We start from the raw sequence: 56329 nt of genomic DNA on the forward strand, positions 1-56329 counted from the left end.
GCCTGCCACCCACCCCCCCCGCCCCCCCCCCCCCCCCGGGGCCCCCCCCCCCCCCCCCCCGGGGCCCCCCCCCCGACTCCACCGGGCCCCGGGCCGGCAGTGCCCCACACACGCTGCCGGCCCGGAACCATGAGCGGGCACCGCCCGCGGCATCCCACCTCGCCGTCTGACGCAGGAGCCCCACATGACCACCACCGACACCGGCCTCCCCCCGGCCGTGAGCGCGGTCGACGGCGAGCGCATCGTCACGCCGCAGCCCGTCGAGCCGCCGAAGCGACGTCGCTTCAGCCGCCGTGCCGGGGGCCTCACGCCCTACGCCCTCCTCGTCCCCGCCTCGCTCGTGCTCGCCGCGATCGTCGGCTGGCCCCTGATCCAGCTCCTGGTCACCTCGATGCAGGAGTTCGGCCGCGCGCAGGTGTTCGGCGCTCCGCCGACCTGGGTGTGGTTCGAGAACTACGTCTCCGTGCTCACCGACGTCACCTTCTACGAGGTGCTCGGTCGCAGCCTCGTGTTCGCCGCGGTGTGCGTGGTGACCACGATGATCCTCGGCACGCTCATGGCCCTCCTGCTCCAACGCCTGCCGAAGGGCTTCCGCCTGCTGCTCTCGCTCGGCATGCTGCTCGCGTGGGCGATGCCGCCCCTCTCCGCGACCATCGTCTGGGGCTGGATGTTCGACACCGACTACGGCGTCGTCAACTCGGTCCTCGTGAACGGGTTCGGCCTCGAGCAGTTCCGGCAGCACTCGTGGCTCATCGATCCGCTGAGCTTCTTCCTCGTCGCGGGCATCATCATCGTCTGGGGCGCCGTGCCGTTCGTCGCGTTCACGATCTACGCCGGCCTCACCCAGGTGCCCGACGAGGTGCTCGAGGCGGCACAGCTCGACGGCGCCGGGGCGTTCGATCGCTTCCGGCTGATCACCTTCCCGTACCTCAAGCCGATCTTCCTCATCACGACGATCCTGCAGATCATCTGGGACCTCAAGGTGTTCACGCAGATCTTCGCGCTGCAGGACATCGGCGGCATCCGCGCCCTCACCAACACGCTCGGCGTGTACATCTACCAGGTCTCGATCGCGGGCGGCGACTTCGGCACGGGCGGTGCGATCGCGGTGATCACCGCGATCATCCTCATGGTCGTCTCGCTCTACTACGTCCGCCAGACCATCAAGGAGGAGGAGCTGTGAGCGCCACCACCGCCATCGTGACGGGCTCGAGCACGCGCCCGGCTCCCGGCCGCGGGCGCGGCCGAAACCGCCTCTCGACCGCGCTCTGGAGCGCGCTGTCGGTCGTGCTCTTCGCCCTGTTCGCCTTCCCCGTCTACTGGATGGTGAACACCTCGTTCCAGCCGAACAACGAGATCCGCGGCTCCGAGATCCACTTCTGGCCCGACAACTTCACGCTGCGCAACTACGCCACCGTGCTCTTCGACCCGGGTCGCACGCCGTTCGCGCCGGCGGCGGTGAACTCGCTCGTCGTGACGCTCACGACGGTGCTCGTGGCGCTCGTCTTCGCGTTCCTCGCGGCGGTCGCGGTCACGCGGTTCCGGTTCCGGAGCCGTCGCGGGTTCATCGTGATGATCCTCGTGATCCAGATGATCCCCGGCGAGGCGATGATCGTCTCGATCTTCCGCGTGATCGACGGATGGCACCTGCTGAACACCCTCATCGGCCTCACGATCGTCTACGTCGCCACGGTGCTGCCGTTCACGATCTGGACCCTCCGCGGGTTCGTCAACGGGGTCCCGGCCGACCTCGAGGAGGCGGCGATGATCGACGGATGCTCCCGGGCCGGCGCCTTCTGGCGGGTCACCTTCCCGCTGCTCGCCCCCGGGCTCGTCGCCACCGGCGTCTTCGGCTTCATCCAGGCGTGGAACGAGTTCGTGATCGCGCTCGTGCTGAACGCCCGGCCCGAGATGATGACGCTGCCCGTGTGGCTGCGCACGTTCCTCGTGGCCAACGGCACGACCAACTGGGCCGCCATCATGGCAGGCTCGACCCTGATGGCGATCCCGGTCATCGTCTTCTTCCTGATCGTCCAGGGCCGGATGACGAGCGGACTCGTGAGCGGAGCGGTCAAGGGATGAGCGAGACGATCCGGAGCGGCGCGGGCCAGGACCTGCGCCGCGACATCCTCACGACCCTGCTGCCCGGCTTCGCCGGCCCCGAGGCGCCCGAGTGGTTGCTCGACCTCCTCGGCGAGGGCCTCGGCGGCGTGTGCGTCTTCGCTTCGAACGTGGTCTCGCCCGTCCAGCTGGCGAGCCTGACCGCCGAGCTCCGCGACGCGAACCCCCTCGCGGTCGTCGCCATCGACGAGGAGGGCGGCGACGTCACGCGCCTGTTCTCCGACCGCGGCGCGCCGTACCCCGGCAACGCCGTGCTCGGCCGCATCGACGACCTCGCGCTCACGCGCGCCGTCGGGCGCGCGGTGGGCGAGGCCCTGGTCGCGGTCGGCTGCACCATGACGTTCGCGCCCGACGCCGACATCAACTCGAACGCCGCGAACCCGGTCATCGGCGTGCGCAGCTTCGGTGCCGAGCCCGGCCTCGTGGCCCGGCACACTGCGGCGTGGGTCGAGGGCGTGCAGTCCGCGGGAATCGACGCGAGCGCGAAGCACTTCCCCGGCCACGGCGACACCGCGACGGACTCGCACCTCGCCCTGCCGGTCGTCGACCTGCCCCTCGAGGCGCTGGACGAGCGCGAGCTCGCGCCGTTCCGCGCCGCGATCGCGGCCGGGACCCGGTCGATCATGACCTCCCACATCCTGCTCCCGCAGCTCGACCCGGAGCACCCCGCCACCCTGTCTTCCCGCATCCTGCACGGCCTGCTCCGCGGGGAGCTGGGGTTCGAGGGCGTCATCGTCTCCGATGCGCTCGACATGGCCGGGGCGAGCGCCGGGCGCGGCATCCCCGAGGCTGCCGTGCTCGCGCTCGCCGCCGGCTGCGACCTGCTCTGCATCGGCACCGACAACACGGGCGAGCAGATGGAGGAGATCGCCCTGGCGATCGCCGACGCCGTCGCGTCGGGCCGGCTCGCCGCCGAGCGCGTCGCGGACGCCGCGGCCCGGGTGCGGGCCCTCGCCGCCGTGCACCGCCAGGCCCCCGAGCCCGACGCACCCGCCGTCCCGGCGGGGATGCTGCCGCTCGACCTGCCCGCCGGCCTCGCCGACCGCGTCGCCGCGTCGTTCCACGTCGCGCCCGGTGCGCTCGACCGGCTGTGCGCGACCGGTTCGGTCGGCACGATCGTGCGGGTCGAGACGGTCGCGAACATCGCCGTCGGCGGCGTGCCGTGGGGGCCGTTCGCGCTCGCCGCGGTGCCCGACGCCGATCATCCGGCTCCGGCCTGGCTGACGGATGCCGCGGAGGTCGTGCTCGACGCCGCGAACCCGCTGCCGGAGCCGGCCGCGCTCGCGGGTCCGGTCGTCGTCATCGGAAAGGACCTGCACCGGCACGCGTTCGCGGTCGACGCGATCGATCGTCTGCGCGCGTCGCGCGCCGACGTGGTGACGGTCGACATGGGCTGGCCGAGCGAGGACCTCGCGACCGCCGACCTCGCGACCTTCGGCGCCTCGCGCGGCGTCGCCGCGACGTTCGCGGAGCTCGTGCAGGACGCGCTGACCGCCGCGGCGGAGGTGTCGTGAGGCTCGGGATCGACATCGGCGGCACCAAGACCGCGGCCGTCGCGATCGGCGAGGACGGCGAGCTCAGCGACCAGGTCCGCATGCCGACGGGCTTCGGCGCCGAGGAGGTCGTCGCGACGGCGCTGCGCACCGTGGAGCGGATGTCCGAGCTCGCCGGCGTCGACGCGCGCGCGTTCCACTCGATCGGCATCGGCATCCCCGGTTCGGTCGACTCCGGGACCGGACGCGTGACGCATGCGGTCAACCTCGGCCTCGAGGGCCTCGACCTCGGCCCGCGCCTCGCAGATCGGCTCGGCATCGACGTGCGGGTCGAGAACGACGTGAAGGCGGCCGCGCTCGGCGCGCACCACCTGCTCGGCGTGGCCGACGGCATCCGTGCGCATTCGATGGCCTACCTGAACCTCGGCACCGGACTCGCCGCCGGCATCGTGCTCGACGGGCACCTGCTGCGCGGCGGTCGCGGCGTCGCGGGCGAGATCGGCCACATCCCGGTGGACCCGGCGGGCGACCGCTGCGCCTGCGGACAGCGCGGGTGCCTCGAGACGCTCGCGTCGGGATCGGCGCTCGCGACGCTGTGGCCGAGCGCCCATCGGTATCCGGCGATCGACCTGTTCGACCGGGCGGATGCCGGTGAGCACGACGCCGTCGCGGTGCGCGAGCGCTTCCTCGTCGGCGTGGCCTCGGCGGTGCGCCTCCTCGCGCTCACGACCGACGTCGACGACATCGTCATCGGCGGCGGGCTCGCCGCGCTCGGCGACCGACTGCTCGCGGGCACGCGCCGCGTGCTCGGCGGCTGGGCCGAGGATTCCGCATTCCTCGCCTCGCTCGACCTGCCCCGCAGGGTCCAGGTGATCCCGCGCGGCTTCCCGGCGGCGGCCGTCGGTGCCGCCCTGATCGGAGAGGAACTGGAGGCGCCGGCATGGCAGAGGTCGTGATCGTCCGCGACGAGGAGGCGGCCGGCGAGCTCGCGGCATCCGCCGTCGTCGACCTCCTGCGTGCGCGCGCCGACGCCGTGCTCGGCCTCGCGACGGGGTCCACCCCGCTCAGCACCTACCGTGCGCTCGCGCGTCGCATCGCGGCCGAGGGCATCGCGACGGCCGGCGTGCGTGGCTTCGCGCTCGACGAGTACGTCGGACTGCCGCCGGGGCATCCCGAGGGGTACCGCCAGGTCATCGCGCGGGAGGTGGTCGATCCGCTCGGCCTGACGCCCGAGCTCATCCGCGTGCCGAACGGCGATCCGGCGAGCATCCGGACCGCCGCCGAGGACTACGAAGCGGCGATCGACGCCGCGGGCGGGGTCGACCTGCAGATCCTCGGCATCGGGCGCACCGGGCACATCGGATTCAACGAGCCGGGGTCGTCCCTCGCATCGCGCACGCGCGTGAAGACGCTGACCGAGCAGACGCGCATCGACAACGCGCGCTTCTTCGATTCGATCGACGACGTGCCGATGCACTGCATCACCCAGGGCATCGGCACGATCCTCCGTGCCCGGCACCTCGTGCTCCTCGCCTTCGGCGAGGCGAAGGCCGACGCCGTCGCGGCAGCGGTCGAGGGGCCCGTGTCCGCGAGCCAGCCGGGCTCGGCGATCCAGTTGCACCCGCATGCGACGGTCATCGTGGACGAGGCGGCCGCGTCGCGGCTCGCATACGCCGCCTACTACCGTCACGCCTGGGCGAACAAGCCCGACTGGCAGGGCATCTGAGCCGACCGGAGTCGCCGCGCCGGCGACCGGCGCGGTGGATCAGTGCATGGCGGATCAGTGCACGGCGGATCAGTGCACGGCGGCTCAGTGCACGAGCGCCTCGCCGAGCGCGGCGAGGTAGGCCTCCTCGTCGAAGTCGTCGAGCAGGGCCCGCTGGAGGATGAACCCGGGAGCGGCCGACAGGATCACCGGCGTGACGCGCTCGGCCCAAGCGCCCGGATCGCCCTCGACGCGGTCGGGGTTCGCCCGCGCCCACTCGGCGAGCTGGGCGCCGATCGCGCCGCGCAGGCGCAGGAACACGACCTGCACGAGGTCGCGGATCTCGCGGTCGACGATCGCCTCGGACCACAGCTGGGGGAGGACCTCGCTGAACGGCTCGCTGCGGATGCCGCCGACGAGCGTCGCGATGATCTCGCCGGGGGCGAGCGGACCGCCGTCGCGTCGGCGTTCGGCGAGCTCGACGCGGCGAGACTCGAGCAGCCGTGCCGCCGCGGCGGCGAAGAGCTCCTGCTTGCCGTCGGGGAAGTTGCCGTAGATCGCGCCCGCCGAGAGGCCGGACGCCTCGACGAGGTCGGCGATCGACGTCTTCGCGTAGCCGCGCTCGGCGAAGCAGCGGAGGGCGACGGCGAGGATCTCCTCGCGTCGCGCGGCCCGGTACTCATCGCTCACCTTCGGCATCGGCTTCCTCCCGTCGCTTGACGATCCTACGTCTCGGGTCCATTATAAAGAACGAGCATTCGTTTTTTATGAAGGAGCCGCTCATGTCCTCCCACTCCACGCATCGGACGCCGATCGGCCGGGCCGTCGGCATCGGCGCCGTCCTGTCCCTCGTCGTCGGCGTCATCCTGCTCGCCTTCGCCTGGCCGTCGGTCACGGCCGAACCGAAGGACCTTCCCGTCGGCATCGTCGGGCCCGACGCGTCCGTCACACAGGTCGAGGAGCGCGTCGCCGACGAGGCCGAGGGCGCCGTGGCGCTCGAGCGGTACGACGACCGAGACGCGGCCGTCGCCGCGATCGAGCAGCGCGAGGTCTACGGCGCGATCGTCCTCGGCGACCAGCCGACCGACGCGCCCGAGGTGCTCACCGCGACCGCCGCGAGCCCCGTGGTCGCGCAACTCCTGAACGGTCTCGCGACCCAGCTGCAGGCCGGCATCGACGCCCAGGTGCAGGCGGCGCTGCCCGCGCAGCTCCAGCAGGTCGTCCAGGCCGCCGTTCAAGCGGCGATGCAGGCGGCCGCGACCGGCCAGCCGGTCGACGGATCGGCCGCAACGTCGCTTCCGGAGCTCCCGCAGGTCACGGTGACGGTCACTGACATCGTGCCGCTCGCCGACTCCGACCCGCGCGGCACCGGTCTCGCCGCAGCGATGTTCCCGCTCGTGATCGGCGGCATGCTCGGCGGCATCGCGATCTCGCTCACCGTGATCGGCGCGATGCGGCGCGTCGTCGCGGTCGTCGCGTACTCGGTCGCCGGCGGGCTCGTGCTCACCGGCATCCTGCAGGGCTGGTTCGGCGCCCTCCAGGGCGAATACTGGCTGAACGCCTCGGCCATCGCGCTCGCCATGGCGGCGATCGCGGCCCCGATCACCGGGCTCGTGGCACTCATCGGCCGTGCGGGCATCGCCGTCGGCGCAGTGCTCTTCGTGCTCGTCGGCAACCCGCTCTCGGCCGCCGCCGTCCCGGTCGAGTTTCTGCTCGCACCGTGGGGCGCGATCGGTCAGTGGATGCCGCCGGGGGCCGCCGGCACGCTGCTGCGCGACCTCAGCTACTTCCCCGACGCGCCGACGGCCTTCCCGTGGCTCGTGCTCGCGACGTGGGCCGCGGTGGGCATCCTCCTCTCGCTCATCGGCCACTTCCGCACCGCCGGCGGCGCCGAGCCCGACGACGAGGCGGCGCACGCCGACGAGGAGCTCGCCGAGGACCGGGCACGCACTGCGGCGACGGACGACGCCTCGAGCGAGACCGAGACCGGCGTGCCCGCCGGCCGCGACGCGACACCCGTGGGCTGAGGCTCGAGGCGCCTCAGGTCGGCCTGACGCCGTGGCATCCCCCTTCGTGGATGCCGCGGCGTCGGCGCTCGGCGGGCGCGGTTAGGCTTGAACCTCGTGAACGATGCCACCCCCGAGCCGACCCCGAAGGTCGGCGCCAACGACCTGCTGCGCTTCCTGCTCGAGATCTTCGCGATCGTGACGCTCGGCATCTTCGGGTTCGCCGCGTTCCCGCTGCCCTGGCCCGGCGTGCTCCTCGGCATCGGACTGCCGCTTCTCGCGATCCTGCTCTGGGGGCTCTTCCGCTCGCCGAAGGCGGTCTTCCAGGTCGACCCGTTCGTCAAGGCGCTCGTCGAGATCGCCGTGTTCTCGACGGCCGCGATCGCGTGGTGGATCATGGGCCAGCCCGTCGTGGCCGTCGTGTTCGCCGTCGTCGCCGCGGTCAGCGGCGTCATCAACGGCCGCCGCGAGCTCCGCGACTGACGCCTCGGCGGCCGGGCGGCGCGAGGCGGCGGCGCGTCTCGAGGACCCCGCCCGGCCCGCGCTCAGCGGAAGATGACCGTGCGCTGCCCGTCGAGCAGCACCCGGCGCTCGGCGAACCACTTCACCGCCTGCGAGAGCGTGCGGCTCTCCTCGTCCTGGCCGATCGCCACGAGCTCCGCGACCGAGCGCGAGTGCTCCACGCGCACGACGTTCTGCTCGATGATCGGGCCCTCGTCGAGGTCGCTCGTCACGAAGTGCGCCGTGGCGCCGATGAGCTTCACGCCGCGGGCGTGCGCCTGACGGTACGGGTTCGCGCCCTTGAAGCCCGGCAGGAACGAGTGGTGGATGTTGATGCATCGCCCGGCGAGCGCGTCGCAGAGCTCGGGGGAGAGGATCTGCATGTAGCGCGCGAGCACGACGAGCTCGATGTCGTGCTCGTCGACCGCCTCGAGTATGCGGCGCTCGAACTCCGCCTTGGCCTCGGGCGAGGTCACGGGCGCGGACTCGAACGGCACGCCGTAGAAGTCGACGAGATCCCGGAGCGTGCCGTGGTTGGAGAGGACGAGCGGGATCTCGACCGGCAGCTGCCCGCCGCGCTGCCGGAAGAGCAGGTCGTTGACGCAGTGGCCCGCGGTCGAGGCGAGCACGAGCGTGCGGAGCGGGCGACCGACCTCGTCGAGGTGCAGGTCCATGTTCCAGCGTTCGATCACGGGTGCGAGCGCGGCCTCGAACTCGGTGCGGTCGGCGGGCGACTCGACCTGCACGCGCATGAAGAAGCGCCCGGTGTCGTGGCTCGCGAACTGCTGGCTCTCGGTGATGTTGCCGCGCGCCGCGACGATCGCACCGCTCACCGCATGCACGATCCCGGGCCCGTCGGTGCAGCTCAGCGTGACGACCCAATGGGACAGGTGCGGGCTGTGCGGCTCGGCCTCCGTGCTCATCGGGACAGCGTACCGCCCGGCGAATACGCAGGTGCGCCCCGCTACACTGGGTGGCGGTCGTGCGGACACCGTCGGCCCCGGGCGCGCACGTGAGCGCGTAGTCGACCCGCAGCAGGCTATGCCGCTCTCGCGGGGAACGCCGTCGGATGACTTCCTCATGCCGATCACCTCTTCGTCGCGCGCCGTCGCGACCGCCATGCCCTGGCGCGCGCTCGTCGCACTCGCCGCGGCCGTCTTCCTGTCCATCACCATCGAGATGCTGCCCACCGGGTTGCTCCCCGAGATGAGCGCCGAGCTGGGCGTCGGTGCGCCCCTCGTGGGCCTGCTCGTCTCGGTCTTCGCCTTCACGGTCGTCGTGACCTCGACTCCGCTCACCGCACTGCTGAAGCGGGTACCCCGGCGCACGCTCATCACGATCGTGCTCGTCGTGCTCGGCCTCTCGACCGCGGCCTCCGCGCTCGTACCCGACTACGGCCAGCTGGTCGCCGTCCGCGTCGTCGGCGGCGTCGCGCACGGCCTGTTCTGGGCGCTCGTCGGCGCCTACCCCGCTCGACTCGTCGCGGAGCAGCATCTCGGGCGAGCCGTCTCCGTCGTGCTCGGCGGCGGCACCCTCGCGCTCATCGCGGGCGTGCCGCTCGCGACCGCGCTCGGCCAGGCGGTGGGTTGGCGCTGGGCGTTCGGCGTGGTCGCCGTGCTCACGCTCGCGGGCGCCGTCGTCGTGCGCGCGGTGCTGCCGGGGGATGCCCCGACCCGGCGATCGGCGACGGGCGAGGCAGGTTCCGCCGACGCGGCGGCGAGCCGGACCGTCACGGGCGCGATCGAGGCCGTGAGCTCAACCAACGGTCGGCGCGGCATGCGGGGCGTCGTCGCCGTCGGCGTCGTCACCGCGATCGTCATGATCGGCCAGTACGCCGCCCTCACCTACGTCGCCCCGCTGCTCACCGACGTCGTCGGCGCCTCGTCGGCGGCCGTCGCGCCGCTGCTGTTCGCGTCGGGTCTCGCCGGCGCGGTCGGCCTCCTCGTCGCCGGCAGTCCGATCGCGCGCGACAGCGTCCGCGCGCTCGTCGGGGCCATGCTGCTGCTGGCCGTGGCACTGCTCGTGATCGCCGCCGAGCCCGGGCTGTGGCCCGCGATCGTCGCCTACACCGTGTGGGGCTTCGCCTTCGGCGCGATCCCTCCGCTGCTGCAGACCCGGCTGCTGCAGGCCGCGCCGGCCGATCGGCGGGACGCCGCGAGCGCGCTCTACACGACCGCGTTCAACGTCGGCATCGGCGGTGGCGCGCTCGTCGGCGCGGTGCTGTTCGATGCGGTGGGCATCGGCGCGGTGCCGGTGGCCTACGCGGTGCTGCTCGTCGTCGCCATGCTCGTCGTGGTGCGCTCCACGCGTGCGGAGCGCGCTCGCGCGCGCGTCGTCGAGGCGTAGCTCCACCCGAACGGTCACCGCGCCTCGACCGGCGTCGGGCGGGGCGGGGCTCAGGCGTACTGCGCGCTCGCGGTCCACTTGTGGTTGGCCGGCGCGAGGAGCTCCAGGACCGCGCCTCCGGCGTCGTCGAGCACGACGGTCGCGAACGGCAGTCCGTCCGCGAGCAGCTCGACCTCGGCCCCCGGCTCGCCCGTGAGCGCCAGCGTCAGGCTCGAGCCGTGCGCGGCGACGACGAGGTCGAGTCCTGCGCGGGCCTGCGGTTCGGGCTCGGGCTCGGGCTCGACGACCGGCTGGGGTTCGACGACGGCGGAGGGTGCCGGTGCGGCCGCGGGCGCGGCCGGGGGCGCGGCCTCGACGGGCGGCTCGGCGGGCTCGATCGCCGCCGGTTCGTCGGCCGGAGGCGCCGGCGGGGGCTCCGGCACCGCGACGGCGGGCCCGGGATCGGCCGGCGCCTCGGCGGCGACCGCCGTCGATCCGCGGTCGGTGGAGGCGTCCGTCGGCGCGGCCTGCGGCAGCACGAGCAGGGTGACCGCCGTGGCGGCGACGAGCATCGCGCCGCCGACCCCGGCGCCGACGGAGACCGCCGCACCCGTCCCAGAGGCCCCGGCGGCTCCGGCCGCGCCGGTGCCGGACCCCGCCGTCGCGGTGCCGGTGGTGCCGACCGCACCCGCCGCGGTGCCGGCGGCGCCCGCCGCCGAGGTCGCGACCGGTGCGGCCGTACCGAGCCATGCCGAGTACGCCGTGGCCGCGGCCGACCCGGCGGCGAGGGGAAGCAGCACGAACGCGAGCCGCATGCCGACCTCGCGGGCCTCGGCGGCCACGACCGGGCAGGTCGCGCAGCCGTCGAGATGCGCCTCGACCTTCACCGTGTCGCGTCGACGCAGTCGCCCGCGCATGTACGCACCGAGCCGGTCGACCGTCCAGCCGCACTCGGGTTCGAGGTGGGCGTCGGCGAGGTGCGCGCGGATCCACTGCTGCCGGAGGCCCTCGCGCGCGCGATACGCGAGCGCGGCGGTCGCGTTCGCGCTCATCCCGAGCAGGGGCGCGATCTGCTGCGGCGACATCCGCTCGACCTCGGAGTACCAGAGCACCTCCTGCCAGCGCTCCGGCAGCGCGCGGAACGCCTTCGCGGTCGTGGATCGATCGAGCGCCTCGATCGCGGCGACATCGCCGGTCGTCGGATCCTCCACCGACTCGAGGTCGTCGAGGGCCGCCTCGCGGTTGGCTCGGCCCCAACTCGCGGCGGTGTTCCGGATCGTGGCGAACAGGTACGGACGGAAGGCCCCGTGCGGGCCCTTGCCCGACCGGATCGCGTCGAAGGTCCGGGTGAACGCCTCGGCAACGAGGTCGTCGGCGTCGAGCGACGTGTGCGACCGCGCGAGGGTGCGAGCGGATGCCTCGTGGCGCCGCCAGAGCTCGGCATACGCGTCGCGATCTCCCCGGCGGGTCGCCGCGATCAGGTCGGCGTCGGCGGGCGCGGAGCGGGGTGGGGTCACCTACCTCGTCCTCCTCGTTCGGGCGCGCTCGCGCGGGGCGCACGCGATGCCCTCGGGTGCCGGCGATCCGCGCCGGACGGGTTGCTCTGCGCTTCCGCTCATTCAAGCGGATGGGCGCCGGATCGACGAAACGCGGGATCCGAGGCTCGGCTTCTGCGCGCGGATCGTGCGAAGTCGCGTCATGATCCGGCGGAGCCGACGTCTCTCAAGGTGAGTGGCCGCGCACCGGGGAAGGGCCGGGTGGCCGCTCGGGTCCGAGTGGACCGTGCGGGGGCGCGCGGAACGGCGAGGCGGGACGGAGCGAGGGGCGAAGGGGAACAGGCCCCCCGCTCCGCCCGGGCGAAGCCGCCGGGGCCGGGCGGCCGCAGGTCGCGTCGTGCGTCAGGCGAGGCGGGCGCCCGCGCCCCAGACCGCTGCGACCGCGAGGTCGTCTGTGAGCAGCACCGCGTCGGCGGCGAAGCCGACGTCGAGCCGGCCGAGGTCGCCCGCCCGCCCGATCGCGGAGGCCGGCGTGACGGTGAGCGCCCCGACCGCCTCGTGCAGCGGAATGCCCGAATCGACCACGGCCCGGCGGAGTGCCTCGTCCGGGGTGAGGGTCGATCCGGCGATCGCGCCGGTGTCGACGAGCCGGGCCACGCCGTCGCGCACGTCGACCGAGAGCGATCCGAGCACGTACCCGCCGTCGGCCGCCCCGGTCGCGGCCATCGCGTCGGTCACGAGGGCGACCCGCCCCGGCGCCCCCGCGAAGGCCAGGCGCACGACGTCGGGGTGCACGTGCACCCCGTCGCCGATCACCTCGAGCGTCACGTGGTCGGCGTGCATGGCCGCGACCACGGGGCCGGGCGCGCGATGGTGGATGCCGCGCATGCCGTTGAACGCGTGCGTCAGGATCGATGCGCCGGCGTCGAAGGCGCGGAGCGCGGTCTCGAAGTCGGCGCCCGTGTGGCCGACGGCGACGGCGACGTCCGCCTCGACGAGGCGCGCGATCGCCGCCGCCGCGCCCGCGTGCTCGGGCGCGATCGTGATCTGCCGGAGCGTGCCGTCGGCCGCCTCGAGCAGCCGGTCGAGTGCGTCGTCATCGGCCGTGCGGAGCATCGACGGGTCGTGCGCGCCGCGGAACTCGTGGTCGAGGAAGGGGCCCTCGAGGTGGGCGCCGAGCACGAGGGGATCGGATGCCGCGACTGCGGCGATCGCGCGGAGCCGATCGGCGAGCACGTCGACGGGGGCCGTCACGAGCGAGCAGACGCTCCGGGTCGTGCCGTGCGCGCGGTGCACGGCGAGCCCGGCACGGATGGCGTCGACGCCGTCGTCGAAGGCCGCGCCGCCCGCGCCGTGGCAGTGGATGTCGACGAATCCGGGCGTGAGCCAGCGGCCCGCGGCATCCGTCACCTCGGCCTCGCCGGCCCGCACCGCCGGCGCATCGCGCCAGGTCTCGCCGATGCCGCGGCCCGCGATCCGGTCGCCCTCGAAGCGCACCCACGCGTCCGGGACGGTGTCGCCGCCCGACACGATGCGGGCGGAGTGGACGACGGTCGTCGGCGCGGTGGTCACCGGGCCACGATATCGCCGCGGACGGCCCGGCCGACCGGTCGCGCGACCGGCCGCGTCATCCGCGGCGTGGGCTCGCGGCTTCCGTTGCTATGCTTGGCGGCGTCGCGACTGGCGTTGAGATGGGTGACCATCGGGGAGCGACTGGCACGGACCGACCGCACGCCTGGGCCGGTACGCGAGGCCTCGGGGCGCGAGTCGCGCACGAGGCGATTTCCGCAGGTCCGCATGTCATCCCGAAGGAGCCATCCATTGGCTGAGTCACTCACCACCGACGCCCCCGCCGCTGCAGTCGCGGGCGCCGAGTCCGTCTTCAACCAGCCCCTCGCGCAGGTCGACCCCGAGATCGCGGAGGTGCTCGAACTCGAGCTGAACCGCCAGCGCACCACGCTCGAGATGATCGCGAGCGAGAACTTCGTGCCCGTCTCGGTGCTGCAGTCGCAGGGCTCGGTGCTCACCAACAAGTACGCCGAGGGCTACCCGGGCCGCCGCTACTACGGCGGCTGCGAGTTCGTCGACGTCGCCGAGAACCTCGCGATCGCGCGCGCGAAGAGCCTCTTCGGCGCCGAGTACGCCAACGTGCAGCCCCACTCGGGCGCGACCGCGAACGCCGCCGTCCTGTCCGCCATCGCGACGCCCGGCGACACGATCCTCGGCCTCGAGCTCGCGCACGGCGGCCACCTCACCCACGGCATGAAGCTGAACTTCTCGGGCAAGCTCTACAACGCCGTCGCGTACGGCGTCGACCCCGAGAGCTTCCAGGTCGACATGGACGTGGTGCGCGACAAGGCGCTCGAGCACAAGCCCCAGGTCATCATCGCCGGCTGGTCGGCCTACCCGCGCCAGCTCGACTTCGCCGCGTTCCGCGAGATCGCCGACGAGGTCGGCGCGAAGCTCTGGGTCGACATGGCGCACTTCGCCGGGCTCGTGGCCGCGGGCCTGCACCCGAACCCCGTGCCGCACGCGGATGTCGTCTCCTCGACCGTGCACAAGACGATCGGCGGCCCGCGCTCTGGCTTCATCCTGTCGCGCGACATGGAACTGGCGAAGAAGCTCAACTCCAACGTCTTCCCCGGCCAGCAGGGCGGCCCGCTCATGCACGTGATCGCCGCGAAGGCGACCGCGTTCAAGATCGCGGCGTCCGAGGAGTTCCGCGACCGGCAGGAGCGCACGCTGAGCGGTGCGCGCATCCTGGCCTCGCGCCTCGTGGCGGACGACTCGCGCGCCGCGGGCGTCGACGTGCTCACCGGCGGCACCGACGTGCACCTCGTGCTCGCCGACCTCCGCACCTCCGAGCTCGACGGCCAGCAGGCCGAGGACCGCCTGCACGAGGTCGGCATCACCGTGAACCGCAACGCGGTGCCGTTCGACCCGCGCCCGCCGATGGTCACCTCGGGCCTGCGCATCGGCACGCCGGCGCTCGCGACCCGCGGCTTCGGTGACGCCGAGTTCACGGAGGTCGCCGACGTCATCGCGCTCGCCCTGCAGGCGAACCCGGATGTCGCGGCGCTCCGTTCGCGCGTCGAGGCGCTGACCGCGGCGTTCCCGCTCTACCCGGGTCTGCAGCAGTAGCCCTCGGCCGACGCCCCGGGGCGGGCGGCCGCTCGCCCCGGGGCCCGGCCCGATCCACCGCATCCCGCCGGCGACCGTCGATCGGTTCGCCTGCACAGCGGAGGAACTCCGGTGCAACACGCCGCACACCGGCATCCGCCCACCGGCGTGTCGCACCGAAGTTCCTCCCGTACCAGCTCGGAAAGGCTCCCGAAATGACCGCCATCACCCTCGACGGCGTCGCGACCGCGTCGGCCGTGAAGTCGGAGCTCGCCTCGCGCATCACCGACCTGCGCTCGAACGGCATCGTGCCGGGCCTCGGCACCCTGCTCGTCGGCGACGACCCCGCCTCGCGGTCGTACGTCGCCGGCAAGCACCGCGACTGCGCCGAGGTCGGCATCGAGTCGATCCGCGTCGACCTGCCGGCGTCGGCGACCTCCGCCGACGTGCGCGCCGCGATCCGCGACCTCAACTCGGCGCGCGAGGTCACCGGGTACATCGTGCAGCTGCCCCTGCCGACGGGCCACGACGAGAACGCCATGCTCGAGCTCATCGACCCCGACAAGGACGCCGACGGGCTGCACCCCACGAACCTCGGCCGCCTCGTGCTCGGCATCGAGGGCGACCTGCACTCGCCGCTGCCGTGCACGCCGGCGGGCATCGTCGAGCTGCTCCAGCGCTACCAGGTCCCGATCCGCGGTCGGCACGTGACCGTCATCGGCCGCGGGCTCACCGTCGGTCGCCCGCTCGGCCTGCTCTTCACGCGCAAGGGCCTCGATGCCACGGTCACCCTCACGCACTCCCGCACCCAGGACCTCGCCGGTGAGGTCGCCCGCGCCGACATCGTGGTCGCGGCCGTCGGCGTGCCGCACATGGTCAAGCCCGAGTGGGTGCAGCCGGGCGCCGCGGTGCTCGACGTCGGCATCACGCGCGTCGCCGACGAGGAGACGGGCAAGGGCAGGCTGACCGGCGACGTCGACCCGGCGGTCGCCGAGGTCGCCGGCCACCTCTCGCCGAACCCCGGGGGCGTCGGCCCGATGACCCGGGCGATGCTGCTCGCGAACGTCGTGAAGGCCGCGGAGATCAAGCTGCACGGCCGCTGAGGCGGGCAGCGCCTGCCGCAGCATCTGTCAGCCTGAACGTCGTCGGTCGTTCACCGCGCGTGCACCCCGCGTACGCGTCGCCCGCTTAGCTTCGCGGCATGAGCCGCAGCGACTCCATCGAGGCCACCGCCGCCGGCGCGGCCGATTCGGGATCCGCCCGGGACGGCGAGGGCGCGTCGGGGGACCGCGCCGCCCGCACCGGGCAGGGCCCTGCCGCGACCGGCGGCGGTTCGCCGGCCGCCGCCGTGCGCGCCGTCGCGATCATCCCGGCCAGGGGCGGGTCGCAGGGCCTGCCCGGCAAGAACGTGGCACGCGTCGGGGGAGTGCCGCTCGTGGCCAGGGCCGTGCACGCCGCCCTCGCCGCGGAGCGCATCGGGCGCGTCGTCGTGACCACCGACGACGAGGAGATCGCGGATGCCGCGCGCGGCGCCGGCGCCGAGGTCGTCGCCCGCCCGGCCGAACTCGCGAACGCCACGGCGTCGAGCGAGTCGGCGCTGCTGCACGCGATCGATGCGCTCGTGCGCGAGCCGGGCTCGGCCGACGAGCCCCCGGAGCACGAGGTCACCGTGTTCATCCAGGCCACCTCCCCGTTCATCGACCCCGCCGACCTCGACGCGGCCGTCGCGCGGGTCGCGTCGGGCGAACGCGACGTGGTCTTCGCCGCCACCCCGACCCACGGATTCCTGTGGCGAGAGCGGGCCGACGATGCCGACGGTGCGAGCGCGGTCGGTGTGAACCACGACCCGACGAACCGGCCGCGACGGCAGGACCGGGAGCAGGAGTTCCTCGAGACCGGTGCGTTCTACGTGTTCCGAACCGACGGCTTCCTCCTCGCCGGGCACCGCTTCTTCGGACGGATCGGCATCCAGCGCGTCCACCCCGACACCGCGATCGAGATCGACGACGCCGCCGACCTCGCCCGCGCCCGCGTGCTCGCACCGCGCATCGACCGTCGGCTCGCGGGCGGCATCGCCGCCTCGCTCGCCCGCCGCGAGGGTGCGGCGTGGGTCGCCGACCCGCGCCATCCGTTCATCGACGTCGACGCCGTCGTGACCGACTTCGACGGCGTGCACACCGACGACACCGCCGCGGTCGACGAGCTCGGGCGCGAGTCGGTGCGCGTCAGTCGGGCCGACGGGCACGGTGTGGCCCGCCTGCGCGACGCCGGCATCCCCGTGCTGATCCTGTCCGCCGAGGCGAACCCGGTCGTCACCCGGCGCGCGGAGAAGCTCGGGGTCGACGTCATCCAGGGGCTGACCGACAAGGGCACCGCGCTCCGCGAGTGGGCGGCGGCCCGCGGCATCCGCCTCGACCGCATCGCCTACCTCGGCAACGACCGGGGCGACATCCCCGCGCTCGACCTCGCGGGCTGGCCGCTCGCCGTCCCGGACGCGGCACCGGACGCGCTCGAGCGCTCCCGTCACGTGCTCGAGCAGCACGGCGGCCACGGCGCGGTGCGCGAACTCGCCGAGCTCGTGCTCGCCGCGCGCGAGGCCAAGCTCGGCTCCGGCGCCTCCGACCTCGTGCGCGAGTCGCACGAGCTCGAGCCCGCGCACCCCAGTCGCGAACAGCGCGAGGCCATCGCCACGGCGTCCTCCGCGTCCTGACCACCCACGAAAGCGAGCCACCATGTCCGTGCGCATCGGCCACGCCGCCATCGGCGAGTACGACCCCGTCTACGTCATCGCCGAGATCGGCCTCAACCACAACGGCGACGTCGAGATCGCCAAGCGGCTCATCGAGGTCGCCGCGCACGCCGGTGCGCAGGCCGTGAAGTTCCAGAAGCGCACGCCCGACCTCTCGACGCCCGAGCACATGAAGCCGATGCCGCGCGAGACGCCGTGGGGCACCATGACCTACCTCGAGTACCGTCACCGCGTCGAGTTCGGGCGCGACGAGTACGCCGAGGTCGCCCGCCACGCCGCCCTGCACGGCCTCGACTGGTTCGCGTCGCCGTGGGACGCGCCGGCCGTCGCCGACCTCGAGTCCTACGGCGTCGTCGCCCACAAGATCGCGTCGGCCTCGGTCACCGACCTCGAGCTCCTCGAGGCGGTCCGCGACACGGGCAAGCCCGTGATCCTCTCGACCGGCATGTCGACGCTCGACGAGATCGATCGCGCGGTCGCGGTGCTCGGCACCGAGCGCCTCGTGATGATGCACGCCACGTCGAGCTACCCGATGCCGTCTGAGGAGGCGAACCTCCTGATGATCCCGTCGCTGAAGCGTCGTTACCCCGGCGTCCCGGTCGGCTACTCGGGCCACGAGCGCGGCCTGCAGATCTCGATCGCCGCGGTCGCGCTCGGCGCGGTCGCCGTCGAGCGCCACATCACGCTCGACCGCACCATGTGGGGCTCCGATCATTCGGCCTCGCTCGAGCCGCAGGGGCTGGAGCACCTCGTGCGCGACATCCGCATCATCGGCGAGGCGCTCGGCGACGGCGTGAAGCGCGTCTACCCGGGCGAGGAGGCCCCGAAGGCCAAGCTCCGCCGGGTGCTCGCGTGACGGAGGGCCGCCCCGCCGGCGTCGCGAGCGCCCCGGCGACGGATGCCGCGGGGCGGCGCCTGCTCGTCGTCGGCGACGCCGACTCCTACGTGAAGTGGGGCGCGGCGCTCGCCTCGACGCTGCCCGGGGAGTGGACGTCGCGACTCGTCGTCGTCGCCTCGCCCGTGCAGCCGAGCCCACGCCAGCTCGAGCACGCCCTCGACGGGACGCGCTTCGCACCGGCCGACGTGCGCATCGTGCCGCTCGACGGGCGCGACGGTTCGCCAGGCCTCGACGACGAACTCGACGACTTCGACCCGCACGCGGTGCTGCTCGCGCTGCGCGGGCCGTTCGTGCGCGTCGTCGCCCCGCGGATCCTCCGGCGCCGGAACCGCCCGGCGCTCGTGAGCGGCTTCCCCGGCCTCACCATCCCGGCCGTGCCGAAGGCCGTCGTCTACCGCGAGCAGACCGACCTGATCGTGCTGCACAGCCGGCGCGAGGTGCGCGAGTTCCGCGAGAACGCCGCCGAACTCGGCGTCGACCGCATGTTCGGGCTCGCGACGCTGCCCTTCCTCTCGGCGGCCGGGGCGGATGCCGTCGGACCGGGCGGCACGGACGTGATCTTCGCCGCGCAGGCCAAGGTGCCGTCCGAGCGGGCGGACCGCGTGCACGTGCTCGTCGCGCTCGCCGAACTCGCCCGGCGGCAGCCCGATCGGCGCGTCGTCGTGAAGGTCCGCGCTCGAGCGGGCGAGGCGCAGACCCACGCCGAGGCGCACGACTACGCCGACCTCCTGCGCGAGCTCCCCGACACCGGGTCGCGCGTCGGCGACGCGGACGCCGTCCCGCCGAACCTCGTCGTCGAGGACGGTCCCATGGCCGCCCACCTCGAGCGAGCCGGCTCGCTCGTGACGGTCAGCTCCACGGCCGCGCTCGAGTCGGTCGCGCTCGGCATCCCGACGCTGCTCATCGACGACTTCGGCGTCTCGCCCGCGATGATCAACACCGTGTTCGAAGGCGCCGGGCTGTTCGGCTCGACGACGGACCTCGCGGCCGGGCGCTTCCGCCGCGCCGACGGGGCGTGGCTCGCGGACAACTACTTCCACGGGCGCGACGCCGACGACTGGGCGTCACGACTGGCCGCGCTCGTCGAAGCGCGCGAGATCGTGCCGCTCGCGCCGCTCGTGCGCACGCGCAACCTCTCGGGCGGGGCGCTGCGGTCGGCGTTCGAACGGCGACGCATGCTGGGCGGGCACGACCGCAGCCTGTCGGGCGCGCTCGCCTGGGGCGTCGGCGTCCCGGCGCGGGGCGTCGTCCGCCGGGTGCGGCGCGCGCGGCGCCGGATCGCGCGGCTGTGGTCTGGCGCGGGCCGGCCCGCCTCGGGTGCCGGCGCGGCGATCAGCGAATCGGGCGCCGCGGAGGCCGCCGCCCGCTCAGTCGACGGGAGCGGTGTGCAGCGCGACGTGCGCCAGGTAGGCCTCGGCGTTGCGCCGGATGCCCGCCTGCTCGTCGGCGGTGAGCTCGCGGCGGACCTTGCCGGGCACGCCCGCGACGAGCGAGCCGGGCGGCACGACGGTGCCCTCGAGCACCACGGCGCCGGCCGCGACGAGTGACCCGCGGCCGATCACGGCGCCGTTGAGGATCGTCGCACCCATGCCGATGAGGCAGTCGTCCTCGACCGTGCAGCCGTGCAGCACCGCACGGTGGCCGACCGAGACCCCCTCGCCGATCACGACGGGGTAGCCGGAGTCGACGTGGCAGACCACGCCGTCCTGCAGGTTGGAGCGCTCGCCGAGGCTGATCGGCTCGGCCTCCGCACGCAGCACCGCGTTGTACCAGACGCTCGATCGCGCGGCGAGTCGCACCTGCCCGACGATGACGGCGCCGAGGGCCACGAAGGCGCTCGGCTCGAGCTCGGGGGCCGGGACGTCGGCGATGGTCAGGATGCGGGCTGAGGGATCGGCGCTCATGCCGCCAGCCTATTCCCGGGCCGCGATCGAGCGGATGCCGTCCGCACCGTCGCGGGGCAGGAGCGGTGCAGTCGGCATCCTCTCGATACCGGGCTAGTCCTCAGGAGGGCCGGAGCGCCGCCCGACGGCGAGACGGATGCCGCGCACCGCGCCGCCGACGGCGAAGACGGCGACGCCCGCCGCGATCGACGCCGCCGGGAGCGTGACGACGAGCGCGACGCATCCGATCGCGCCGAACCACGAGAGCCACCGCGGCACGAGCCGCTCGCCGGCCGGCTGGGTGATCGCGGACGCGTTGGCGACGAGGTAGTAGACCAGCACGCCGAACGACGAGAACCCGATCGCTCCGCGGAGATCGGCCACGAGCAGCAGCACGATCACGGCGACGCCCGTCGCGATCTCGGCGACGTGCGGCACGCCGAACCGCGGATGCACCGATGCGAGCGGGCGGGGGAGCTCGCCGTCGCGCGCCATCGCGAGGCTCGTGCGCCCGACTCCCGCGACGAGCGCGAGCAGCGAACCGAGCGCGGCCACCCCGGCCGCGGCGCGCACCACGGGCTCGGCCCAGATCCATCCGGCGACCGCCACGACGTCGACGAGCGGGGCCGCGGATGCCGCGAGCGCGTCGGGCCCGAGCGCCCCGACCGCGGCCGTGCCGACGAGCGCGTACACGACGACGACGACCGCGAAGGCGATGCCGATCGCGCGGGGGATCGTCCGTCGGGGTTCGCGCACCTCCTCGCCGAGCGTCGCGATGCGCGCGTACCCGGCGAACGCGAAGAAGACCAGGGCTGCGGCCTGCAGCACCCCGTAGACGCCGAGCGCGCCGGGCGCGGCATCCGTCGACGGCAGGGCGGCCACCGATGCGGTCGCGCCGACGCCCCAGCCGACGCCCGCGACCGCAGCGAAGCCCGCGGCGACGACCACGACGAGTACCGCGAGCACGGCCGAGACGATCACCGAGGCGACCCGCGCGGTGCGCGTGACGCCGAGCACGTTGACGCCGACGAGCACCACGACCGCGACGATCGCGACGGGCTTCTGCCACGCGGGCGGCACGAGGTACGCCGCGGCGGTGAGCGCCATCGCGGCGCAGCTCGCGGTCTTGCCGATGACGAACCCCCACCCGGCGAGGAAGCCCGGCCAGGCGCCGAGCCGCTCCCGGCCGTACCGGTACGCGCCGCCCGACTCCGGGTGGCGGACCGCGAGCTGCGCCGTCGAGCCGGCGTTCGCGAACGCGACGGACGCCGCGATGGCGAGCCCGGCGAGCAGCAGGCCGCCCGCGGCCTGCGCCGCCGGCCCCCACACCGCGAAGACGCCCGCGCCGATCATCGCCGCGAGCCCGATGGCGACCGCGCCACGGAGCCCGAGACGTCGCGCGAGCCGATCGGGGGGCGGGCCGGAGCTGGTCACGCTCGAACCCTACGGCAGCGCGGCGAGCGCACGGGGCACCCGCCGGTCGTCGCTCGGGCGGGCGGCATCCGAGGCACCTGCTCCCGACGACGGATGCCGCGGCATCCGCTCGTAGGATCGAGGGCATGACCGCCGAGCCGACCGCCCCCTCGCACGCCGCCGTCGACCGCGTCGCCGCCGCGCTCGCCGCAGACGGGATCGAGCCGCGCATCGTGTGGTTCGACGACGCCGTGACCACCGCGAAGCTCGCCGCCGAGGCGCTCGGCATCGAGGTGGGCCAGATCGCGAACTCGCTGGTCTTCACACTCGACGACGAGCCGATCCTCGTGCTCACCTCGGGCGCGCACCGCGTGGACACCGAGTGGCTCGGCGCCGAGCTCGGCGGCACGATCGGGCGCGCGTCGAAGGAGGTCGTGAAGGCCGCGACCGGCCAGGTCATCGGCGGGGTCGCACCGGTGGGCCACCCTGAGCCGGTGCGCACCTTCGTCGACGTCGACCTCGCCGCCTACGACGAGGTCTGGGCCGCCGCGGGGCATGCGAAGACGGTGTTCCCGACGACCTTCGACGAGCTCGTGCGCATCACCGGCGGCACGCCGACGGCGGTCGAGCCGAACTGAGGTCGCGCGCCGCAGTCCCGGCCCGGACGCGGCGCGGTCGGCCACGACGGAGGCGGCTCAGGCGTCGCGCCGCGCGCCCTGTGCAGCGTGCACGGTGAACACGCCGGGCTCGCGGTAGCCGTGCTCGGCGAACGCCTCGACGACCTTGCGGGCGATGACGGGCACGAGGTCGTCGATCACGAGCGCGATCGCCGCGCCGCCGAACCCGCCGCCGGTCATGCGCGCGCCGATGGCCCCGTTCGCCTGGGCGGTCTCGACCGCGAGGTCGAGCTCGGGAACCGAGATCTCGAAGTCGTCGCGCATCGACGCGTGCGACGCGTCGAGCAGCGGGCCGATCGCGCCCGGCCCGTGCTCGCGAAGGGTGCGGACGGTGTCGAGGACGCGTTGGTCCTCGGTCACGACGTGCCGCACCCGACGGAAGGTCTCGTCGTCGAGCAGGTCGCGCGCACGGTCGAGGTCGTCGACGCCCACCTCGCGCAGCGACTCGGCCCCGAGGGCCGCAGCGCCCGCCTCGCACGAGGCGCGCCGAGCGGCGTAGCCGCCGGTCGCGTGGGCGTGGCTCACGCGAGTGTCGATGACGAGGAGGGACAGCCCGGCCTCGGCGAAGCCGAGCGGGATCACGTCGGCGTCGAGGCTTCGGCAGTCGAGGAACACGCCGGAATCGGCTTCGCCGAGGAGCGACGCGGACTGGTCCATGATGCCGGTCGGGGCGCCGACCACGCGGTTCTCGGCGAGGCGGCCGACCTTCGCGAGCGTCGGGCGGTCGAGGCCGAGGCCCCAGTGCTCGTCGAGGGCGAGCGCGACGGCGCATTCGATCGCGGCCGACGACGAGAGGCCCGCCCCGACCGGCACGTCGGAGTCGATGTGGAGGTCGACGCCGCGGACGTGCGCCAGGTCGGCCCCGGATTCGCCGAGCGCCCACACGACGCCGAGCGGGTACGCGGCCCAGCCGCTCACGGCGTCGGGCGTGAGCTGGTCGAGGTGCACCTCGACGGTCTCGGGCGAGAAGGTCGACGAGACCCGGACGACGCGGTCGTCGCGGTCGCCGAGCGCCACGGTCGTTCGACGGTCGATCGCGAACGGGAACACGAAGCCGTCGTTGTAGTCGGTGTGCTCGCCGATGAGGTTCACGCGGCCGGGAGCCGACCACACGCCCGCTGGGCGGCGGCCGTACTGCTCGGCGAAGCGATGCTGGGCGGAGGCCACGGCGTCGGTCACAGGTCAACTCCTTCGATGGCGGTGCGAAGTGCGGCGGCCTGCGTCTCGGGCGGCACGTCGCCGATCCAGGCGCCCATGGCGGCCTCGGAGCCGGCGAGGTACTTGAGCCGGTCGGCGGCTCGACGCGGGCTCGTCAGCTGCATCGTGAGGCGCACGTCGTCGCGGTGCTCGTGCACGGGCGCCTGGTGCCACGCGGCGATGTACGGCGTGGGCGTGTCGTAGAGCCGATCGACTCCGCGGAGGAGGCGCAGGTACACGCGTGCGAGCTCGTCGCGCTCCTCGGCCGTGGTCTCGGCGAGGTCGGGCACGTGACGGTTGGGGACGAGGTGGACCTCGATCGGCCAGCGCGCGGCGAAGGGCACGTACGCGGTCCAGTGCTCGCCGGCGAGGAGCACGCGCTCACCGGAGCGCTCCCGCTCGAGCACGTCGGCCTGCAGCGACGGCCCGTAGGCGTCGATCGCGCCGAGCAGGCGCTCGGTGCGCGGCGTCACGTACGGGTAGGCGTAGATCTGGCCGTGCGGGTGGGGGAGCGTGACGCCGATCTCGCGCCCGCGGTTCTCGAACGGGAACACCTGCTGCACGCCGGGGAGTGCCGAGAGCGCGGCGGTCCGGTGCGCCCAGGCCTCGATGACGGTCCGGGCGCGCGAGACGGACTGGGTCCCGAACGAGCCCTCGTGCTCGGGGCTGAAGCAGACGACCTCGCAACGGCCGTGCGAGGGCAGGCGGCGCCCGATGCCAACGGCGCGCACGTCGGCGAGGGCGGATGCCGCGGCATCCGCCCCGCCTGTGGACACGGGCCAGTCGGCGAGGTCGGGTCCGAACGACGGCGAGCGGTTCTCGAACACGGCGACGTCGTACGTGCTGGGGATCTCCGACGGATTGGTCGCGGTCTGCGGCGCCAGCGGATCGGCGTCGGCCGGGGGCAGGAACACGCGGTTCTGCCGTGCGGCCGCGATCGAGATCCATTCGCCCGTGAGCGGGTCCTGCCGCATCTCGGCGACCGCGGGCCTCGGGTCGAGCGCACGGGCGTCGATTGCGCGCTCAGGCGGGAGCGTCGTGTCGGCGTCGTCGAAGTAGATGAGCTCGCGGCCGTCGGCGAGGCTCGAGCGGCGCACGGCGATGCGCGGGTCGAGGAGGCCGGGTTCGGTCTGGTGCACGGCGCCACGGTACGCGACTTTCGTTTGAGAAACAAGTGGGTTTCGTATTGCAAAGTACGGATGCCTCGGCGCACACTGGTCGTCATGCAGCCAGATGCCGCGCACCGCCGCAGGCTCACCGCCGACCTCGTGAGCGAGCGCGGGTTCGTCCGCGTCGTCGAGCTCAGCGAGTCGTTCGGCGTGACCCCGGTGACGGCCCGCGCCGACCTCGACGCGCTCGAGCGGGCCGGTCTGGTGCGACGCGTGCACGGCGGTGCCGTGCCGTCCGGGGCCGGTGCCGCCGAGCCGCGGCCCGAACGCGAGCCGAGCTTCGAGGAGGCGCTCGCGACGTCCGTCGTGCCCAAGCAGGTGATCGGCGAGCGCACGGCCGCGCTCGTGCGGAGCGGGCAGAGCCTCATCCTCGACGTCGGCACCACGACGCTCCAGGTGGCCCGCGCACTCCGCGCGCGCGCCGACCTCGACGACGTCACGATCTTCACCAACGGCCTCTCGATCGCGCTCGAGCTCGAACCCGAGATCCCGAGGTTCACGGTCGTCGTGACGGGCGGCACCCTCCGCCCCCGCCAGCACTCGCTCGTGCACCCGCTCGCCGGTTCCGTCCTCGACGAGGTCCACGTCGACCTCGCGGTCATCGGGTGCAACGGCGTCGACCCGAATCTGGGCGTCACGAACGCCAACCTGCCCGAGGCCTCGGTCAAGGCCCTCATGCTCCGGCGCGCGGCGCGCGCCGTGGTCGTCGCCGACGCCTCGAAGCTCGGCGAGGTCCACCTCGGCCGCATCGCGCCGGTGGACGCCTTCGACGCGCTGGTGACGGATGCCGCGGCACCGGGCATCCTCCTCGGCGAACTCGGCGACGCCGGACTCGACGTGCTCGTCGCCCACGCCGCCGACCGGCCATAGGGTGGTGTGCATGAATCTCCCCACGGGCGATCAGTTCGAGCTCGAGACGACCACCTCCACCGGCGACGTCCGTGCGACGATCACCGCCGTCGCCGCGGGCCTGCGCACGCTGACCATCAACGGGATCGACCTCGTGCCGCCCTACGGCGAGGACCAGACGCCGCCGTCCGGTTCCGGCATCGTGCTCGTGCCGTGGCCGAACCGCATCCGCGACGGCATCTGGCACCACGGTGAGACGTCGTACCAGCTCGCGATCACCGAGCCCGCGAGGCAGAACGCGATCCACGGCCTGCTGCGGTACGCCGAGTACGTCCCCGTCGAGCAGGATCGCGACTCGGTGACGCTCGCGGCGACGATCTTCCCGCAGCTCGGCTACCCGTTCCTCGTCCGCACGGCGGTGCGGTACGAGCTCGTCTCCGACGGGCTCAAGGTCACGCACTTCCTCGAGAACGTCGGCGGCGAGCCCGCCCCCGTCGCGGTCGGCACCCACCCCTTCCTCAAGATCGGCGGCGTGCCGACGGAGGACCTGGTGCTGCGGCTCGACGCCGCGAGCCACCTCGAGGTCGACGAGCGGCTGCTCCCGACCGGCGAAGTGCCCGTCGACGGCACCGAATGGGACTTCCGCGAGGGGCGCCGCGTCGGCGACGTCGACCTCGACGACGCGTTCGGCGAGGTCGCCTCGGTCGACGGCACGGTCGAGCACACGCTCGTCGCACCCGACGGCCGATCGGTGTCGGTGTGGGCCGACGACGAGTTCGCCTACGTGCAGGTGTACACGACCGAGAACTACCCCGGCGAGAGCCGCGCCATCGCGATCGAACCCATGACCGCGCCCGCCGAGGCGTTCAACTCCGGCAAGGGCCTGCGCTGGCTCGACCCCGGCGAGCAGTGGGAGCTCAGCTGGGGCATCCGCTTCGCCGGCTTCACCGCCGAGTGAGGTCGGGGCCGGCCGCCCGGCGCCGGCACGCCGCCGACCGTCGCGACCGCCGTGGCGTCAGAACGCGCAGCTGCCCGAGTCGACGCGCTCGCTGAGCGACGGCGCCTCATCGGCGAGCGGCTCGAGCGTGCCCACCGGGACGGCGAAGCCGACGTTGTCGACCGTCTGCGACTTCGCGAACACCACGCCGCCGACCTCGCCGTCGCCGGTGAGGACCGGGCCGCCCGAGTTGCCGTGGTCGACCTCGGCCGCGAGGGTCACGACGTCGCGCGACGTGGTGTCGCCGTCGATCGAGATCGTGATCGGACCGTTCGCCATGATCCGGGCGGGCCGGAGTTCGAGCGGGCCGCCGAACGGGTAGCCGGCGACGGCCACGTCGGTCTCGGGGCCCGGCGCGTCCGCGATCTCGAGCGGGGCGACGTCGAGTCCGTCGACCGCGATCACCGCGAGGTCCGCATCGGGATCGAACGCGACGACGCGACCCTGCACCGGGCTGCGACCCGGCGCCTCGACGATCGGCTCCGTCACGCCCGCGACGACGTGGGCGTTCGTCACGATGCGATTCGGCGCGACCACGAAGCCAGAGCCGGTGAGGTTGCCCCCGCACTCGAAGGCGAGCCCCGTGACCCTGACGACGGATGCCGCGGCCGCGTCCAGTTCGGGATCGTCGAGACCGCCCGACGGGAGCTCCGGTGCGACCGTCGGGCCGTCGAGCACGCCCGTGAGCCACGGGATCGCCTCGCCGAACGCCGCGGTGCGCATCTCGGCCATGAGCGTGCGGGCCGGTTGCGGGGTGACCTGGTCGATGCCGCGCACGACCCACGAGCCCGCGACCGCGGGCGAGACGACCGGCACGCCCATCGAGCCGACGCCGGATGCGACGAGCGCGATGACGAACGCGGTCACCATCGTGTTGACGATCGCGCCGAGCACGCGGTCGATCGGGCCCAGCTTGACCGCGTCGGCGCCACGGCCGAGCGCGCGGCCGATCGCACCCCCGAGCGTCGCGCCCGTCACGAGGAGCACCACCGCGACCGCGATCGCGATCGGGGCCCGCCACTCCGGCGCCGCGACGAACGACACGATCCACGGCATCGCGATGTACGCCGCGATGCCGCCGGCGATGAGGCCGAGCAGGCCGCCGACCGTGCGGAGCAGGCCGGCGCGCCATCCGTGCACGAGCGCGCCGAGGAGGACGAGCACGAGCAGGATGTCGAGGACGAGGCTCCAGGTCATGCGGGATTCGCTCCGATCTGCCGACGACCAGCCTCTCGCATCCGCCTCGGAGCGCGCTGAGGGTGCGCGAACGCCCGGCTCCGGCGCCGTCCCACTGTTCGCCCAGCCGATTCGCCTAGCGTCGTGGTCATGACGACGACATCCCTGCATGCCGCCGCCGACCCCGGGCTCACCGGGCTCGCCGCATGGGCGGTCCAGCTGATGGAGACCCTCGGCGCCCCGGGCGCCGGCCTGGCCATCGCGCTCGAGAACCTCTTCCCGCCGCTGCCGAGCGAGGTGATCCTGCCGCTCGCCGGGTTCACCGCGAGCCGCGGCTCGTTCACGCTCGTCGAGGTGCTCGCGTGGACCACGGCCGGGTCGATCGTCGGCGCCCTCGCGCTCTACCTCGTCGGCGCGGTGCTCGGCCGCGCGCGCACTCGCGCGCTCGTGAAGGCGGTGCCGCTGGTGGATGTCGCCGACGTCGACCGCACCGAGGCGTGGTTCGACCGCCACGGTCGTACGGCCGTCTTCTTCGGCCGGATGATCCCGCTCTTCCGCAGCCTCGTCTCCATCCCAGCGGGCGTGACCCGCATGCCCATCGCCTGGTTCCTCGCGCTGACGACGCTCGGCAGCATCATCTGGAACACCGTGTTCGTCATCGCCGGCTACCTCCTCGGCGAGAACTGGCATGTCGTGGAGCCGTGGGCGGACGGCTTCCAGGTGGTCGTCATCGCGGTCGGGGTGCTCGCCGTCGCGGCGTTCGTCGTCAAGCGCGTCGCGCGGATCCGCGAGCACCGTCGACGCGTCGGACGCGGTGAGGAGAGCGCCGGGGGCATTTAGCCGACGGAAGGTCCTGTCCGGAGCCGCGTGCGAGGACTAGCGTGGTGGCGTGACAGGGCGAGCCGTGCGTGGCCCGGACCGCATCGACCTGATCGGATGGCGGTGCGCCGGAGCACGGCCATGATTCCGGACACCGTCTTCGCACGGAGCGGAGACGCCGATATCGCCTACAAGGCCATCGGCGACGGGGCTCGCGACCTCGTGCTCGCCTTCCCGCTCGTGTCGAACGTCGACGCGTTCTTCGAGCTTTCGGAGAACCGCGAGTTCGTCGAACGGCTCACGTCGCTCGGCCGGGTGATCCTGTTCGACAAGCGCGGTGCCGGCATGTCCGATCGCGGCACCGGTCCGGTGAGCGTCGAGCAGCACTCGGACGACCTGCTCGCGGTGCTCGACGCCGCGGGGAGCGCCCGCGCCGTCCTGCTGGGCTGGTTCGACGGCGGCGCCACGTGCCTCGTGACGGCCGCCCGGCACCCCGGCCGGGTCGAGTCCGTGGTCGCGGCGGAGGTCCTCGCCAGCGGTCGACGCGTGCCCGGCTTCCCGTGGGGCTTCGCGCCGCCGTTCGGCGAGAAAGCCATGCGGAAGCTCGTGATGATGGGCTGGGGCCAAGCGGCGATGGCTCGCATGATGGCTCCCGATTGGGCGGGCGACGCCAGGTTGATCGACTGGCTGATCCGCTACGAGCGGGTCTCCGCACCGCCGAGCGGCGCGGCGCGCGTGCTCGAGGACGCGCTCGCGCTCGACATCCGGGGCTACCTCGCGGAGGTCGAGGTCCCGGTTCTCGTGATCCACGACCGCGCCTACCCCGGCGTGCCGATCGCACCCTTCCGCTGGCTGGCCGACACGCTGCCCGACGGACGGCTCCGGGAGATCCGGCATGCCGACGGCGCCCCGTTCATCCTCCCGTCGGACGACCTGGTCGACGAGATCGAGGAGTTCCTCGTGGGGACCCGCAGCGGCGCCCGGCGCGAGCTCGCGAGCATCGTGTTCACCGATATCGTCGGCTCGACCGAGGAACTGGCCGGATCCGGCGACCTGCGCTGGGGCAACCGGCTCTCCGGGCATCGCGAATCGGTCCGGCAGTCGCTCTCGAGGTTCGGCGGGCGCGAGGTGAACACCACGGGCGACGGGTTCGTCGCCGCGTTCGCGCTTCCGTCGTCGGCGATCCGGTTCGCGCAGGACGCGATCGCCGCCGCCGACGCCATGGGTCTCGGCCTCCGCGCCGGGGTGCACTGCGGCGAAGTGCTCGTCCGGGACGAGGACATGGTGGGCATCGCCGTCCACGTCGCCGCGCGCGTCTCCGCGCTCGCCGGGTCGGGCGAGGTGCTCGTCACCGACACCGTCCGCGTGCTCGTCGAGGGCTCGGGGCTCGCCTTCGAGACGGCCGGGGCGCACTCGCTGAAGGGCGTGCCCGGCGTCTGGGAGTTGTTCCGACTGGCGGGCTACCCTGATCGCGTGGACAGCCCCCGAGGTGGTCGTGGAGCCGGATCGTGATCCCGGCCACCCGATACGCCGTCCGCGACGGCGTCGACCTCGCCTACAAGGTCTTCGGGGAGGGCGAGCGCGACATCGTGCTCGCGTTCGCGTTCATCTCGAACGTCGACGTGTTCTGCGAGCTCCCCGAGCACCTCGAGTTCATCGAGCGGCTGCAGGCGCTCGGTGCCCGCGTGATCCTGTTCGACAAGCGCGGCACGGGACTCTCCGATCGAGGCGGGCTCGACGCGACCGTCGAGGATCGCGCCGACGACCTCGTCGCGATCCTCGATGCCGCCGGCAGCACGCGAGCGGCGATCATCGGCTGGTTCGACGGCGGGGCGACGGCGCTCGTCGCCGCTGCGCGACATCCGGAACGCATCGACGCCGTCATCGTGTACGAGGCCTTCGCCGTCGGCCACGCCGACGCCGACTTCCCGTGGACGCTGAATGCGGCATGGATCGCGAGCCTCATGGCGGGACTCGAGCCGGCCGAGTGGGGGCGGGGGCTCGTCGTGCGGCAGTTCTGGCAGGCGGAGGGTGCGGAGCGACTCGTCGCCTGGTGGGAGCGGTACGAGAGCATGTCGGCGACGCCGACCGCCGCGCGGCGGCTCGCCGAGGCCATCGTCGCCATCGACATCCGACCGTACCTCGCCGACGTGCGCGCCCCGGTGCTCGTGCTCCACGACACCGCGCTCGAGGCGATCGACGAGGCCCCCATGCGTTGGCTGGCCGACGCTCTGCCCGAGGGGCGGCTGCAACTCGTCCGCCGGTCCTCGGCACTGCCGGCGATCCTCCCGGACGGCGCCCTCGTCGACGAGATGGAGGAGTTCCTGACCGGCACCCGCAGCGGAGGCCGCCGCGACGTGCTGACGACCGTCTTCACCGACATCGTCGGGTCGACGGCCGCCCTCGCGAGGACCGGCGACGAACGCTGGCGCAGCATCCTCGCCTCGCACGACGAGGCGCTGCGACGATCCATCGCCCGGTTCTCGGGCACCGAGGCCAACACCACCGGGGACGGGATCGTCGCGACCTTCCCCCTGCCGTCGTCCGCGCTGCACTTCGCCACGCAGGCGCTCGAGTCGGCCGCAGCGCTCGGCCTCGAACTGCGTATCGGGGTGCACTCGGGCGAGCTCATCATCCGCGGCGACGACCTCGTCGGACTCGCAGTGCACGCCGCGGCGCGCATCTGCGCGGCCGCCGATCCCGGTCGCATCATGGTCAGCGACACCGTCCGCTCGCTCCTGCTCGGATTCCCGTTCGCCTTCGAGCCAGCGGGGGAGCGCGACCTGAAGGGCGTGCCCGACCGCTGGCGGCTCTGGTACTGCATCGACGGACCCGACGGGGCCGAGGCGCGTCGGAGCTGAGGGCGGCGGGCGCATGCGGCGCGGCGTCGAGGCAATCCACGCGGGGCTGCGCGACGAATCACCGTCGACCCTCCCCGCACACCGCAGGAGCACCGCATGACCCTCGCCCAGGCCCCGATCGCGGTCGTGGCGACGCGACGCATGGCGCCGGTCGTGGTGCGGCGCCGGCCGGCCCCGTCTGCCATGCTGGGACGCGTGACGGACGCCGAGCACGGGCCAGCGGCATCCGACCCGACCCTCGACGACCTGCTCGTCGCGAGCGGCACGGGCGACCGGGCGGCGTTCGGCGCGCTCTACGACCGCACCGCGGCGCGCATCCTCGGGCTGGTGCGTCGCATCGTGATCGACCCGGCCCAGGCCGAGGAGGTCGCCCAGGACGTGTTCCTCGAGGTGTGGCAGACGGCGCCGCGATTCGATGCCGCGCGGGGCTCGGCGATCTCGTGGATGTTCACGCTCGCCCACCGTCGCGCCGTCGATCGCGTGCGCTCGTCGCAGTCCGCCCGCGACCGCGACGCCCGCATCGGAGCGCGCGACCTCGACGTGCCCGTGGACAGCGTCGCCGAGGTGGTCGAGGTGCGCCTCGACCACGAGCGAGCGCACGTCGCGCTCGCCGAACTCAGCGACCCGCAGCGCGAGTGCGTGGAACTGGCGTACTACGGGGGGCTGACGCAGGCCGAGATCGCCGAACGGCTCGACGTGCCGCTCGGCACCGTGAAGACACGGATGCGCGACGGCATGATCCGGCTGCGCCGCGTGATGGGGGTGAGCACATGACCGACGCCGATTTCCCGCAGGGCGGGGGCGCGGACGAGCCCGAGGAGCTGCTCGCCGCCTACGCGCTCGACGCGGTGACAGACGATGAGCGTGCGCGAGTCGAGGCGCGACTCGCCGAATCGCCGGAGCTCCGCGCCGAGCTCGCGGCCCTTCGCGAAGCGGCCGCTGCGCTCGCCGACGCCGCCCCACCCGTCGAACCGCCGCCGGCCATGAAGGCCTCGATCCTCGACCGGCTCGACGCGGTGCCGCAGGTCCCGGCCAGGTCGGCCGACCCGGTCGCACCGGTGCCCGCACGCGCCGTCCGACCTGAACCCGCGGCCGCACCCGAACCCGCGGCCGCGTCGCTCACGCCGGCAGAGGACCGGGGCGACCTGGGGCCATCCGTCGCCGGACCCGTGGAACGCGCCGCACGACGACGCTGGTTCCAGCGCCCGGCCGCGATCGTCGCCGCCGCGGCGGCGGCCGTGCTGGTGATCGCCGGCGCCGTGGTGGGATTGAACTGGCCCGGACCCGCGGGTTGGGGTGCGCAGCGCGCCGTCGATGCGATCGCCGCCGCACCCGACGCCGAATCCGTCACCGTCGCGTCGGCCGGGGGTGGCGAGGTGACGATCGTGTGGTCCGCCGAACTCGGCCGTTCGGCCCTGAGCGCGTCCGACCTGCCCGATGTCGGCGCCGAGTCGACGTACGAGCTCTGGTACATCGACGAGGCCGGCGCGCGCGCCGCCGGGACGTTCGATCCCGACGGCGGCGCCGCCTACGTCGTGCTCGACGGGGAGTTCTCTTCGGGCGTCGTGGTCGGCATGACCGTCGAACCCGCCGGCGGGTCGGAGGCGCCGACCACCGACCCGATCGTCGTCGTCGAGACCTGACCGCGTCGACTAGGGTCTGAGGGGGCTGCGCGCCCGATATCACCACCACCCCCGACGACGAGGAGTGACGCATGCGCATCGGCATGTTCCTGAGCTACGCGGGCGGCTTCCGCGAGGCCGCCGCCGAGGTCGCCGAACTCGAACGAGCTGGCGTCGACCTCGTGGTGGTCCCCGAGGTCTACTCGTTCGATGCGGTGAGCCAGCTCGGCTTCCTCGCCGCCCGCACCTCGCGCATGACGCTCATGAGCGGCATCCTGCAGCTCTACACCCGCACGCCGTCGCTCACCGCCATGACCGCCGCCGGACTCGACTACGTCTCGGAGGGCCGGTTCGAGCTCGGCATCGGCGCCTCGGGGCCGCAGGTCATCGAGGGCTTCCACGGCGTGCCCTACGACGCGCCCCTCGGCCGCATGCGCGAGATCGTCGAGATCTGCCGCACGGTGTGGCGGCGCGAACGCGTCGTGCACGAGGGGCGGAACTACCGCATCCCGCTCCCGGCCGGCCAGGGCACAGGCCTCGGCAAGCCGCTGAAGCTCATCAACGAGCCGGTGCGCGAGCGCATCCCGATCACGATCGCCTCGCTCGGACCGAAGTCGGTCGAGCAGACCGCCGAGATCGCCGAGGGCTGGCTGCCGATGTTCTTCCACCCGGAGCGGGCCGGCGACGTCTGGGGTGCGGCGCTCGAGGCCGGGCGCGCGCGACGCGCTCCCGAGCTCGGGGCCCTCGACGTGTTCGCGAGCCCCGCACTCGCCATCACCGATCGACCCGAGCTCGTCGAGGCCGCGATCGCGGCGGTCAAGCCGAACCTCGGCCTCTACATCGGCGGCATGGGCGCTCGCGGCAAGAACTTCTACAACGACCTCATCGCGAGCTACGGCTTCGCGGCCGAGGCCGAGCGGATCCAGGACCTCTACCTCGACGGCCATCGCGAGGAGGCGATCGCCGCCGTGCCCGACGAGCTCGTGCGTGCGATCTCGCTCATCGGCACGCCGGCCGAGGTCGCCGAACGCGTCGAGGCGTTCGTGCGCGCAGGGGTCACGACCATGAACGTGACACCGCTCGGGCGCAGCGCGGAGGAGCGACTCGCGCTCATGGCTGGGCTTCGCCGCATCGTCGGCTGACCCGGGCCGCGGTCGCTGCTCGCCGCGATTCGCGCGGTCGCATGTCCAGTCCCCACTTCGAGGGTGTTCCCAGCGTCGGTCCGTCGACGTACGCTCGGTCCACCGCACGTGGCCGTGCGGAAGGGGACACCTGGGGAGGAGCCGCCGCGTCGGGGCATCGGAGCCCAGCACGTCTCCGATCCCCCACGGCGGTGCCCCGGTCCGCCGCTCGCGGCGATGCGCCGGACGCGTGGCATCATGGTGCCGACCGCGGAGCACGCGCCCCCGCGGACGGGGAGGTCGGATGACCCGGAGCGGAGCCGTCGACGCGGTCGTGGTGGGGTCGGGCCCGAACGGGCTCGCCGCCGCGGTGACGCTCGCACGAGCCGGCCTGTCCGTGCAGGTGTTCGAGGCCGCGGCCCATCCCGGCGGCGGTGCCCGGACGGCGGAGCTGACCCTCCCGGGCTTCCGTCACGACGTGTGCTCGGCCGTGCACCCGATGGCGCTGGCGTCGCCGTTCTTCCGGGCCTTCGGGCTCGACCGGCGCATCGAGCTCCGCGTGCCCGAACTCTCCTTCGGCCACCCGCTCGACGGCGCGCGCGCGGGCCTCGCCTGGCACGACCTCGAGCGCACGGTCGACGGCCTCGGTCGCGACGGCCGCGCCTACCGACGTCTCATCGCACCGCTCGTCGCGCGCGAGGAGGCCGTGACCGAATTCACGGGGTCGTCGCTCGTGCGCGTGCCGCGGCATCCGCTCGTCGCCGCCCGCTTCGGACTGCGGGCGATCGAGCAGGGCACGCCCGCATGGAGCCTCCGGTTCGGCGACGACCTCGCGCCGGCGATGCTCACGGGGGTCGCGGCGCACGCGATCCGCCCGCTTCCGAGCCTCGGAACGGCGGGCACGGCGCTCGTGCTGACGATGCACGCGCACGCGCGCGGATGGCCGATCCCGGTCGGCGGGAGCGGGGCGATCGTGGGCGCGCTCGTCGACGACCTCGTCGCGCACGGCGGCGAGCTGGTGACGGATGCCGCGATCGACGACCTCGCGGCGCTGCCGCCCGCCCGCGCCGTCCTGCTCGATGTGACCCCCCGCGCGCTCGAGCGGCTCGCCGGAGACCGGCTTCCGTGGCGGTACCGCCGCGCGCTGCGCGGATTCCGGTACGGCAACGCGGCCGCGAAGGTCGACTTCGCGCTCGCGGGGCCGGTGCCCTGGGCGAACCCCGACCTGGCGCGGGCCGGGACGCTGCACCTCGGGGGCACGCGGGCGGAGATCGCCGCCGGCGAGCGCGAGGTGGCGCGAGGGCGGCATCCGTCGTCACCGTACGTGCTGGTGTCGCAGCCGTCGACGCTCGACGACTCGCGCGCCCCCGCCGGTCGGCACGTGCTCTGGACGTACACGCACGTGCCCGCCGGGTCGACGCTCGACCCGACCGAGGCCGTCATCCGGCAGATCGAGCGCTTCGCGCCCGGCTTCCGCGACCTCGTGCTCGCGTCGTCGTCGCGATCGGCCGCGCAGATGCAGGCCGAGAACGCCAACTACATCGGCGGCGACATCGCCTCGGGTGCACCGTCGCTGACTCAGCTCGTGCGTCGCCCCGTGCTCTCGCCCGACCCGTGGCGCACGCCGCTCTCCGGCGTCTACCTCGCCTCGGCCTCCACGCCGCCCGGGCCGGGCGTGCACGGCCTCGCCGGCTGGCACGCTGCTGCGAGCGCGCTCCGACGCGAGTTCGGGCTGGGAATGCCGCGGCTCGCGCCATGATGCGTCGTGGTGCCCCCACAGGGACTCGAACCCTGGACCCACGGATTAACCTGCTGCACTGGGTTTCCCCAGCCACCGCGAACGGCTTGCAGTCTGGACTATATCTTCACCTTCGGCCGAGCCGGTCAGGTGCGCCGCGTGTAGTCTCTGAGGTTCCCTTTCGGTTACCTGCTGATCGCCCAATCCCTCGGATTGTCACTGCCCAGTCGGGCGAGTACCTCGGGCTCTCAGGGGGTTCCAGCATATAGCGGCGTACATCCACCGCATTTCTGCGATGACGCTCCTGTGTTCTGTTGAAGTCCGTTGCTCTAACCAACTGAGCTATAGGGGCAGACCCACCCTAACAGGCGCAGAACCCGCTCTCCGGGGCCACCCGTCGGTCGGGCGAGCGGTGGACCGCGCGGTGACGGAGGTGCACCGTAGCGTTGGCTCACCGCATGGAAGGACATCATGAAGTCGTGCTCGACGTGCCACCGATCGCTCCCGCTCACCGACTTCAATGTGCGAACGCGTTCCCCTGATGGTCTGCAGTCGGTCTGCCGAACGTGCAATGCCGAGCGCGCACGACGCTACTACTCCGAGAACCTCGAGAAGCACCGGCAGGCAGTGGCGGCGCAGGTGGCGAAGACCCGGGCTGCGCACCTTCGGCGCATCGGCGCGTACCTCCTCCAACATCCCTGCGTCGACTGTGGTGAGCGAGACATCCGCGTGCTCGACTTCGACCACCGAATCGGCACGGAGAAGGCAGGGGAGGTGATGAAGCTCGCCAAGGCGGCGTACTCATGGGAGCGGGTCTTCGATGAGATCGCGAAGTGCGATGTACGGTGTCGGAACTGCCACGCGATCGTCACCTACGAGCGGATGGGGTCCGACTGGCGATCAACGCTCCTCCGAGGAGCGATGCAGTCGGCCGCAAGCTGATGATAAACCGCGGCTCGGCGCGATTCCGCTCCCCGCGGAACACCCGCGCGACCCCGGGCGGTTCCCTGGCCGCCGGGGTATCGTGTCCGCGATGACCGCAGACTTCCACCGCCCCACGCGCTTCCCGCCGCGCATGTTCGAGGGGTACCTCGGCGCCGATGATCCGGCGTACGTGAGCCGGGTCGCCCACGACACCGCGGCGGCGGTCCTGTCCCGAGTGCGGGACGACCCCGATCCCGAGGTCGTCGCGCGGCTGGTGTCGTACACCGACGAGCACGGCATCGACGCGATCGCCGAGCTGTGGTCGCAGGCGTCGCCGAAGAGCCTTCCGGGGGCGCTCTGGCGCATCTACCTGCTGCGCACCATGATCCGACAGGATGCGCAGGGCGTGAGCCTCGCCTTCCAGCGCGGCACCGAGGTCTCGCACACGATCGACCAGGTCGTCGCGGGCGCGCCGACGCCCGCCGGACCCGCCGAGGTGCGTGAACTCGCCGACACGATCCTGCGCGGCGTGTTCGCGGGCGACTTCGCCGCGGCACTCGAGCGCGCGACGGCGTTCTGCCGGGTCGCGTCCGCCGGCTTCGCGAGCCTCGCCGACGATGCGGATGCCTCGGATGCCGCGCACCCCGACCGGCCGGGGATCCTCACCCAGCGCGCCCTCCGCCTCTCGTCGCTGGCCGAGGAACTCGCCGCCTGCGCCCGGCTCTGGCGGCACGACAGCCTCGACTGACGCGCGCGACCGCTGCGACCGGCCCCGGGAATAGACCCGCGACCGACCTCGTTTAGACTGTTCGTGGCCGGTCGCAGTAACCCCGGGCTCCAATATTCGCCGCTTCGAGCGGCCTCGCGCCGAGAGGCGTTCTGCGGCCGGCCATCTCCGTGTCCGAGCGCCGCCGACCGGCGATGGCGGGTCCCGACGCGCGGCTGTCCGACTCCGCTCGCCCCTCCGGCGTAGCATCGGAGCATGGCCGACACCGTCTCGTTCCTGGTCGACCCGTTGCCCGTCGATGCGTCGCCCGAGTTCCTCGAGGCGTCGTTCCGCGAGATCGAGCCGGGTTCCGGCGCACTCGCGGTCAACGACCTCGCGCCGCATCGCGGCGACGGGATCTTCGAGACCCTCGCCGTGATCGACGGCCACGTGCAGGAGATCGGGCCGCACCTCGCGCGCCTGGCGAATTCGGCGCGCCTGACCGAGCTGCCCGAGCCGAACCTCGAGCAGTGGCGCCTCGTCATCCGCCGCGCCGCCGAGCGCGTGCCCGCCGAGGGCGAGTACGCGTTGAAGATCGCGCTCAGCCGCGGCGTCGACCCCGGCACCACGCCCACGGGGTGGGTGCACGTCACCCCGGGCGCCGACTTCGCCGCGGCGCGGGAACGCGGCATCCGGGTCGTCAGCCTCGACCGGGGCGTCGCGCGCGGCGCGGGGGAGCGGGCGCCGTGGCTGCTGCTCGGCGCGAAGACCCTGAGCTACGCGGCGAACATGGCCGCGATCCGCGAGGCCAAGCGGCGCGGGGCCGACGATGCGCTGTTCGTCTCATCGGACGGATTCGTGCTCGAAGGCCCCACCTCGAGCGTGATCGCGCGGATCGGGGACGAGTTCGTCACGCCGCCGCCGGCCGCCGGCATCCTGCACGGCACGACCCAGCGCAGCATCTTCGCGCATCTCGAAGGGCAGGGGCGCAGGGTCGCGTACCGAGACCTCGAGCTCGACGAGCTGCGGCGAGCGGATGCCGCGTGGCTGGTGTCGAGCGTGCGGATGGCGGCGCCGATCGCCGAGCTCGACGGCGCCGCGCTCCCCGTCGACGTCGACGAGACCGCCGCGCTGAACGCGTACCTCCTCAGCCCCCGCGACTGAGCAGCACGCCGGCCGTACGACGATGGCCCGGGCCCCGAGCGGGGACCGGGCCATGAGGCGCCGGGCGTGGATCGAGCGAGGATCAACCGAAGCGGCCGGAGACGTAGTCCTCCGTGGCCTTCTCCGACGGGTTCGAGAAGATCGTCGTCGTCTCGTCGTACTCGATGAGCTTGCCGGGCTTGCCCGTGCCCGCGATGTTGAAGAAGGCGGTCTTGTCGGAGACCCGCGAGGCCTGCTGCATGTTGTGGGTCACGATCACGATCGTGTACTCCTGCTTGAGCTCCTCGATGAGGTCCTCGATCGCGAGCGTCGAGATCGGGTCGAGGGCCGAGCACGGCTCGTCCATCAGGATGACCTCGGGCGAGACCGCGATCGCGCGGGCGATGCAGAGGCGCTGCTGCTGGCCGCCCGACAGGCCGGAGCCCGGGCGGTCGAGGCGGTCCTTGACCTCCTCCCACAGGTTCGCGCCGCGCAGCGACTGCTCCACGAGGTCGTCGGCGTCGGACTTCGAGATCCGCTTGTTGTTCAGCTTCACGCCGGCGAGCACGTTCTCCTTGATCGACATCGTCGGGAACGGGTTCGGACGCTGGAACACCATGCCGACCTGGCGTCGCACGAGCACCGGGTCGACCTCGGGGTCGTAGAGGTTGTTGCCGTCGATCAGCACCTCGCCCTCGACGCGTGCGCCGGGGATGACCTCGTGCATGCGGTTGAGGGTGCGGAGGAAGGTCGACTTGCCGCAGCCCGACGGGCCGATGAACGCCGTGACGCTCCGGGGCTCGATCTCGAGCGAGACGCCTTCGACGGCGAGGAACTTGCTGTAGTAGACGTTCAGGTCTCGGACTTCGATGCGCTTGGACACTGTGGTTCCTATCTGGGGGTCAGCGACCGTACTTGGGGGCGAAGAACCGCGCGACGAGTCGGGCGACGAGGTTCAGCACCATGACGATGAGGATGAGCGTGAGGGCGGCCGCCCACGCGCGATCGATGTACGCCTCGGGCGGGTTCCCCTGGTTGGCGTACTGGGTGTAGACGAAGACCGGCAGGGACTGCATGCGACCCTCGAACATGTCGTAGTTCATGCTGTTCGTGAATCCGGCGGCGATGAGCAGCGGCGCGGTCTCGCCGATCACGCGGGCGATCGCGAGCATGATGCCCGTCGTGATGCCGGCGATCGAGGTGGGCAGCACGACCTTCACGATCGTCAGCCACTTCGGCACGCCGAGGGCGTAGGCGGCCTCGCGGAGCTCGACGGGGACGAGGCGCAGCATCTCCTCGCTGGATCGCACCACCACGGGGATCATCAGGACCGCGAGGGCGACGGCACCGGCGATGCCGGTCCGCGTGCCGGGGCCCCAGAAGATCGCGAAGAGCGCGTAGGCGAAGAGTCCGGCGACGATCGACGGGATGCCGGTCATGACGTCGACGAGGAACGTGATCCCGCGGGCGAGACGGCCGCGGCCGTACTCGACGAGGTAGATCGAGGTCATCAGGCCGATCGGGATCGAGATCAGCGCCGCCGTTCCGGTCATGAGCACCGTGCCGACGATCGCGTGCAGGGCACCGCCGCCCTCGCCCGTGACATTGCGCATCGAGTACGAGAAGAACTCGGCGTCGAAGCGGTTCAGACCGAAGGTCACGACCGTGATCGAGAGGGAGATCAGCGGGATCATCGCGAGCAGGAACGCCCCGGTGACCAGTGCGGTCACGAATCGGTCGGTGGCGCGCCGTGATCCCTCGACGATCCGCGAGAGCAGGGTGATCGTCGCCACGTAGACGAGTGCGGCGACGACGAACGTGCCGACCCAGTTGAACTCGGCTCCGCCGAACGCGATGACGCCGAAGAGTCCGGCCGATACGAGCAGGCTCGCGCCGAGCACCATCCACGGCGCACCGTTCGGCAGCTTGCCGGCGGTCAGCGAGTTGCTGACCGGCGCGGCGGCCGGCCCGCGGGTCTCGGGAGGGGTGATCGTCGTGGTCATCAGTTCGCTCCCGAGAACTCGGCACGGCGCGCGACGATCCAGCGGGCGATCGCGTTCACCGCGAAGGTGACGATGAAGAGGATGAGGCCCGTCGCGATGAGGACGTTGACGTTGATGCCGTACGCCTCGGGGAAGCTCAGGGCGATGTTCGCCGCGATCGTCGACGGGTTGACCGACGTCAGCAGCTGGAAGGTGACGGCCCCGGTGGCCGAGAGCACCATGGCGACCGCCATCGTCTCGCCGAGTGCCCGGCCGAGGCCCAGCACCGCGGCCGAGATGATTCCGGGACGGCCGAAGGGGAGCACCGCGGTGCGGATCATCTCCCACCTGGTGGCGCCGAGCGCGAGCGCGGCCTCCTCGTGGAGGACCGGCGTCTGGAGGAAGACCTCGCGCGAGATCGCGGTGATGATCGGGATGATCATGACGGCGAGCACGAGTCCCGCGGTGAGGATGGTGCGGCCGGTGCCGGAGACCGGGCCCGCGAAGAGGGGGAACCAGCCGAGGTTGTCCACCAGCCAGGAGTAGAGCGGCTGGACGGCCGGTGCGAGCACGCCGATGCCCCACAGGCCGAACACGACGGACGGGACGGCGGCGAGGAGATCGACGATGTAGCCGAGCACCGAGGCGAGCCGGCGCGGTGCGTAGTGGGAGATGAACAGCGCGATGCCGATCGAGATCGGCAGCGCGATGATCAGCGCGAGGGCGGCGGCCCAGATCGTCCCGAAGACGAGGGGGCCGACGTAGGCCCAGAAGTTCGTGTCGAGGATCGACGCGTCCTCGCTGTCGGCGAAGAGTGCGGGGATGCTCTGGACGATGAGGAACGTCGCGACCGCGGCGAGCGTGACGAGGATCATCGAGCCGGCGAAGACCGCCGACTTGGAGAAGACGCGGTCGCCTGGGCGCTGCTTCGCCCGGATCGGCGCGGCTGCGGTGGTCATCAGGGAGATCCTCCGGTCAATGGTGCGAGGGACATGGCCGTGCCCGGCCCCGGTTGCTGCTGAAGCTACCGGAGCCGGGCACGAACCACTTACTGGATCGAGTCGATCGCAGCGACGACCGAGTCGCGGAGCGAGTCGGAGATCGGGGCCGAGCCGGCGGCCTCGGCCGCGACGTCCTGGCCCTCGGGGCTGGCGATGTAGGACAGGTACGCCTTCACGAGCTCGACGTTCTCGGGCTCGGCGTACTCCTGGCAGGCGATGAGGTAGCTGACGAGGACGATCGGGTAGACGCCGGCCTCCTCCGAGGTGCGGTCGAGCTCGATCGCGAGGTCGTGGTCGTCACGGCCCTCGACGAACGGCGAGGCGTCGACGATGGCCGCAGCCGCCTCGGGAGAGTACTCGACGAACTCGCCGCCCACGCCGACCGCGACGGTGCCGAGGTCGCCGGCGCGCGACGCGTCGGCGTAGCCGATGGTGCCCGTGCCGTTGGTGACCGCGTCGACGACGCCCGAGGTGCCCTGGGCGCCCTCGCCGCCCTCGAACGGCCACACGCCGTCGGCCTCGTACGTCCACACGTCGGGCGCGGCGGCACCGAGGTAGTCGGTGAAGTTCTCGGTGGTGCCCGAGTCGTCGGAGCGGTGGACCGGGGTGATGGCCTGGTCGGGGAGCTCGACGCCCTCGTTGGTGGCGGCGATGGCGGGGTCGTTCCAGTTCGTGATCTGACCCGCGAAGATGCCCGCGATGGTGGCGGGGTCGAGGTTGAGGCTGTCGACGCCCTCGAGGTTGAAGATCACGGCGATCGGCGAGATGTAGAGCGGGAGCTCGACGATGGTCGTGTCGGGCGCGCACTTCTCGAAGCCGCCCGCGGCGATCTCCTCGTCGTTGAACGCGCGGTCGGAGCCCGCGTAGTCGCTGGCGCCCGAGAGGAACGTGTCGCGACCGGCGCCGGAGCCCGAGGGATCGTAGTCGATGGTCACGTCGGGGTTCGCGGTCTGGAAGCCGGCGATCCACGCCTGCTGAGCCGAGTCCTGCGACGACGCGCCCGCGCCGACGAGGTTGCCGGAGAGCGTCGACTCCGAGGCGGCGGGGTCGCCCGAGCCGTCCTCGTTCGCGGCGCAGGAGCTGAGCGCGAGGGCCGCCGTCATGGCGATGACGGCGGGCGCGGCGAAACGCTTGAGGTTCACGTGATTCCCTTCCGGGGGTTTGGATTGCAGGATGCGGGGCCGGGTGCCGACCCGCCTGCGACGCTAACCAGCGTGCGTGACGAGCGTCCCCCACGGTGGTGAACGGAAGGTGAACGGGGCCTTTCGGTGCGGGTGCCGTGGCTGGGAGTCCCCACGGAACCGCTGGGAGTTCGCGGAGCCCGCTAGACGGTCGGCGCGTGCGTCTCGATCGCGATGATGCCCGACGACGGGTTCGAGGACGAGAGGTGCACGACGCTGAACGCGCCGACTTCGAGGCTCGCGGCATCGGTCACGTAGGACCCGAGCGGGGTACCGGTGGCGAGGGCGATCTCGCGCATCATCTCGGGCATCACGGGGCCGTGCCCGCAGATCACGGCGGTCTTGCCGACCCGCACCCGCTTGCCGATCACGCGGCGCACCTCGTCGTTGCCGGCCTCCCACGCGTCCTGGCTGATGCCGTCGTCGCGCTTGACCGTGATCCCCGTCTTCGCCGCGAGCGGGGCGACGGTCGTCACGCACCGCACCGCAGGACTCGAGACGATCTTCTTCGGCTTCCACGCCATGACCGTGTCGACGAGCGCCGCGGCCTGCTGCACGCCGCGCTCGACGAGCGGGCGCGCCGTGTCCTCGCCCTTCCACGCCGATCTCGTCTGGGCCTTGCCGTGCCGGAGCACGATCAGCGCGAACGTCTCGGTGACGCCCTGGTCGACGAGTGCGGAGAAGTTGTCGAGGATCTCGCGATCGGGTCCGTAGGTGAGGTACCCGCGGGCGCGCTTGATCGTGACCCATTCGAGCGCGGCGATCTCGGAGTTCGGCCGGAACGTCGACTCCTGCACCGCCTTCTCGGTGACCTCGGCCGCCCAGTAGTGCACGATCTTCTCGCGACCGCTCGGGAGCGGGTACCGCGAGACGCCGACGGGCACTCCGAGGGCGACGGCGAGCCCGGTCTCCTCGGCGATCTCCCTGACGGCCGTCTGCGGCAGCGTCTCGCCGGGGTCGACCTTGCCCTTCGGGATCGTGACGTCGCCGTGGACCGTGCGGTGCACGACGAGCACGTGGATGCGCCCGTCGATGACGCGCCAGCAGACGGCGCCGGCCGCGTAGACGGCGGTGGCGACCTGGCTCATCGGCGCGCCGCCCGCGTCGCGCGCTGGGCCGCGCGCTTGGAGCGCTGCGCGACGCGCTGGATGCGGAGGTGCTGGAGGTCGTCGAGCGGGCGGCCGGCGTCGTCGGTCGAGTGCCTGGTCCAGGTGCCGTCGCCGTCGAGCCACCACGATGCCGTGTGCTCGTCCATCGCCTCGTCGAAGAGCTCGGCGATCGCACCCATATGGTCGGGGTCGGTCAGCCGGACGAGCGCCTCGACCCGTCGGTCGAGGTTGCGGTGCATCATGTCGGCCGAGCCGATGTAGACCACGGGATCGCCGTCGTTGCGGAACGAGAAGATGCGCGAGTGCTCGAGGTAGCGACCGAGGATGGACCGGACCCGTATGTTCTCGCTCAGGCCGGGGATGCCGGGCCGCAGGCTGCAGATGCCGCGCACCCAGACCTCCACCGGCACGCCCTCGTTCGACGCGCGGTAGAGCGCGTCGATGATGGCCTCGTCGACCATCGAGTTGACCTTGATCCGGATGCCGGCGGGCCGGCCCTCCTGCGCGTTGCGCGTCTCCTGCGCGATGAGCTTGAGGAGCCCCTTGCGCAGGTGCAGCGGCGCGACGAGGAGGCGCTTGAACTTCTTCTCGATCGCATAGCCGGAGAGCTCGTTGAAGAGCCTGGTGAGGTCCTTCCCGACCTGGTCGTCGGCGGTGAGCAGTCCGAGGTCCTCGTAGATGCGGCTCGTCTTCGGGTTGTAGTTGCCCGTGCCGATGTGGCTGTAGTGCTTCAGCCCGTCCTTCTCCTGGCGGATGACGAGTGCGAGCTTGCAGTGGGTCTTGAGCCCCACGAGGCCGTAGACGACGTGCACGCCGGCCTTCTCGAGCTTGCGCGCCCACGTGATGTTGGCGGCCTCGTCGAAGCGCGCCTTGATCTCGACGAGCGCGAGGACCTGCTTGCCGGCCTCGGCGGCGTCGATCAGCGCCTCCACGATCGGGCTGTCGCCCGACGTGCGGTAGAGGGTCTGCTTGATCGCGAGCACGTCGGGGTCGGCGGCGGCCTGCTCGAGGAACGCCTGCACGCTCGTCGCGAACGACTCGTAGGGGTGGTGCAGCAGCACGTCCTTCTCGGCGACCGCGGCGAAGATGTCGGCCTGCCGGTTCGGCTCCGACGGCTGCAGCTGCACGTTGGTGGTCGGCACGTGCGTCGGATAGTGCAGCTCCGGCCGGTCGATGCGCGCGAGGTCGAAGAGCCCGCCGAGGTCGAGCGGCGAGGGGAGGGTGTAGACCTCCTGCTCCGTGACATCCAGTTCGCGGACGAGGAGGCCGAGGGTGACGTCGTCCATGTCGTCGGAGATCTCGAGCCGGATGGGCGGGCCGAACCGTCGACGCAGCAGCTCCTTCTCGAGCGCCTTGATCAGGTTCTCGGTCTCGTCCTCCTCGATCTCCACGTCCTCGTTGCGGGTGACGCGGAACACGTGGTGGTCGAGCACCTCCATGCCGGGGAAGAGGTCGCCGAGGTGGTTCGAGATGAGCTCCTCGAGGGCGATGTAGCGCGCGTCCTCCACCGACTCGGTCGGGTCGACGCGCACGAATCGCGGCAGCATCTGCGGCACCTTGACGCGCGCGAACTCCTGCCGCCCGGTGCGGCTGTTGCGCACGCGCACGGAGAGGTTCAGCGAGAGGCCGGAGATGTACGGGAACGGGTGGGCGGGATCGACCGCCAGCGGCATGAGCACCGGGAAGATCTGCGAGCTGAAGTAGCCGTGCAGGTGCTCCCGGTGCGACTCGTCGAGTTCGCCCCACGAGACGACGCGGATGCCGGCCTCCGCGAGCGCCGGCTTCACGAGCTCCTGGTAGGCGGCGGCGTGGCGCGACTGCAGCACGTGCGCCTTCTGCGAGATGTCGGCGAGCACCTCGTGGGGAGTGCGTCCGACGTTGGTCGGGACGGCGAGACCGGTGTTGATGCGGCGCTTCAGGCCCGCGACGCGGACCATGAAGAACTCGTCGAGGTTCGAGGCGAAGATGGCGAGGAAGTTCGCGCGTTCGAGCACCGGCAGCCGGGGGTCCTCGGCGAGTTCGAGCACGCGCTGGTTGAATGCCAGCCAGCTGAGTTCGCGGTCGAGGTAGCGCTCGGCGAGGAGTTCGGGCGCGCCGTCGGTGTCGAGCGGCTCGAAGTCGTCGTCGAAGTCGCTCGCGGTGCGGTCTTCGTCGAGGGTGCTCTCCGCAGTCATCCACACATCATGCCACCGGGCCGCGACGCGGTGGTGAAGCGCAGGTCACCGGGTGGTGACGTTCGCGTCCTGCTCGTCCTCCTCGTGGACGTTGAAGCGGTAGCCGACGTTGCGCACCGTGCCGATGAGGCTGTCGAGGTCGCCGAGCTTCGCGCGGAGGCGACGGACGTGCACGTCGACCGTGCGCGTGCCGCCGAAGTAGTCGTAGCCCCAGACCTCGCTGAGCAGCTGCTCGCGCGTGAACACGCGCGACGGGTGCGCCGCGAGGAAGCGGAGCAGCTCGAACTCCTTGTACGTCAGGTCGAGCGCGCGGCCGTGGACCTTGGCCGAGTAGCTGGCCTCGTCGATCACGACGCCGGAGGTCTGGATGCGCTCGGCCGGCTGGGCCGCCTGCGCCCGCCCGAGTGCGAGCCTGATGCGCGCATCGATCTCGGCAGGACCCGCGTGCTCGAGGATCACGTCGTCGACGCCCCAGTCGGAGGTCACCGCGGTGAGCCCGCCCTCCGTCACGACGAGGATCAGGGGCACCGAGAGCCCGGTCGTGCGCAGGATCTGCGCGAGCGCCTTCGCGCCCGCGAGGTTCGTCCGGGCGTCGAGGAAGACGAGGTCGGCCTCGGGAGCGCGCACCAGTTGATCGGGTGACGCCGGAATCACGCGCACCCGATGGCTCAGGAGAGACAGGGCCGGGAGAACGTCTTCGTTTGCTGCCGGCGTCAGGATCAGCAGCTGCGCCACGCACACCCTCCAGTAGTAAGGTGCGGTCAATACTACGGGACGCCGTACGGCGGGTGGCGAGATGGGGATCGACGTGACGCAGGACGACGCAGGAGCGCCGGCGACGGGCCTTGCACGCTGGGCCGTGCCGATCGTCTGGCTCATCTCCGCGGCGGGCACGGCCGTGGTCGTCGGCCTCGCCTGGTCGGGCACCCGCGTCTGGTTCCACGACGCCGGCCCGTACGCCGCGCTCGGGGTGCTCGGGATGGTGTTCGCGGCATCCGTCATCGCGGCGCTGCTGCTGCAGCTCGCCTCGCGGAAGCCGCACGGCTACGTCGGTCGCGCCAGTGCGTCGATCGCCGGCGCGGTCGTCCCGGTGGCCGTCGGAGCGCTCGCGCTGCTGCCGGTCGTCGGCTGAGCAACGGGTAGACTCGCACCATGTCCTCGCTGCTCGCGCTCGAACTGTTCTTCATCGGCCTGCTCGGTCTCGCGAGCCTCACGATCGCCTGGATCAGCGGCGTCGTCGTCTACAAGCTCTTCAAGGGGCAGCGCTAGACCGTGATCGAACTGCCGGTCGACCTCCCCGCGGAGCTCGTTCCGCTCTCCTGGCTCATCGGGGTCTGGGAGGGATCCGGCGTGATCGACTACGCCGTCGGCGACGGCTCGGTCACTCACGAGTTCGGGCAGCGCGTCAGCTTCAGCCACGACGGGCTCCCCTACCTGAACTACAACTCCTACACCTGGCTGTTCCCGACGACGGATGACGCAGAGCCCACGCCGCTGGCCGCGGAGTCCGGCTACTGGCGGCTCGCCCGCCCGCTCGGCGAGGGCGACCAGGGGCCGGCGATGCTGCCCGCGGTCGGCGCGACGCGCTTCCCCGACGCCGAGGCCGTCGAAACCCTGCGCAACGACGCCGGCGGATTCGACCTCGAGGTCTCGATCGTGCACCCCGGGGGCGTCAGCGAGCTGTACCTCGGCCAGGTGAAGGGGCCTCGCATCGACCTCGCGACCGATGCGGTCATGCGCACCGCCGGCGCGAAGGAGTATGCGGCGGCGACGCGGCTCTACGGGCTCGTCGAGAACCACCTCCTCTGGGCGTGGGACATCGCGGCGCTCGGCCAGGACCTGCGCACGCACGCGTCGGCCCGGCTCGCGAAGGTCGACTGATGACCGGCTCGCCGTTCCTCGCCCTGCCCGGCGCGGTGGTCGCCGACCCACCCGACGCGGGGGTCGCCGCGCATTACGGCAATCCGATGGTCGAACAGCGTCGGCTCGAGGAGGGGCGGGCGATCGTCGACCTCTCGAACCGGGGCGTCATCACCGTCGCGGGCCCCGACCGGCGATCCTGGCTCAACTCGATGGCGAGCCGGGCCCTCGACCACCTCGCGCCCGGCGAGAGCGCCGAGGCGCTCTTCCTCGATGCAGCCGGGCACGTCGATCACGCCGTGCACGTCGTCGACGACGGCGACCGCACGTGGTTGGTGCTCGAGGGCGACGCGGCGCCCGCGCTCGCGACGTGGCTCGACCGCATGCGATTCATGCTGCGCGTCGAGGTCGCCGACGTGAGCGACGCGTTCGCCGTCGTCGGCGCGATGCCGTCGGCCGACGGGTTCCCCGTCGGGCTCCCCGACGGCGCATTGGTCTGGCGAGATCCATGGCGGCAGGTGCTCGCCGACGGCTACGGCTACGCGCCGGAGGCAGGTCACGCGGGCGCCGGGTGGCGGTACGCCGAGGCCATCGTCGCCCGCGACGCCCTCCCCGCCCTCGCGGCCGAGGCGCGCGCCGGCTCCGTCGCGGTCGCCGGGTCGCTCGCGCTCGAGGCGCTCCGGGTCGCCGCGTGGCGTCCGCGCTTCGCGACCGAGGTCGACGAGCGCACCCTCCCGCACGAGCTCGACTGGCTCCGAAGCGCCGTCGACCTGCACAAGGGCTGCTATCGCGGCCAGGAGACGGTCGCGAAGGTCGTGAACCTCGGTCGGCCGCCGCGTCGTCTGGTGATGCTGCACCTCGACGGCAGCGACACCATCCTGCCGCGGCCGGGCGACGCGGTCGTCGGGATCAAGGTCCGGCCGGAGCCCGCTCCGGGGGAGCAGCCCGAACGCCGATCGGTGGGCGCGATCACGTCTGCGGCCATGCACCACGAGCTCGGCCCGATCGCCCTCGCGGTGATCAAGCGGTCCGTGCCGGCCGACCTCGAGCTCATCGTCGAGAGCCATGGCATCGACGTCGCGGCCTCCCAGGTCGAGATCGTCCCGGCGGGCGCTGCGGCCGCGGTCGAGGTGCCGCGCCTCCCGAGGCTCGGCATCCGCCCGTGACCCGGTCGCCCGGAGGGGCGGCCCGGCTGGCCGGGCGAGCCTCCCGGCTGCGCGACTCCCTGCCGGCGATCCTGCAGATCACGGTCACCGCGATCGCGGCGTACTCGTTCTCGCTCTTCGTGGTCGGCCACGAGCAACCCCTCATCTCAGCGCTCGTCGCGATCACCTCGCTCGGATTCGTGCGCGACGCGCGCCCCATGCGCGTGCTCGAGACCGTCATCGCGATGACGCTCGGCATCGCGCTCGCCGAGGCGCTGCTGCTCGTGGCGGGCAGCGGCATCTGGCAGTATGCGCTCGCGCTCGTGGTGACGCTCGCGGTCGCACGGTTCCTCTCGGGCAACGCGTCGTTCGCGATCGCCGCGGCGGTGCAGTGCTCGCTCGTCATGCTCGTGCCGGCACCCGAGGGCGGGCCGTTCGTCCGCACGCTCGACGCCGTGGTGGGCGGTGCGTTCGCGCTGCTCGCGACCGCGGTGATCCCGCGCGATCCCCGCCGCACGGCGCTGCGCGACGGCCGCCGCCTGCTGGGCGAGCACGTCGCCGTGCTGCTCGAACTCGCGGCGGCGCTCCGCGAGGGCGGGGCGGATGCCGCGGGCCGGGCACTCTCTCGCGCACGCGACACGCAGCCGGCGGTCGAGGCGTGGACCGCGAGCGTCGACTCGGGCATCGCCATCGCGCGCCTCTCGCCGATCGTCCGCCGGGCCAGGTTCGACCTCGAGCGGCAGCGGGCCATGCTCTCGGGGGTCGACCTCGCGACGCGGAACCTCCGGATCGTCGCGCGGCGGATCGAGTGGACGCTCCGCGACGGGCGGCGGCGCGAGGCGATCGCCGACGTGGTCGCCCGTATCGCGGTCGCCGTCGAGGTGCTCGACGAGTCGTTGCGCGACGTGTCGCAGCAGCCGATCGCCCGGCAGGGCTTCGCCGAGATCCTCCGTCACCTCGATCCCGCAGCGATCCTCCCCGAGGGCCCGCAGGGCGACCGCAACACCCTCGCCGCCATGCGTCCGTACCTGGTCGACCTCCTCACGGCGACCGGACTCGGCCTCGACGAGGCGCGCGCTTTCCTCCCCGGCGACTGAGCGTCGTCCGCGAGCGGTCGGGCTCGAGCCCGGGGCCGCTCAACGCGGCGCGACCGACGCCCAGTCGACGCTGAGCTCGCCCAGCCGCCAGCGGCGCACGCCGCCGCGCACCGGCCACCCCGCGTCGCGGAGGCCCCGTGAGAGCGCGATCCAGCGCTGCGAGGGTCCGTACACCGACAGCGGCGCGTGCACGCGCCAGCCTCGATCGAGCGCCTCGAGCAGGTCGTGGACGCGCTCGCCGGGGACGTTCCGATGGATCAGCGCCTTCGGCAGCCGCTCGGCCACCATCGACGGCGCGTCGAGCCCGGTGAGGCGGAGGCTGATCGTGAAGGTCTGCGGGCCGGCATCCGTCACGCCCACCCAGCTCGAGACACGGCCCAGTTCGTCGCACGTGCCCTCGACGAGCAGACCGCCCGGCGCGAGGCGGTCGGCCATGCGCGCCCAGGCGGCTGGGACCTCTCCCTCGTCGTACTGGCGCAGCACGTTGAAGGCGCGGATCACGGCCGGGCGCAGGCCACCCGGCACGGGCACCTCGAAGCCGCCGAGGCCGAACGACACGGGCAGGTCGGCGGCGAAGGGCGTGCGGTCGGCGCGCACCTGCGCGAGCTGCGCGTCCGCCGACCGAACCCGGGCCGGGTCGATCTCGAGCCCGAGCACCCGGACATCCGGTCGGGTCCGGCGGAGCCGCGCGGCGAGCTCGAACGCCGTCACGCCGCTCGCCCCGAAGCCGAGGTCGACGACGAGCGGATCGACGGCCCCGCGGAACGCCGGTTGCAGGGCGATCCAGCGGTCGACGCGGCGCAGGCGGTTCGTGTTCGTCGTGCCCCGCGTGATGGATCCGACCGGCATGCTCCCAGTCTCGCAGCCCGGTGCGCCCCGGGGCATCCGCCGACCGGGCGCATCCGCCGACCGAGCGCATCCGTCGGACGGAGGCATCCGTCGGGCCGCGGCACCCGTCACGCGACGACCCCGCCGAGGGCTCGGCCGACGGGGGTCGCTAGGCTGGACCGCATGGTCTACACCCTCGTGCTGCTGCGCCACGGCCAGAGCGACTGGAACCAGAAGAACCTGTTCACCGGCTGGGTCGACGTCCGGCTCAGCGAGCAAGGACGCGCCGAGGCGACCCGCGGCGGCGAACTGCTCCTCGAGAAGGGGATCCTGCCCGACGTACTGCACACGTCGGTGCTGACTCGCGCGATCCAGACCGCGGACCTCGCCCTCGAGGCGTCGGACCGGCTCTGGATCGACGTGCGGCGCTCGTGGCGTCTCAACGAGCGCCACTACGGCGCGCTGCAGGGCCTCGACAAGGCCGAGACGCTCGAGAAGTACGGCCAGGAGCAGTTCATGCTCTGGCGGCGCTCGTTCGACACGCCCCCGCCGCCGCTCGCCGACGACGCCGAGTGGTCGCAGGTCGGCGACCCGCGGTACGCGAACCTCTCCGACGACGAGATGCCGCGCACCGAGTGCCTGAAGGACGTCATCGCGCGCATGCTCCCGTACTGGGAGTCCGACATCATCCCCGACCTGCAGGCCGGCAAGACGGTGCTCGTCACCGCGCACGGCAACTCGCTGCGCGCGCTCGTGAAGCACCTCGACGGCATCTCCGACGACGACATCGCCGAGTTGAACATCCCCACGGGCATCCCGCTCGTCTACGAGCTCGGCGACGACTTCATGCCGACCAGGCCGGGCGAGTACCTCGACCCGGAGGCCGCCGCCGCCGGTGCCGCGGCCGTCGCGGCGCAGGGCAAGAAGTAGCCGTACCGATGACGAGAGGGCCGAGCGGATGTCGCATCCGCTCGGCCCTCGTCGTCTGACCGGTGTCGGCCCGTGTGCTCAGACCGGCTCGGGCACCCAGTCGCCGGTGGCGAGGTAGTCGACCTTCTGCGCGATCGCGACGGCGTGGTCGGCGAATCGCTCGTGGTAGCGGCTCGCGAGCGTCGAGTCGACGGTGTCGACGGCCTGGCCCTTCCAGGTCTCGCCGAGCACCTTGTCGAACACCGACAGGTGCAGCGCGTCGACCTTGTCGTCCTCGTCGCGGATCGCCTTCGCGAGCTCGACGTCCTCGCTCTCGAGCAGGGTCACGAGCTTCCGCGCGATCTCGACATCGAGCGCGCCCATCTCGATGAACGTGGGGCGGAGCGACTTCGGCACGACCTTGTCGGGGAAGCGGTAGCGGGCCAGCTGCGAGATGTGCGTGGCGAGATCGCCCATGCGCTCGAGCGAGGCCGAGATGCGCAGCGCGCTGACGACGATGCGCAGGTCGCGGGCGACGGGCTGCTGGCGGGCGAGGATCGTGATGGCGAGCTCGTCGAGCGCTTGCGCGCGCTGGTCGATCAGGTGGTCGTCGGCGATGACCTCCTCGGCCAGACTGACGTTCGACTCGTTGAAGGCGCGCGTCGCCTTCTCGATGGCCTCGGCGACGAGCTTCGCGATCTCGACGAGGCCGTCCTGAACCTCGCGCAGTTCCTGCTGGAACACCTCACGCATGTGTTTGACCCCTTCGATGGTCTCGGGCTCCCACGACGGGCACGCGGGACGACCGGTCTCGGACCGGCACGCGACATCCTCTCCGTCGAAGGTGAACGGCAGGTGCCGTGCTGCTGAACTCTCCCTAACCTACCCCCGGCCGGCGTCCACCCGGGGGAAAGCGAGGTGACCGGCATGGTTAGGGTGGTGCCATGGACTCCACCTGGTCGGTGCTGGTCGCGCTGACCTTCGGCATCCTCCTCGGGGCCGGGTTCACGGTCGTGCTGCACATGGCCGAACGGCGCGGCCAGAGCGCAGCTCGCGTCGTCGCACCGACGATTCCCGACGGCGTCGACCAGGTGCTCGACGTGCTGGAGTCCGCGGGCGTCGTGCTCGACCCGTCCAACAACGTGCTGCGCGCCTCGCCGGGCGCCCTCGCAATGGGTCTCGTCCGCAACCAGATGCTCGCGCACGCCGAGCTGGTCGACCTCGTCTCGGGCGTGCGTCGGACGGGCGAGCCCGTCGCGCTCGAGATGGAGCTCCCGCGCGGCCCGTTCGGCGACGCGACGATGCAGCTCCAGGTCCGCGTGGCCCGCCTCGGGACGCGATTCGTGCTCCTGCTCGCCGATGACCGCACCGAGGCGCACCGGCTCGACGAGGTGCGCCGCGACTTCATCGCGAACATCAGCCACGAGCTGAAGACGCCGATCGCGTCCGTGAGCCTGCTCGCCGAGGCGCTCGACCAGGCCGCCGACGAGCCCGAGCAGGTGCGCCGGTTCGCCGACCGCCTCGGGATCGAGTCGACCCGGCTGGCGCACATCACGGGCGAGGTCATCGAGCTCTCCCGGCTGCAGGCGCGCGATGCGCTCCGGCGCGACGAGCTCGTCCAGGTCGACCGAGTGGTGGCCGCTGCGGTCGACCAGAACCGCGTCGTCGCCGCGGCGAAGGGCGTCGACGTGGCCGTACGGGCGAAGTCCCGCGCTGAGGTCTACGGCGACGAGGCGCTCCTCGTCGTCGCCCTGCACAACCTGATCTCGAACGCGATCGCCTACTCGAGCGAGGGCGGACGGGTCGGAGTCGGCGTCATCGTCGACGACGACGCGGTGGAGATCTCGATCGCCGACCAGGGCATCGGCATCGCGCCGGAGGACCTCGACCGCGTGTTCGAGCGCTTCTACCGCGTCGACCAGGCGCGGTCGCGGAACACGGGCGGCTCGGGCCTCGGCCTCAGCATCGTCAAGCACACGGTGCAGAACCACGGCGGCGACGTGCGCGTGTGGTCGCGACCCGGTCGCGGCTCGACGTTCACGATCCGGCTGCCGCTGGCCGAACGACCGATCGCACGCGAACCCGCGGAGATCGCCGAACCTGCATCCGACGCGCCGGAACCCGTCGCAGAGGACGCCAAGACCCGTATCGCCGCGGCACTTCCGGCCGCGCCAGCCCGAGGAGACCGAGAGTGACCCGCATCCTGCTCGTCGAGGACGAGATCGCGCTGAGCGACCCGCTGAGCTTCCTGCTCGGGCGCGAGGGCTACGAAGTGGAGGTCGCCGCCGACGGCCTCGCCGCCGTGGCCGCGTTCGACCGCGACGGAGCCGACCTCGTGCTGCTCGACCTCATGCTCCCCGGCCTCCCGGGGACGGAGGTCTGCCGTGAGATCCGCCAGCGTTCGACCGTGCCCATCATCATGCTCACCGCCAAGGACTCCGAGGTGGACATCGTCGTGGGGCTCGAGCTCGGCGCCGACGACTACGTGACGAAGCCCTACTCGACCCGCGAGCTGCTCGCGCGCATCCGCGCGGTGCTCCGTCGGCGCATCGAGCCCGACGACCTCGACGAGGCCGTCATCGAGGGAGGCCGCGTCAGGATGGACGTCGACCGCCACACGGTCGAGGTCGACGGCGAGGCGGTCGCGATGCCGCTCAAGGAATTCGAGCTGCTCGAACTGCTCATGCGCAACGCCGGGCGCGTCCTCACGCGCGGCCAGCTCATCGACCGCGTGTGGGGGAGCGACTACTTCGGCGACACGAAGACCCTCGATGTGCACATCAAGCGCATCCGCTCGAAGATCGAGGTCACGCCCTCCGAGCCCGTGCAGCTCGTGACCGTGCGCGGGCTCGGCTACCGCTTCGAGGCGTAGTGCGCGAACGAGAAGAGCGGATGCCGTCGGCTCGCGCCGCGGCATCCGCTCTCGTGGTCTTCAGGCCCCTTAAGGGACGAGGTCCTCGTACTCGGGGAGCCGGCCGTCGAGCACGGGCACCTGGATCTCGACACCCTCGGCGCTGCCCGCCTGGAGGTACACGGAGACGAGGCCGCCGACTTCGGCGTCGAGGTTCTCGATGAGCAGGGGCTCCTCGTCGGCGGTGCCGAGCGAGACGGTCTCGCCGCCGTCGACGTCGATCTCGAAGGTGTCGCCCTGGTCGACGAGCTGGACCGAGAGGGTCTCGTCGTCGGTGCTCGTGTTGGTCACGGAGAGGACGAGGTTGCCCTCGTCGCCCTCGTCGCTCACGATGAGCGCGTTGCGCACGTCGAGGCCGCCGACATCGGCCGAGACGCCGTCGCTCGCGTCGTACTTCTCGGTGGTCGCCTGGTAGGTCAGCATGGCGCAGCCGCTGCCGCCGATGGCGATGCCGAGTGCCAGTGCAGCGGATGCCGCGAGACGCGCCTTCACAGAACCTCCAAGGACGAGCGTGCGCGCAGCGGAATGCACCCGCGCGCGTGTGAACGAAGTCGAGTGTAGCCTAGCGCGTCGGCGCCCTCGGGGCGGGGAGGCGGAACCTTAGCACTACCTCGGTGTGATATCCTGAAAGTTGCCGAAAGGACGTCTATTCATGCTTTTTGAGGTTGGCGAGACCGTCGTTTACCCCCACCACGGTGCCGCAACGATCGTCGAAGTCAAGAAACGCATCATCAAGGGCGAAGAGAAGCTCTACCTCAAGCTGAACGTCACGCAGGGAGACCTCGTGATCGAGGTGCCCGCCGAGAACGTCGACCTGGTCGGCGTGCGTGACGTGATCGGCAAGGAAGGCCTCGACAAGGTCTTCGAGGTGCTGCGCGCCCCCTTCACCGAGGAGCCGACCAACTGGTCGCGTCGCTACAAGGCGAACCTCGAGAAGCTCGCCTCGGGCGACGTGATCAAGGTCTCCGAGGTCGTCCGCGACCTCTGGCGCCGTGATCAGGACCGCGGCCTGTCCGCGGGTGAGAAGCGCATGCTCGCGAAGGCTCGCCAGATCCTGATCTCCGAGCTCGCGCTCGCGGAGAAGACCGACGAGGAGCAGGCTTCGACCGTCCTCGACGAGGTGCTCGCCTCCTAGGCGAGAGCCCTTCGACGATCGCCGCCGGCGCGGAAGCGCATGGCGGCGATCGTCGTATCCGGGGCCGGCCCGCGACGGAGCCGGACCGGGTCGATCGGCCCGGTGACGTGTCGTTCCGGCGGCTACGGTGGAGGAGTGAACGACTCCACCGTCGCCGTCATCGTCGTGGCCGCCGGCTCAGGCACCCGGCTCGGGCATCCGGAACCGAAGGCCCTCGTCCCGCTCGGCGGCGACACGATCCTCGGGGTCGCGTTGGATGCCGTGCTCGGCATGCGCGAGACGCCGTAC

Annotated in this window: 53 protein-coding genes, 1 pseudogene and 1 riboswitch (1 of these 55 cut by a window edge); of the genes and pseudogenes, 35 read left to right on the plus strand and 19 right to left on the minus strand. The window is 72.5% G+C overall.

All coding sequences use genetic code 11. The features are described from left to right. The first annotated feature begins 184 nt into the window (after positions 1-184). Genes ACSJD1_RS16775 through nagB form a run of 5 tightly spaced genes read left to right on the plus strand, consistent with a single transcriptional unit; the run spans position 185 to position 5340 of the window. Positions 185-1183: a carbohydrate ABC transporter permease gene (locus tag ACSJD1_RS16775; RefSeq protein WP_438856433.1), complete on the plus strand. Its 999-nt coding sequence runs from the start codon at positions 185-187 to the stop codon at positions 1181-1183. Continuing rightward, on the plus strand, positions 1180-2082 hold the full coding sequence (locus ACSJD1_RS16780; RefSeq protein ID WP_438856434.1) for a carbohydrate ABC transporter permease: 903 nt from the start codon (positions 1180-1182) through the stop codon (positions 2080-2082). Before ACSJD1_RS16775 ends, ACSJD1_RS16780 begins: the two co-directional genes overlap by 4 nt. Continuing rightward, on the plus strand, positions 2079-3635 hold the full coding sequence (locus tag ACSJD1_RS16785; RefSeq protein WP_438856435.1) for a glycoside hydrolase family 3 protein: 1557 nt from the start codon (positions 2079-2081) through the stop codon (positions 3633-3635). The genes ACSJD1_RS16780 and ACSJD1_RS16785 overlap by 4 nt, the downstream gene beginning before the upstream one ends. Continuing rightward, positions 3632-4570, plus strand: a complete 939-nt coding sequence (locus ACSJD1_RS16790) for an ROK family protein (protein WP_438856436.1) — start codon at positions 3632-3634, stop codon at positions 4568-4570. Before ACSJD1_RS16785 ends, ACSJD1_RS16790 begins: the two co-directional genes overlap by 4 nt. Next, complete coding sequence (gene nagB, locus ACSJD1_RS16795) at positions 4555-5340, plus strand: glucosamine-6-phosphate deaminase (RefSeq protein WP_438856437.1); 786 nt, start codon at positions 4555-4557, stop codon at positions 5338-5340. Before ACSJD1_RS16790 ends, nagB begins: the two co-directional genes overlap by 16 nt. An 84-nt stretch (positions 5341-5424) precedes the next feature. On the opposite strand, the gene ACSJD1_RS16800 is transcribed toward nagB, so the two are convergent. After that, positions 5425-6018 carry a TetR/AcrR family transcriptional regulator gene (locus ACSJD1_RS16800; protein WP_438856438.1) on the minus strand — a complete coding sequence of 198 codons (594 nt, stop codon included), beginning with the start codon at positions 6016-6018 and terminating at the stop codon, positions 5425-5427. Between the two features lie 83 nt (positions 6019-6101). On the opposite strand from ACSJD1_RS16800, the gene ACSJD1_RS16805 reads away from it, so the two are divergent. Then, complete coding sequence (locus ACSJD1_RS16805; RefSeq protein ID WP_438856439.1) at positions 6102-7346, plus strand: ABC transporter permease; 1245 nt, start codon at positions 6102-6104, stop codon at positions 7344-7346. A gap of 96 nt (positions 7347-7442) precedes the next feature. After that, positions 7443-7808: a YrdB family protein gene (locus tag ACSJD1_RS16810; protein WP_438856440.1), complete on the plus strand. Its 366-nt coding sequence runs from the start codon at positions 7443-7445 to the stop codon at positions 7806-7808. A 62-nt stretch (positions 7809-7870) separates the two neighbouring features. On the opposite strand, the gene purU is transcribed toward ACSJD1_RS16810, so the two are convergent. Further along, positions 7871-8749, minus strand: a complete 879-nt coding sequence (gene purU, locus ACSJD1_RS16815) for a formyltetrahydrofolate deformylase (RefSeq protein WP_438856441.1) — start codon at positions 8747-8749, stop codon at positions 7871-7873. A gap of 157 nt (positions 8750-8906) precedes the next feature. On the opposite strand from purU, the gene ACSJD1_RS16820 reads away from it, so the two are divergent. Continuing rightward, the gene (locus tag ACSJD1_RS16820; protein ID WP_438856442.1) at positions 8907-10172 is read left to right on the plus strand and encodes an MFS transporter; all 1266 of its coding nucleotides are present in this window, start codon (positions 8907-8909) and stop codon (positions 10170-10172) included. Positions 10173-10222: 50 nt separating this feature from the next. On the opposite strand, the gene ACSJD1_RS16825 is transcribed toward ACSJD1_RS16820, so the two are convergent. Together ACSJD1_RS16825 and nagA are read right to left on the minus strand one after the other, a co-directional pair. Next, positions 10223-11668, minus strand: coding sequence for a sigma-70 family RNA polymerase sigma factor (locus ACSJD1_RS16825; RefSeq protein ID WP_438856443.1), 1446 nt, complete (start codon positions 11666-11668; stop codon positions 10223-10225). Positions 11669-12049: 381 nt separating this feature from the next. Continuing rightward, positions 12050-13219, minus strand: a complete 1170-nt coding sequence (gene nagA, locus ACSJD1_RS16830; RefSeq protein ID WP_438856444.1) for an N-acetylglucosamine-6-phosphate deacetylase — start codon at positions 13217-13219, stop codon at positions 12050-12052. Between the two features lie 94 nt (positions 13220-13313). Next, positions 13314-13395, plus strand: a riboswitch (ZMP/ZTP riboswitch). A 73-nt stretch (positions 13396-13468) separates the two neighbouring features. Between nagA and glyA the strand changes: the two genes are divergently transcribed. From glyA to ACSJD1_RS16855, 5 genes and pseudogenes are all read left to right on the plus strand, one after another. Beyond that, positions 13469-14788 (plus strand): serine hydroxymethyltransferase, encoded by a 1320-nt coding sequence (gene glyA, locus ACSJD1_RS16835; protein WP_438856445.1) that lies wholly within the window; start codon positions 13469-13471, stop codon positions 14786-14788. 194 nt (positions 14789-14982) lie between these two features. Next, positions 14983-15870, plus strand: a complete 888-nt coding sequence (locus ACSJD1_RS16840; RefSeq protein WP_438856446.1) for a bifunctional methylenetetrahydrofolate dehydrogenase/methenyltetrahydrofolate cyclohydrolase — start codon at positions 14983-14985, stop codon at positions 15868-15870. A gap of 98 nt (positions 15871-15968) precedes the next feature. Further along, positions 15969-17477, plus strand: a complete 1509-nt coding sequence (locus ACSJD1_RS16845; protein ID WP_438856447.1) for a cytidylyltransferase domain-containing protein — start codon at positions 15969-15971, stop codon at positions 17475-17477. A 22-nt stretch (positions 17478-17499) separates the two neighbouring features. Then, positions 17500-18372 (plus strand): N-acetylneuraminate synthase family protein, encoded by an 873-nt coding sequence (locus tag ACSJD1_RS16850; protein ID WP_438856448.1) that lies wholly within the window; start codon positions 17500-17502, stop codon positions 18370-18372. Next, positions 18369-19484, plus strand: a pseudogene (locus ACSJD1_RS16855) (DUF6716 putative glycosyltransferase); the annotation flags it as partial. The gene ACSJD1_RS16850 and the pseudogene ACSJD1_RS16855, both read left to right, overlap by 4 nt. Positions 19485-19781: 297 nt before the next feature. On the opposite strand, the gene ACSJD1_RS16860 reads toward ACSJD1_RS16855, so the two are convergent. Beyond that, positions 19782-20318: a gamma carbonic anhydrase family protein gene (locus ACSJD1_RS16860; protein WP_438856449.1), complete on the minus strand. Its 537-nt coding sequence runs from the start codon at positions 20316-20318 to the stop codon at positions 19782-19784. Between the two features lie 93 nt (positions 20319-20411). Further along, positions 20412-21731: an APC family permease gene (locus tag ACSJD1_RS16865; protein WP_438856450.1), complete on the minus strand. Its 1320-nt coding sequence runs from the start codon at positions 21729-21731 to the stop codon at positions 20412-20414. Between the two features lie 125 nt (positions 21732-21856). Between ACSJD1_RS16865 and ACSJD1_RS16870 the strand changes: the two genes are divergently transcribed. Then, a complete protein-coding gene (locus ACSJD1_RS16870) occupies positions 21857-22348 on the plus strand; it encodes a YbaK/EbsC family protein (RefSeq protein WP_438856451.1) in 492 nt (163 codons plus the stop codon). 57 nt (positions 22349-22405) lie between these two features. On the opposite strand, the gene galK is transcribed toward ACSJD1_RS16870, so the two are convergent. Next, positions 22406-23566, minus strand: coding sequence for a galactokinase (galK, locus tag ACSJD1_RS16875; RefSeq protein ID WP_438856452.1), 1161 nt, complete (start codon positions 23564-23566; stop codon positions 22406-22408). Further along, positions 23563-24723, minus strand: a complete 1161-nt coding sequence (gene galT / locus ACSJD1_RS16880; protein WP_438856453.1) for a galactose-1-phosphate uridylyltransferase — start codon at positions 24721-24723, stop codon at positions 23563-23565. The genes galK and galT overlap by 4 nt, the downstream gene beginning before the upstream one ends. Before the next feature lie 84 nt (positions 24724-24807). Here galT and ACSJD1_RS16885 point away from each other — a divergent pair, with 84 nt between their 5' ends. Together ACSJD1_RS16885 and ACSJD1_RS16890 are read left to right on the plus strand one after the other, a co-directional pair. Continuing rightward, positions 24808-25623 carry a DeoR/GlpR family DNA-binding transcription regulator gene (locus ACSJD1_RS16885; protein ID WP_438856454.1) on the plus strand — a complete coding sequence of 272 codons (816 nt, stop codon included), beginning with the start codon at positions 24808-24810 and terminating at the stop codon, positions 25621-25623. 10 nt (positions 25624-25633) lie between these two features. Next, entirely contained in the window at positions 25634-26560 is a 927-nt protein-coding gene (locus ACSJD1_RS16890; RefSeq protein ID WP_438856455.1) for an aldose 1-epimerase family protein, read from the plus strand. Positions 26561-26617: 57 nt separating this feature from the next. On the opposite strand, the gene ACSJD1_RS16895 is transcribed toward ACSJD1_RS16890, so the two are convergent. Then, on the minus strand, positions 26618-27796 hold the full coding sequence (locus tag ACSJD1_RS16895) for a MarP family serine protease (protein WP_438856456.1): 1179 nt from the start codon (positions 27794-27796) through the stop codon (positions 26618-26620). Between the two features lie 129 nt (positions 27797-27925). Here ACSJD1_RS16895 and ACSJD1_RS16900 point away from each other — a divergent pair, with 129 nt between their 5' ends. The 10 genes from ACSJD1_RS16900 (at position 27926) to ACSJD1_RS16945 (ending at position 38730) form a co-directional block, all read left to right on the plus strand. Further along, the gene (locus ACSJD1_RS16900) at positions 27926-28615 is read left to right on the plus strand and encodes a DedA family protein (RefSeq protein ID WP_438856457.1); all 690 of its coding nucleotides are present in this window, start codon (positions 27926-27928) and stop codon (positions 28613-28615) included. Between the two features lie 120 nt (positions 28616-28735). Further along, complete coding sequence (locus ACSJD1_RS16905; RefSeq protein WP_438856458.1) at positions 28736-30106, plus strand: adenylate/guanylate cyclase domain-containing protein; 1371 nt, start codon at positions 28736-28738, stop codon at positions 30104-30106. Then, the gene (locus ACSJD1_RS16910) at positions 30103-31455 is read left to right on the plus strand and encodes an adenylate/guanylate cyclase domain-containing protein (protein WP_438856459.1); all 1353 of its coding nucleotides are present in this window, start codon (positions 30103-30105) and stop codon (positions 31453-31455) included. Before ACSJD1_RS16905 ends, ACSJD1_RS16910 begins: the two co-directional genes overlap by 4 nt. A gap of 183 nt (positions 31456-31638) precedes the next feature. Further along, positions 31639-32229: an ECF RNA polymerase sigma factor SigK gene (gene sigK, locus ACSJD1_RS16915; protein WP_438856555.1), complete on the plus strand. Its 591-nt coding sequence runs from the start codon at positions 31639-31641 to the stop codon at positions 32227-32229. Next, positions 32226-33098 carry an anti-sigma factor gene (locus ACSJD1_RS16920; RefSeq protein WP_438856460.1) on the plus strand — a complete coding sequence of 291 codons (873 nt, stop codon included), beginning with the start codon at positions 32226-32228 and terminating at the stop codon, positions 33096-33098. Before sigK ends, ACSJD1_RS16920 begins: the two co-directional genes overlap by 4 nt. Positions 33099-33169: 71 nt before the next feature. Further along, positions 33170-34219 (plus strand): LLM class F420-dependent oxidoreductase, encoded by a 1050-nt coding sequence (locus tag ACSJD1_RS16925; protein ID WP_438856461.1) that lies wholly within the window; start codon positions 33170-33172, stop codon positions 34217-34219. Between the two features lie 283 nt (positions 34220-34502). Further along, positions 34503-35957 carry a phytoene desaturase family protein gene (locus ACSJD1_RS16930; RefSeq protein ID WP_438856462.1) on the plus strand — a complete coding sequence of 485 codons (1455 nt, stop codon included), beginning with the start codon at positions 34503-34505 and terminating at the stop codon, positions 35955-35957. 450 nt (positions 35958-36407) lie between these two features. Beyond that, positions 36408-36878: a hypothetical protein gene (locus tag ACSJD1_RS16935; protein ID WP_438856463.1), complete on the plus strand. Its 471-nt coding sequence runs from the start codon at positions 36408-36410 to the stop codon at positions 36876-36878. Between the two features lie 91 nt (positions 36879-36969). Next, a complete protein-coding gene (locus ACSJD1_RS16940) occupies positions 36970-37608 on the plus strand; it encodes a DNA-directed RNA polymerase subunit beta (RefSeq protein ID WP_438856464.1) in 639 nt (212 codons plus the stop codon). Positions 37609-37842: 234 nt separating this feature from the next. Next, positions 37843-38730: an aminodeoxychorismate lyase gene (locus ACSJD1_RS16945; RefSeq protein WP_438856465.1), complete on the plus strand. Its 888-nt coding sequence runs from the start codon at positions 37843-37845 to the stop codon at positions 38728-38730. Between the two features lie 82 nt (positions 38731-38812). On the opposite strand, the gene pstB is transcribed toward ACSJD1_RS16945, so the two are convergent. The 7 genes from pstB to ACSJD1_RS16980 all read right to left on the minus strand — a co-directional run bounded on the left by pstB (position 38813) and on the right by ACSJD1_RS16980 (position 46891). Then, entirely contained in the window at positions 38813-39592 is a 780-nt protein-coding gene (pstB, locus tag ACSJD1_RS16950; protein ID WP_438856466.1) for a phosphate ABC transporter ATP-binding protein PstB, read from the minus strand. A gap of 19 nt (positions 39593-39611) precedes the next feature. Continuing rightward, on the minus strand, positions 39612-40712 hold the full coding sequence (pstA, locus tag ACSJD1_RS16955; RefSeq protein ID WP_438856467.1) for a phosphate ABC transporter permease PstA: 1101 nt from the start codon (positions 40710-40712) through the stop codon (positions 39612-39614). Further along, positions 40712-41650 (minus strand): phosphate ABC transporter permease subunit PstC, encoded by a 939-nt coding sequence (gene pstC / locus ACSJD1_RS16960; protein ID WP_438856468.1) that lies wholly within the window; start codon positions 41648-41650, stop codon positions 40712-40714. Before pstC ends, pstA begins: the two co-directional genes overlap by 1 nt. A gap of 89 nt (positions 41651-41739) precedes the next feature. Beyond that, positions 41740-42834, minus strand: coding sequence for a phosphate ABC transporter substrate-binding protein PstS (locus ACSJD1_RS16965; protein WP_438856469.1), 1095 nt, complete (start codon positions 42832-42834; stop codon positions 41740-41742). Positions 42835-43016: 182 nt separating this feature from the next. Beyond that, on the minus strand, positions 43017-43961 hold the full coding sequence (locus ACSJD1_RS16970; protein WP_438856470.1) for an NUDIX hydrolase: 945 nt from the start codon (positions 43959-43961) through the stop codon (positions 43017-43019). Then, positions 43958-46156, minus strand: a complete 2199-nt coding sequence (locus ACSJD1_RS16975) for an RNA degradosome polyphosphate kinase (protein ID WP_438856471.1) — start codon at positions 46154-46156, stop codon at positions 43958-43960. Before ACSJD1_RS16975 ends, ACSJD1_RS16970 begins: the two co-directional genes overlap by 4 nt. A 45-nt stretch (positions 46157-46201) precedes the next feature. Continuing rightward, positions 46202-46891, minus strand: a complete 690-nt coding sequence (locus ACSJD1_RS16980) for a response regulator transcription factor (protein WP_438856472.1) — start codon at positions 46889-46891, stop codon at positions 46202-46204. Between the two features lie 73 nt (positions 46892-46964). On the opposite strand from ACSJD1_RS16980, the gene ACSJD1_RS16985 reads away from it, so the two are divergent. The 4 genes from ACSJD1_RS16985 to ACSJD1_RS17000 all read left to right on the plus strand — a co-directional run bounded on the left by ACSJD1_RS16985 (position 46965) and on the right by ACSJD1_RS17000 (position 50258). Then, entirely contained in the window at positions 46965-47288 is a 324-nt protein-coding gene (locus tag ACSJD1_RS16985) for a hypothetical protein (protein ID WP_438856473.1), read from the plus strand. A 140-nt stretch (positions 47289-47428) separates the two neighbouring features. Then, positions 47429-48037 carry a nitrobindin family protein gene (locus ACSJD1_RS16990; protein ID WP_438856474.1) on the plus strand — a complete coding sequence of 203 codons (609 nt, stop codon included), beginning with the start codon at positions 47429-47431 and terminating at the stop codon, positions 48035-48037. Continuing rightward, entirely contained in the window at positions 48037-49182 is a 1146-nt protein-coding gene (ygfZ, locus tag ACSJD1_RS16995; protein WP_438856475.1) for a CAF17-like 4Fe-4S cluster assembly/insertion protein YgfZ, read from the plus strand. Before ACSJD1_RS16990 ends, ygfZ begins: the two co-directional genes overlap by 1 nt. Beyond that, positions 49179-50258 (plus strand): FUSC family protein, encoded by a 1080-nt coding sequence (locus ACSJD1_RS17000; RefSeq protein WP_438856476.1) that lies wholly within the window; start codon positions 49179-49181, stop codon positions 50256-50258. Before ygfZ ends, ACSJD1_RS17000 begins: the two co-directional genes overlap by 4 nt. A 39-nt stretch (positions 50259-50297) precedes the next feature. Here ACSJD1_RS17000 and ACSJD1_RS17005 read toward each other — a convergent pair whose 3' ends face one another. Then, entirely contained in the window at positions 50298-51107 is an 810-nt protein-coding gene (locus ACSJD1_RS17005) for a class I SAM-dependent methyltransferase (RefSeq protein WP_438856477.1), read from the minus strand. 162 nt (positions 51108-51269) lie between these two features. Here ACSJD1_RS17005 and ACSJD1_RS17010 point away from each other — a divergent pair, with 162 nt between their 5' ends. Continuing rightward, on the plus strand, positions 51270-52016 hold the full coding sequence (locus tag ACSJD1_RS17010) for a phosphoglyceromutase (protein ID WP_438856478.1): 747 nt from the start codon (positions 51270-51272) through the stop codon (positions 52014-52016). A gap of 78 nt (positions 52017-52094) precedes the next feature. Here the strand turns inward: ACSJD1_RS17010 and phoU are convergent, their stop codons facing one another. Next, positions 52095-52748 (minus strand): phosphate signaling complex protein PhoU, encoded by a 654-nt coding sequence (gene phoU, locus ACSJD1_RS17015; RefSeq protein WP_438856479.1) that lies wholly within the window; start codon positions 52746-52748, stop codon positions 52095-52097. A 191-nt stretch (positions 52749-52939) separates the two neighbouring features. Here phoU and ACSJD1_RS17020 point away from each other — a divergent pair, with 191 nt between their 5' ends. Together ACSJD1_RS17020 and ACSJD1_RS17025 are read left to right on the plus strand one after the other, a co-directional pair. Then, entirely contained in the window at positions 52940-54190 is a 1251-nt protein-coding gene (locus ACSJD1_RS17020; RefSeq protein ID WP_438856480.1) for a sensor histidine kinase, read from the plus strand. Next, complete coding sequence (locus tag ACSJD1_RS17025; protein WP_438856481.1) at positions 54187-54867, plus strand: response regulator; 681 nt, start codon at positions 54187-54189, stop codon at positions 54865-54867. The genes ACSJD1_RS17020 and ACSJD1_RS17025 overlap by 4 nt, the downstream gene beginning before the upstream one ends. Positions 54868-54936: 69 nt before the next feature. Here the strand turns inward: ACSJD1_RS17025 and ACSJD1_RS17030 are convergent, their stop codons facing one another. After that, positions 54937-55398: a hypothetical protein gene (locus ACSJD1_RS17030; RefSeq protein ID WP_438856482.1), complete on the minus strand. Its 462-nt coding sequence runs from the start codon at positions 55396-55398 to the stop codon at positions 54937-54939. 160 nt (positions 55399-55558) lie between these two features. Between ACSJD1_RS17030 and ACSJD1_RS17035 the strand changes: the two genes are divergently transcribed. Together ACSJD1_RS17035 and ispD are read left to right on the plus strand one after the other, a co-directional pair. Further along, entirely contained in the window at positions 55559-56041 is a 483-nt protein-coding gene (locus ACSJD1_RS17035; RefSeq protein WP_067948714.1) for a CarD family transcriptional regulator, read from the plus strand. A gap of 93 nt (positions 56042-56134) precedes the next feature. Next, positions 56135-56329, plus strand: the 5' end (the start) of a protein-coding gene (gene ispD, locus ACSJD1_RS17040) for a 2-C-methyl-D-erythritol 4-phosphate cytidylyltransferase (RefSeq protein ID WP_438856556.1). Its footprint extends 1071 nt past the window's final position; only the first 195 of its 1266 coding nucleotides appear in the window; the start codon lies at positions 56135-56137; the stop codon falls past the right edge of the window.

Origin of the sequence: Agromyces excoecariae (assembly GCF_051715505.1) — a bacterium.
In the GTDB taxonomy this organism is placed as follows: domain Bacteria; phylum Actinomycetota; class Actinomycetes; order Actinomycetales; family Microbacteriaceae; genus Agromyces.

What these genes read in the sequence shown, in the direction of transcription:
- ACSJD1_RS16775 (WP_438856433.1), top strand. Translation starts at nt 185, where the DNA reads ATGACCACCACCGACACCGGCCTCCCCCCGGCCGTGAGCGCGGTCGAC.
- ACSJD1_RS16785 (WP_438856435.1), top strand. Translation starts at nt 2,079, where the DNA reads ATGAGCGAGACGATCCGGAGCGGCGCGGGCCAGGACCTGCGCCGCGAC.
- nagB (WP_438856437.1), top strand. Translation starts at nt 4,555, where the DNA reads ATGGCAGAGGTCGTGATCGTCCGCGACGAGGAGGCGGCCGGCGAGCTC.
- ACSJD1_RS16800 (WP_438856438.1), bottom strand. Translation starts at nt 6,018, where the DNA reads ATGCCGAAGGTGAGCGATGAGTACCGGGCCGCGCGACGCGAGGAGATC.
- ACSJD1_RS16805 (WP_438856439.1), top strand. Translation starts at nt 6,102, where the DNA reads ATGTCCTCCCACTCCACGCATCGGACGCCGATCGGCCGGGCCGTCGGC.
- purU (WP_438856441.1), bottom strand. Translation starts at nt 8,749, where the DNA reads ATGAGCACGGAGGCCGAGCCGCACAGCCCGCACCTGTCCCATTGGGTC.
- ACSJD1_RS16820 (WP_438856442.1), top strand. Translation starts at nt 8,907, where the DNA reads ATGCCGATCACCTCTTCGTCGCGCGCCGTCGCGACCGCCATGCCCTGG.
- ACSJD1_RS16840 (WP_438856446.1), top strand. Translation starts at nt 14,983, where the DNA reads ATGACCGCCATCACCCTCGACGGCGTCGCGACCGCGTCGGCCGTGAAG.
- ACSJD1_RS16845 (WP_438856447.1), top strand. Translation starts at nt 15,969, where the DNA reads ATGAGCCGCAGCGACTCCATCGAGGCCACCGCCGCCGGCGCGGCCGAT.
- ACSJD1_RS16850 (WP_438856448.1), top strand. Translation starts at nt 17,500, where the DNA reads ATGTCCGTGCGCATCGGCCACGCCGCCATCGGCGAGTACGACCCCGTC.
- ACSJD1_RS16860 (WP_438856449.1), bottom strand. Translation starts at nt 20,318, where the DNA reads ATGAGCGCCGATCCCTCAGCCCGCATCCTGACCATCGCCGACGTCCCG.
- ACSJD1_RS16870 (WP_438856451.1), top strand. Translation starts at nt 21,857, where the DNA reads ATGACCGCCGAGCCGACCGCCCCCTCGCACGCCGCCGTCGACCGCGTC.
- ACSJD1_RS16885 (WP_438856454.1), top strand. Translation starts at nt 24,808, where the DNA reads ATGCAGCCAGATGCCGCGCACCGCCGCAGGCTCACCGCCGACCTCGTG.
- ACSJD1_RS16890 (WP_438856455.1), top strand. Translation starts at nt 25,634, where the DNA reads ATGAATCTCCCCACGGGCGATCAGTTCGAGCTCGAGACGACCACCTCC.
- ACSJD1_RS16895 (WP_438856456.1), bottom strand. Translation starts at nt 27,796, where the DNA reads ATGACCTGGAGCCTCGTCCTCGACATCCTGCTCGTGCTCGTCCTCCTC.
- ACSJD1_RS16900 (WP_438856457.1), top strand. Translation starts at nt 27,926, where the DNA reads ATGACGACGACATCCCTGCATGCCGCCGCCGACCCCGGGCTCACCGGG.
- ACSJD1_RS16905 (WP_438856458.1), top strand. Translation starts at nt 28,736, where the DNA reads ATGATTCCGGACACCGTCTTCGCACGGAGCGGAGACGCCGATATCGCC.
- sigK (WP_438856555.1), top strand. Translation starts at nt 31,639, where the DNA reads ATGCTGGGACGCGTGACGGACGCCGAGCACGGGCCAGCGGCATCCGAC.
- ACSJD1_RS16920 (WP_438856460.1), top strand. Translation starts at nt 32,226, where the DNA reads ATGACCGACGCCGATTTCCCGCAGGGCGGGGGCGCGGACGAGCCCGAG.
- ACSJD1_RS16925 (WP_438856461.1), top strand. Translation starts at nt 33,170, where the DNA reads ATGCGCATCGGCATGTTCCTGAGCTACGCGGGCGGCTTCCGCGAGGCC.
- ACSJD1_RS16930 (WP_438856462.1), top strand. Translation starts at nt 34,503, where the DNA reads ATGACCCGGAGCGGAGCCGTCGACGCGGTCGTGGTGGGGTCGGGCCCG.
- ACSJD1_RS16935 (WP_438856463.1), top strand. Translation starts at nt 36,408, where the DNA reads ATGAAGTCGTGCTCGACGTGCCACCGATCGCTCCCGCTCACCGACTTC.
- ACSJD1_RS16940 (WP_438856464.1), top strand. Translation starts at nt 36,970, where the DNA reads ATGACCGCAGACTTCCACCGCCCCACGCGCTTCCCGCCGCGCATGTTC.
- ACSJD1_RS16945 (WP_438856465.1), top strand. Translation starts at nt 37,843, where the DNA reads ATGGCCGACACCGTCTCGTTCCTGGTCGACCCGTTGCCCGTCGATGCG.
- pstA (WP_438856467.1), bottom strand. Translation starts at nt 40,712, where the DNA reads ATGACCACGACGATCACCCCTCCCGAGACCCGCGGGCCGGCCGCCGCG.
- pstC (WP_438856468.1), bottom strand. Translation starts at nt 41,650, where the DNA reads ATGACCACCGCAGCCGCGCCGATCCGGGCGAAGCAGCGCCCAGGCGAC.
- ACSJD1_RS16970 (WP_438856470.1), bottom strand. Translation starts at nt 43,961, where the DNA reads ATGAGCCAGGTCGCCACCGCCGTCTACGCGGCCGGCGCCGTCTGCTGG.
- ACSJD1_RS16975 (WP_438856471.1), bottom strand. Translation starts at nt 46,156, where the DNA reads ATGACTGCGGAGAGCACCCTCGACGAAGACCGCACCGCGAGCGACTTC.
- ygfZ (WP_438856475.1), top strand. Translation starts at nt 48,037, where the DNA reads ATGACCGGCTCGCCGTTCCTCGCCCTGCCCGGCGCGGTGGTCGCCGAC.
- ACSJD1_RS17005 (WP_438856477.1), bottom strand. Translation starts at nt 51,107, where the DNA reads ATGCCGGTCGGATCCATCACGCGGGGCACGACGAACACGAACCGCCTG.
- ACSJD1_RS17010 (WP_438856478.1), top strand. Translation starts at nt 51,270, where the DNA reads ATGGTCTACACCCTCGTGCTGCTGCGCCACGGCCAGAGCGACTGGAAC.
- phoU (WP_438856479.1), bottom strand. Translation starts at nt 52,748, where the DNA reads ATGCGTGAGGTGTTCCAGCAGGAACTGCGCGAGGTTCAGGACGGCCTC.
- ACSJD1_RS17020 (WP_438856480.1), top strand. Translation starts at nt 52,940, where the DNA reads ATGGACTCCACCTGGTCGGTGCTGGTCGCGCTGACCTTCGGCATCCTC.
- ACSJD1_RS17035 (WP_067948714.1), top strand. Translation starts at nt 55,559, where the DNA reads ATGCTTTTTGAGGTTGGCGAGACCGTCGTTTACCCCCACCACGGTGCC.